The following is a 57,671-nucleotide window of genomic DNA, read 5'->3' as shown; positions in this document are numbered from 1 at the left end:
TCTCCACCGGGAACGTCTACCCGCTCGTGCCCGTCGAGTCGGGCGGGTGCTCCGAGGAGCACCCCGTCGGGCCGGTCGGCGAGTACGCGATGAGCTGCCTCGGCCGCGAGCGCGTGCTCCAGCACGCCGCGCTCTCGCGCGGCACGAAGGTCGTGACGATCCGCCTCAACTACGCCGTCGACCTGCGCTACGGCGTCCTGTTCGACGTCGCGTCGCCGATCCTCGCGGGCGAGCCCGTCGACCTCACCACCGGGCACGTCAACGTCGTGTGGCAGGGATACGCGAACGAGGTCGCGCTGCGCTCGCTCGCGCTCGCGTCGTCGCCCGCGACGGCGATCAACCTCACCGGACCGGAGACGGCGTCGGTGCGGCGCCTCGCGGAGCTCCTCGGCCGCGGCCTCGACCGCGAGGTGTCGTTCACGGGCGAGCCCGCCCCGACGGCGCTGCTCAACGACGCGACGCGCTGCCACGAGCTGTTCGGCTACCCGCAGGTGCCGCTGCGCACGCTCGTGGACTGGCAGGCGCAGTGGCTCGCGGCCGGGCTGCCGACGAGCGGCAAGCCGACGAAGTTCGCCGTGCGCGACGGGGCGTTCTGATGACGGCCCCCACCACCCCCGCCGCGGCGTCGGCCACCCCGCGCCTCGCCGACGACGTCGCCGCGCTCCTGCGCGCGGGGACCGTCATCCCGGCCCAGCCCCTCGCGCTCGACGCGGACCGCCGCCTCGACGAGCGCCGCCAGCGCGCGCTCACGCGGTACTACCACGCGGCGGGCGCGGGCGGCGTCGCCGTCGGGGTCCACACGACGCAGTTCGAGATCCGCGAGCACGGGCTCCTGCGGCCCGTGCTCGAGCTCGCGGCCGAGGTGTCGCGCGCGACGGCCGCGGGCGACGCGCCCGCGGGCTCGCTGCACACCGGGCCCCGCCCGCTCGTCCAGGTCGCGGGCGCGGCCGGCGACGTGCGGCAGGCCGTCGCGGAGGCGGAGCTCGCGGCATCGCTCGGCTACGACGCGGTGCTGCTCGCGCCGCGCGTGCCCGGTCTCGCCGGCTCGCGCGAGGAGGTCGAGCGCGTGCTGCTCGACCGCGCCCGCGCCGTCGGCGAGGTGCTGCCCGTCATCGGGTTCTACCTCCAGGAGGCGATCGGCGGCCCGCGCCTGTCCGTCGGCTTCTGGCGCGAGTACGCGTCGATCGAGGCGGTCGTCGCGATCAAGGCCGCGCCGTTCCACCGCTACCGGACGATCGACGTGCTGCGCGGCGTCGCCGCCTCGGGTCGCGGCGACGAGATCGCGCTGTACACGGGCAACGACGACGCGATCGTCGCCGACCTCACGCAGCGCCTCGACGTCCCGGTGACCGACGCCGAGGGCCGCGCCTCGACCTTCACGGCGCGGTTCGTGGGCGGCCTGCTCGGGCAGTGGGCGGTCTGGACCCGGGGCGCCGTCGAGACGCTGGCCCTCGCGCACGCCGCGCACGGCATCGGTCCCGACGGCGGGGCCACCGTGCCCGACGCCGCCGCCCTCGCGACCCTCACCGCGCGCGCGGCCGGGCTCACCGACGCGAACGCGGCCGTCTTCGACGCGGCGCACGACTTCGCGGGCGTCATCGCGGGCGTGCACGAGGTGCTGCGCCGCCAGGGCCTGGTCGACGGCATCTGGTGCCTCGACCCGGACGAGACCCTCTCCCCCGGGCAGGCCGACGAGCTGACGCGCGTGACGGCGTCGTACCCGTGGCTCGTGGCCGCGGACGACGCGCTCGTCGCGGAGCACCTCGAGGACTGGCTGCGGTGACCGGCGCGCCCGGCCCGGAGACCGTCGCGGGGCCCGGCCCGGGTGCCGGGGCCGCGCGCGCGGTCGTCGCGGTCGCGCCGTGGCTGCGCACCGAGCTGTTCGCCCCGGACGTGTGGGAGCGCCTGGCCGGCGCGGGACCGTTCGACGTCGTCGACGACCCGCGCGCGCTCGGCGCCGCGCTCGACCGGCTGAGCCCCGCGGCGCGCGAGCGGGTCGACGCGCTCGTCATCTCGTGGGGCACGCCGCCCCTGGACGCGGACCTCCTGGACCGGCTCCCCGGGCTACGGCTCGTCGCGCACACGGGCGCCTCCGTCAAGCCGTTCGTCACGCCCGCGCTGTGGGAGCGCGGGGTCCGCGTGACGCAGGCGGGCCAGGCGATGGCACGCCCGGTGGCCGAGGTCTCGGTGACGTTCGCGCTCGCGCTGCTCCACCAGGTCCCCGCGTTCCACAACGCCCTGCACGACGGCGTCCCGTGGGCCGACGCGGAGGCCGCACCCCCGCGGTACGAGATCGCGGGCACGCGCGTCGGCGTCGTCGGGGCGTCGCGCACCGGGCGCGCGGCGATCGCGATGCTGCGCGCGCTCGGCGCGGAGGTCGTGGTCGCCGACCCGACCCTCTCCCCCGCCGACGGCGCCGCGCTCGGCGCGACCCTCGTCGGGCTCGACGAGCTGCTCGCGACGAGCCGCGTGACGATGCTGCACGCACCCGTGCTGCCCGAGACCCACCACCTGCTCGGCGCGCGCGAGCTCGCGCTCCTGCCCGACCACGCCGGGCTCGTCAACACCGCACGGTCGTGGCTCACGGACGAGGACGCGCTCGTCCTCGAGCTCGCGAGCGGGCGGATCAGCGCCGCGCTCGACGTCTACGACGCCGAGCCGCTGCCCGAGGACCACCCGCTGCGCCGCCTGCGGAACGTGCTCCTCACGCCGCACCACGCCGCCGCGACGGTGCAGGGCCGGCTCGCGCAGGGCGCGATCGTCGTCGACGAGCTGGAGCGCTTCCGCGCGGGCGAGCCGCTCGTCCACGAGGTGCGTGAGGCCGACCTCGACCGCATGGGCTGAGCCCGCGGCGGGGCCGGGTCGGAGCGTGTCGCACCGGGCGGGCAGGGTACGTCGGACCGGGTCGGACCGGCCGGAGCGGGTCAGGCTCGCGCGGCCGGCACCGCGGGCACCGGGGCGACCCGCCGCCCTGGGAGGGTCGCGACCGCGACCCCGGCGAGGCACAGCGCGCCGCCCGCGAAGGTGACCGGCGCCGGGACCTCCGCGAGCACGAGCCAGGAGAGCACCACCACGAGCGGCGGGACGAGATACGTCGTCGCCGCGGCCCGGCCCGCGCTGAGCCGCGAGAGCGCGTAGCCCCACGTCGTGAACGCGACGGCCGTCGGGCCGAGCCCGAGCAGCACGACCGCCCACGTCGACGACGGCGGCGCCGCGGCGGCGTCGGCCGCGAGCGCCGGGGCGAACGGCAGGAGCGCGACCGTGCCCGCGAGGCACCCGACCCACGTCATCGTCAGGGCGTCGACGTGCGCGAGGAGGCGCTTCTGCGACGTCGCACCCGCGGCGTAGAGGACGGCGGCGGTGAGCCCGAGCGCCACGCCGACGACGTCGCGCTCGCCCGAGGACGTCGCGGCCGCGATGACCGCGACCCCGGCGAACGCCGAGGCCATGCCGACGAGCAGGCGCCGCGGGAAGCCCTCGCCGAGCAGGAGGCCCGCGAGCACCGCGACGAGGACGGGCGCGACGTTGACGAGGAGCGCCGTCGTGCCGGCGTCGAGGTGCTGCTCGGCCGCGTTGAGCGCGAGGTTGTAGAGGCTGAACCAGCCGACGCCCCACGCGAGGACGCCCGCGAGCACGCGGCCGCGGGGCAGCACGGGCCGGTGCCCGCTGCGGAGCCACCGCACGGCGACGACGGCGGTGAGCCCGAGGCTGCCCGCGAGCTGGCGGCCCAGGGCGAGCGACCCGGGCGCGTAGTCGTGCCCGGCGGCGCGCACGCCGATGAACGCCGACGCCCACAGCACGACGGTCACGGCCACCGCGAGGACGACGGGCAACCCGGCGCGACGCGCCGGTCCGCGGGCGGAGGGCAGGCCGGGCCGGGCGGAGCCGACGGGTGTCGTCGTCGAGGTCTCGGGTGCGGTCACGGGTCGATCGTCGCCCCGCCGCACCGTTCAGCACCAGCACGTGTTCCTACCGTTCGATGCAGTACGGCTGTAGCGTGAGGGGATGCTGGACGTGCATCGTCTCCGGATCTTCCGCTCCGTCGTCGCGAGCGGCTCGGTCCAGGCCGCCGCCGCCAACCTCGGGTACACGCCGTCGGCGGTGAGCCAGCACGTGGCCGCGCTCCAGCGCGAGACCGGGCTCGCGCTCCTCGAGCGCGCCGGGCGAGGCGTGCGGCCGACGGCCGCCGGGCTCGAGCTCGCCGCGCAGGCCGACCGCGTGCTCGCCCGGCTCGGCGAGGTCGAGGCCGTCGTCGCGGACCTGCGCGCCGCGCGGACCGGGACCCTGTCGCTCATGTACTTCGCCTCCGCGGGCTCCGCGTGGCTGCCGCGCGTCGTCCGACGGCTCACGACCGAGTTCCCCGGGGTCCGGCTCGACCTCGCCCTCGGCGAGGCGATCCCCGACGACCCCGACGCCCGCGCCGACGTGCAGGTCGCCGTCGCGTCGCCCGCCTTCGTCCCCGGCACCGGGTTCCGGGCGCACCACCTGCTCGACGACCCGTACGTCGCCGTCCTCCCCGCCGACCACCCGCTCGCCGGGCAGCCCGAGGTGGAGATCGCCGCGCTCGCGACGGAGCGCTGGGTCGACAACGACTTCGCGCGCGGGTGGTGCCGCCGCAACCTCGTCGAGGCGTGCACCGCGGCGGGGTTCTGCCCGCCGTTCCACGTCGAGGCCCACGACTACCCGACGGCGGTCGCGTTCGTCGGCGCGGGCATCGGCATCACGGTGCTGCCGCGGCTCGGCGCGGTGCACCTGCCGCCCGGCCTCGTCGCGGTCCCGGTCGTGCGGCCCGCGCCCGTCCGGTCGGTCTACGCCGTCGTGCGCGACGCCGCCGCCTCGACGCCGCCCGCCCGGGCGGTGCTCGACGAGCTGCGCGCGGTGGCGCGCGCGGGCGCCCCTGAACCGGTCGCGCGCTGAGGCCCGACACCTCCCGGCCGCCGAGGTAGAGCCCTGGTCCGCCGAGGTAGAGGCGTGGTCGCCCGCGGCGGGCCACCACACCTCTACCTCGCGCCACCGGGGCTCTACCTCGCAGGACCAGCCCACTCCCCGGGGAACTAGGGCTCTACCTCGCGGGGGCGCACCTCCCTCGCGGCGCTGCGAGAATCGGGGGCGTGAGCGAGACCCCCGACCCCCGCACCGACTGGCGGCCGCACGTCGCCGACCCGGCTGCACGACCGCCGTCGACCCTGCCCCACGTGGTGTTCTTCGAGCCGCGCATCCCGGGGAACACGGGCAATGCGATCCGCCTCGCCGCGGTGACCGGGGCGCGTCTGCACCTGGTCGAGCCGCTGGGCTTCGACCTGGACGAGCCCAAGCTGCGCCGCGCGGGGCTCGACTACCACGACCTCGCGAGCGTCGAGGTGCACCCGGACCTCGACGCCGCGCTGGCGACCCTCCCGGGCCGGGTGTTCGCGTTCACGACCCGCGCGACGGCGTCGTTCACCGACGTGACGTACCGGCCCGACGACGTCCTGCTGTTCGGCCCGGAGCCCACCGGCCTGCCCGACGACGTGCTGGCTCACGAGCGGATCACGGACCAGCTGAAGATCCCCATGCTGCCCGGTCGCCGGTCGCTCAATCTCACCAACGCGGCGTCGATCGCCGTCTACGAGGCGTGGCGCCAGACGGGCTTCGCGGGCGGTTCCTGACCGTGGCACCCGACCGGCCCACCGCCCCGGCACCGTGAGTGCATGAAACAGTCGCGCCCGAAGGCCTCGGGCGCGACTGTTTCATGCACTCAGCGGGGGTGGGGTTAGACGAGGTCGCGGACCGCCGCGTACTGCTCGCGGATCGCCGGGACCGGGTCTGCCTCGACCACCGTGGCCGACGACGCGGCCCACGTGGGCGGGGCGACGTCCGCACCGGAGCCGCCCGCCTCGTGCGCGGCGAGGACCCATGCCGCCTGGCGCGCGGCGCCGTCGGCCACGTACTCGCCGGGCTCGGGGACCGTGACGGGCAGGCCGAGGACCTGCGGCGCGATGCGCCGGACCGCCTCGGACTGCGCGCCGCCGCCGATGAGCTGCACGCGCTCGACCCGGACGCCGAGCGCCCGCAGCGCGTCGAGCCCGTCCGCGAGGCCGCACAGCATGCCCTCGACGTACGCGCGCGCGAGGTGCTCCGGCGTCGACGTGCCGAGCCGGATCCCGTGCAGCGTGCCGGACGCGTCAGGGCGGTTGGGCATGCGCTCGCCCTCCAGGTACGGCACGAGCACGAGCCCGTCCGCGCCGGGAGGCGCCTGGAGCGCGAGCCGCGACAGCCCCGCGTGGTCGACGCCGAGCACCGCGCGCGCGGCGTCGAGCACCCGGCTCGCGTTGAGCGTCACCGCGAGCAGCAGGTACCGGCCCGTCGCGTCGGAGAACCCGTTGACGAGGCCGGAGCCGTCCGCCGTGCGGTCGTCGGTCACGGCCGACACGACGCCCGACGTCCCGATCGACACCGCGACGTCGCCCGCGACCATGCCGAGGCCGAGCGCCGCACCGGCGTTGTCGCCCGCGCCGGGGCCGAGCAGCGTGCCGCCCTCGACCGCGCTCCCAGCGACCGAGGGGTGCGCGACGCCCGCCGTCGCCGACGGCCCGACGACGCGCGGCAGCACGACGTCGGTCCGTCCGAGGGCGAGCTCCAGCAGGTCGAGGCGGTACGCGCCCCGGCCGTCGGGGCCGTCGTCCCTCGTCGCGTCGTAGTAGCCCGTGCCCGACGCGTCGGACGCGTCGGTGACGAGCGCGTCGAGGTCCGGGCCGAGCGGCGCGGACCCGTCGCCCGCGGGGCCGTACCCCGCGATGCGCCACGTGAGCCAGTCGTGCGGCAGCGCGACGGCGGCGACGCGCGCCGCGTTCTCCGGCTCGGCGTCGCGCAGCCAGCGCAGCTTGGTCACGGTGAGCGACGCGACCGGCACGGACCCGATCGCGTCGGCCCACGCCTGGGCGCCCGCCTCGGTCGCGGACTCGACCCGGTCGTGGGCGTCGGGGACGCCCTCGGCGAGGCGGGCCTCGCCGAGCTCCCGGATCAGGTCGCGCGCGGCCGGGGCCGAGCGCGTGTCGTTCCACAGGAGCGCGTCGCGCACGACGTTGCCGTCCGCGTCGAGCGCGACGAGACCGTGCTGCTGGCCGCCGACGGCGAGCGCCGCGACGTCGTCGAGCCCGCCCGCCGCGGACGCGGCCTCGCGGAACGCGTCCCACCACGCGTCGGGGTGGACCTCGGTGCCGTCGGGGTGCTTGGCCGAGCCCGTGCGCACGAGCGCGCCCGTCCCGGCGTCGCGCACGACGACCTTGCAGGACTGCGTGGACGTGTCGACGCCGGCGACGAGCACGCGCTCGCCGCCGGCGTCGGACGTCCTGGCGTCGGTGGCCACCTCAGCCGATGAGGTGCTCGAGCGCGAGCTGGTTGAGGCGCACGAAGCCGAAGTCGCGGTTCGCCGCGGCGTCGACGTCGAACTCCTCGTACGCGCTGCGGTCCGCGAGCAGGTCGGCCACGGACTCGCCCTCGCCCAGCGTGGGCTGGCCGAGCTCGAACACGCCCGAGTGCGCGAACGCCTCCTGGACGCGGCTGTCGGCGCGGTACGCCGCGGCCTTGCGCGCGAGCAGGCGGTAGGTCTCCATGTTGGCGCGCGCGGAGTCCCACACGCCGACCTCGTTCTCGGTGCGCGACGGCTTGTAGTCGAAGTGGCGCGGGCCCGTGTACGTGGGGCCGCCGTTCGGGAAGCCGTTCTCGAGCAGGTCGACCGTGAAGAACGCGGAGAGCAGGTCACCGTGACCGAACACGAGGTCCTGGTCGAACTTGATCGAGCGCTGGCCGTTGAGGTCGATGTGGAAGAGCTTGCCCGCCCACAGCGCCTGCGCGAGGCCGTGCGTGTAGTTGAGGCCCGCCATCTGCTCGTGGCCCGTCTCCGGGTTGAGGCCCACGATGTCGCCGTTGTCGAGCTTCGCGATGAGGCCGAGCGCGTGGCCGATGGTCGGCAGGAAGATGTCGCCGCGGGGCTCGTTCGGCTTGGGCTCGAGCGCGATCTTGAGGTCGTAGCCCTTCTCCTTGATGTACGCCGCGGTGAGGTCGAGGCCCTCGGCGTAGCGCTCGTGCGCGGAGTGCAGGTCCTTGGCGCCGTCGTACTCGGTGCCCTCGCGACCGCCCCACATGACGAACGTCTTGGCGCCGAGCTCGGCGGTGAGGTCGACGTTGCGCAGCACCTTGCGCAGCGCGTAGCGGCGCACGCCGCGGTCGTTCGACGTGAGGCCGCCGTCCTTGAAGACGGGGTGGCTGAACAGGTTGGTCGTCACCATCTCGATGACGAGGCCCGTGTCCTCCGCGGCCTGGCGCACCGCGTCGAGGCGCTTGGTGCGCTCGGCGTCGTCCGCGCCGAAGGGGACGACGTCGTCGTCGTGGAACGTGAAGCCCCACGCGCCGAGGTCGGCCAGACGACGCACCGACTCGGCCGGGTCGAGCGCCGGGCGGCTCGCGCTGCCGAACTGGTCCTGCGCGGTCCAGCCCACGGTCCACAGACCGAAGGAGAAGTTGATGTCCTGGATGGGCTCGTCGGCCACGGTGGTCTCCTCGTCGAGAGGGCCGGAGCAACGTCGGTCGACCCCGGCCTATTTATGTCTTACGGCTGAACTTATCCGCACGGGTCGGTAAGGTCAAGACCGTGAACCGCAGCGTCGCGACCCGGACGGGTCCCCCAGCAGCCCGCCAGGCCACGCTGCGCGAGCACAACCTGGCCCTGGTCGCGCGAGCCGTGTTCGAGGCGTCGCACCCGTGCTCACGGGCCGACATCGCCGGCGCGAGCGGGCTCACGCGCGCCACCGTCTCGACGCTCGTCGACCGGCTCGTCGCCGCCGGCATCGTGGCCGAGCTGCCGCCGGCCACCCCGCAGCGCGCCGGGCGGCCCGCCGTCCCGCTCGCCCCCGCGCCGCGCACCCTCGTCGGGCTGGGGCTCGAGGTGAACGTCGACTACCTCGGCGGCCGGGTGCTCGACCTCACCGGCGCCGTCGTCGCGGAGCACGTCGACCCGGACGACCTCCACGACAGCGACCCCACCGCGGTGCTGGCCCGCCTCGGCCGCATCGCGCACGACCTGCTCGCGCAGGTCCGCGCCGACGGCATGACGGTCGCGGGCGCACGCCTCGCCCTGCCCGGCCTGGTCGACCCGCGCGCCGGCCGGCTCGAGGTCGCACCGAACCTCGGCTGGTCCCACCTCGACCCCGTCCGCCTCCTCGGGCTCGGCCCCGACGTCGCCGTCGAGATCGGCAACGAGGCCAAGCTCGCCGCGCTCGCCCAGGCGAGCCACGGCGTCGTGCCCGACGACGCGACCGGGCCCGCGCCCTCGACGTACCTCTACGTGTCGGGCGACGTGGGCATCGGGTCCGCGATCGTCGTCGACCGCCGCCTGTTCCACGGCCGCCACGGCTGGACGGGCGAGGTCGGGCACGTCGTCGTCGACCCGCACGGCCCCCGGTGCCGCTGCGGAGCGACGGGCTGCCTGGAGCAGTACGCGGGCAAGGACGCGCTCCTGCGCGGCGCGGGCCTCCCCGTCGACGCGCCCACCGGGGCGCTCGTCGCCGCCCTCGACGCCGGCGAGCCGGACGCGCTCGCCGCGGTCGAGCGCGCCGGGACCGCGCTCGGCAGCGCCCTCGCCGACTACGTCAACCTCGTCGACATCGACACCGTCCTGCTGGGCGGCATCTACCCCGCGCTCCTGCCCTACCTGCGCGCCGCCGCCGAGGCCGAGCTCCGGGCGCGCGTCCTCGCCGCCCCCTGGACCGACGTCGTGCTGCTGCCCGCGCCGGTCGGCGACCACGCCGCGCTCACGGGCGGCGCGCGCGAGGTGCTGCGCCGCGTCGTCGAGGACCCGAGCGCCTGGGTCGCCGAGGACTGATCCCGGGCGCGCGCCGGTGGTGCGCGCCCAGGGGCCCCGCGTCAGGCCAGGTCGAGCCCGACCGCCGCCCACGAGAGCGCCGGGAGCGTCAGCCGCACCTCGCCGTCCTCGACGCGCGCGCCGAGCGGCACGGGGCGGACGGGCTGCGCGTCCCGCGTGTTGGTCACGAACCGGTCGTGCCCCTCGGGGACCGTCAGCACGACGGCGTCGCGCACCGCCCGCACCCCGCCCGCGGCGAGCGTGACCTCGACAGGGTGCTCCGGGTCACGGTTCACGCAGAACACCTCGACACGACCGTCGGCGGTCGTCGTCGCGGAGACGTCGACGACGGGCACGTCGCCGTACGCGGCGGTCGGGACGGTCGGGCAGTCCGCGGCGACGCGCAGCGCGGCGCCCCGCGCACGGGCGGCCGTGATCGCGAAGGGCCAGAAGATGGTCTGCCGCCACGCGTCGGCGTCGGGCTCGGTGCGGATCGGCGCGATGACGTTGACGAGCTGCGCCTGGTTCGCCATCGAGACCCGGTCCGCGTGCCGGACGAGCGAGTTGAGCAGGCTCCCGACGACGACGGCGTCCGCCACCGCGTACTCGTCCTCGATGATCCGCGGCGCGACGTTCCACGCGCCCGTCAGCAGCGGCTCCTTGTCCCGCTCGTTGAAGCGGTCGAGGTACCACACGTTCCACTCGTCGACGCTGATGCCGAGCCGCCGACCCTGCATCCGGTCGCCGAGCGCCGCCTCCTCCTCGTCGAGGATCCCCGCGACGGTCGCGATGTAGCGGTCGAGCCCGACGCCGGACGCGAGGAAGGAGGGCAGGTCGCCCGGGGTCTCCTCGTAGTAGGCGTGCAGCGACACGTGGTCGACGAGCCCGGCGGTCTGGCGGACCACCTCGCGCTCCCAGTCCCCGAACGTCGGCTGGTCGGCCGACGACGACCCCGCCGCGACGAGCTCGACCGTCGGGTCGACGAAGCGCATCAGCCGCGCGGTCTCGGCCGCGAGCCGGCCGTACTCGTGGGCCGTCTTGTGGCCGATCTGCCAGTCGCCGTCCATCTCGTTGCCGAGGCACCACAGGCGGAAGCCGAACGGGTCCGGCGCGCCGTTCGCCCGACGCTCGTCGGACAGCGCGGTACCGCCCGGGTGGTTGCAGTACTCGAGGAGCTGCGCCGCCTCGGCCGCGCCGCGCGTGCCGAGGTTGACCGCCATCATGACCTCGAGCCCCGCGCGCTCGGCCCACCCGGCGAACTCGTGCAGCCCGACCTGGTTGGTCTCGATGCTGTGCCAGGCGGCGTCCAGCCGGACCGGGCGCTGCTCGCGCGGGCCGACGGAGTCCTCCCACCGGAAACCGGAGACGAAGTTCCCGCCGGGGTAGCGCACGACCGTCGCACCCAGCTCGCGCACGAGCTCGAGCACGTCGCCGCGGAAGCCGTCGGCGTCGGCCGAGGGGTGCCCGGGGTCGTGGATCCCCCCGTACACGCAGCGCCCCATGTGCTCGACGAACGTGCCGAACAGCCGCGGAGAGACGGCGCCCACGGCGTCGTCCGGATCGATCTGGATGCGTGCGTGGGTCATGGTCCTCGTCTCGTGGGTCGGTGCCGACGGGTCGACGGCGGGGATCTGCGGTGCGCGGGCGACGCTCAGCGACGTGTGGCCGCGGCGGGCGGGGGTGCGGTGCTCGCGCGCTCGACGAGACGGGTGGGCACGAGCCGCGTCCCGGTCTCGGCGACGCCGTCGTGCACCTGGCGCAGGACCTGCTCGACGCACCGACGCCCCACCTCGGCGAAGTCCTGGTGGACGGTCGTCAGGGGCGGCAGGAACTCGCTCGACTCGGGCAGGTCGTCGAACCCGACGACGCTCACGTCCTGCGGCACGCGCCGGCCCGCGTCGTGCAGGGCGCGCACGAGCCCGAGCGCCATCTGGTCGTTCGCGACGAACACCGCGGTCACGTCGTCGTCCTCGGCGAGCCGCCGCCCGGCCTCGTAGCCCGACGCGGGCGACCAGTCGCCCCGCTCCGGCTCGGGCACCGGACGGCCGGCGCGCTCCAGCGTCTCGCGCCACGCGACGGCCCGGCGCTCGGCCGCGAAGGAGCTCTCCGGGCCGGCGAGGTGGTGGACGGTGCGGTGGCCGAGGTCGAGCAGGTGCTGCACCGCCTGGCGGGTGCCGTCCGCCTGGTCCGTGTCGACGACGGCGTACGCGTCGCCGGCGTCGGAGTCGGCGACCACGACCTTCACCCCGGGCGGGAGGTTGACTCGCGCCACGTCGAGCAGGTGCACCTCCATGAGGAGGATGATCGCGTCGACGGCCAGCTCGCCGAGGCGCGTGAACGCGCCGTGCACGCCACCCTGGGTCGGCGCGGCGACGGGGATGACGGTGATCGCGTAGCCCTGGGCGGCCGCGGACGTCGCGATGGCCTCGAGCGTGCGGACGTTGCCCGTGGTCGCGAGCGAGAAGAGGATCACGCCGATGGTCCGGAACGTGCCGCTCTTGAGCGCGCGGGCCGCGCTGTTCGGCCGGTAGTCGAGCTCGGCCATCGCGGCGAGCACGCGGGTCCTCGTCTCCTCCACGACCCCGGGGTGCCCGTTGGCGACGCGCGACACGGTCTGCGCGGACACCCCGGCCATCCGGGCGACGTCGGCCATCGACACGCGGCGGACGTCGTGCGGCCGGCGGGCCCGGGCCGGCTCGACGGCGGGGACCGTCTCGGCGACCGGAGCGGTCCGCCGCTGCGGCGCCGTCGTCGTGACGGGGGCGTCGTCGTCGAGCCGGTTGGTCATCCGTCGTCCTCGCGGTCAGTGGCGGCACAGCTCCAGCGCTGGTTCGGCGCCGTCGCGCCGACGTCGACCACCCTAAGCGATGTTTGCGCAAACATCGAATGTCGTGCATGCTGATGTTTGCGTAAACAAGGGCGACGACCGGCGTCCCCTTCCCCCGACGACGAGGACACAGCATGACGACGACGTCCCCACCCGTGGCAGGAGCGTCCCTGCCATCGGTCGACGCACCTTCGTCCCCCCGCACCCGACGCCACCGGCGCTCGTGGGTCGGCTGGGGCTTCGTGGGTCCGTTCATGGCCGTGTTCGCCCTGGTGTTCCTCGCACCCATCGCGTACTCCCTGTACCTGAGCCTGTTCCGCACGCAGATGGTCGGCGGCACGCACTTCGTGGGCCTCGACAACTACGCCCGGGCGTTCTCGGACCCGCAGTTCTGGGAGGCGCTCGGGCGCGTCAGCCTCTTCCTCGTGGTCCAGGTGCCGATCATGCTCGGCCTCGCGCTGCTCGTCGCCCTCGCGATCGACAGCGGCCGGCTCTACGGCAAGTCGTTCTTCCGCATCTCGATCTTCCTGCCGTACGCCGTCCCGGCCGTCGTCGCGACGCTCATGTGGGGCTTCATGTACGGCACGCGGTTCGGGCTCGTCGGCAACATCAACGACGCGCTCGGCGTCTCGCTGCCCAACCCGCTCTCCCCCGACCTCGTGCTCGCCTCGATCGGCAACATCGTGACCTGGGAGTTCGTGGGCTACAACATGCTCATCTTCTACTCGGCGCTGCGGGTGATCCCCACGTCGCTGTACGAGGCCGCGGAGCTCGACGGGGCCAGCCAGTGGCGCATCATCTCGGCGATCAAGCTGCCCGCGATCCGCGGCGCGCTGGTCATCGCGACGATCTTCTCGATCATCGGCTCCTTCCAGCTCTTCAACGAGCCGAGCATCCTGCAGGCGCTCGCCCCGAACGCGATCACGACGTACTTCACCCCGAACCTGTACGCGTACTCGCTGTCCTTCTCCGGGCAGCAGTACAACTACTCGGCCACGGTCGCGATCATCATGGGCGTCGTCACGATGATCGTCGCCTACGTGGTCCAGCTCCGCGGCATGCGCAAGGAGGCCTGAGACCATGACCACCGCGACCCCCACGGCCTCCGCCGCGTCCCGCCCCGGACCGAAGCCCGTCCGCCTCCGCACGCCCCGGCGTGCCGCGTACTCCGCCGACAAGCCCCGCCGCAGCGTGCTGCTCACCGTCCTGACCGGCGTCGTGCTCGTGTACTCGCTCGTCCCGCTCGTCTGGCTCGTCGTCAACGCGACGAAGACCCAGCCCGACCTCTTCGACAGCTTCGGGCTGTGGTTCGGCAGCGAGTTCGCGCTGGTCGACAACGTCGTCCAGACGCTCACCTACGACGACGGCATCTTCGTCCGCTGGCTCGTCAACACCCTGCTCTACGTGGTCGTGGGCGCCGGCGGGGCCACGTTCCTCGCCGTGATGGGCGGGTACGCGCTCGCCAAGTTCGACTTCCCCGGCAAGCGAGGCGTGTTCGCGACCGTCATCGGCGCCGTCGCGGTGCCGGGCACGGCGCTCGCCGTGCCGACGTTCCTCATGTTCAGCCAGATGGGCCTGACGAACACTCCCTGGGCCGTGATCATCCCGTCGCTGATCTCCCCGTTCGGCCTCTACCTCATGTGGACCTACGCCGCCGAGTCGGTGCCCCAGGAGCTGCTGGAGGCCGCCCGCGTCGACGGCGCCAACGAGGCCCGCACGTTCTTCCAGGTGTCCCTGCCGCTGCTCGCGCCCGGCATCGTCACCGTCCTGCTCTTCACCATGGTCGCGACCTGGAACAACTACTTCCTGCCGCTGATCATGCTCAAGGACCCCGACTGGTACCCGCTGACCCTCGGGCTCAACGCGTGGAACGCCCAGGCGGCCACCGCGGGCGGGCAGGCGATCTTCAACCTCGTCATCACCGGCGCGGTCCTGACGATCCTGCCCCTCGTGATCGCGTTCCTGTTCCTGCAGCGCTACTGGCAGTCCGGCCTCGCGGCCGGCTCCGTCAAGGAGTGACGGTCCGACGCCGGACCGTCCACCCACCCGCCGGCACCCCGGCGCACACCCCCACCCGCACCACCCCACGCACCACCCGTCCGTCTGACGACGAAGTGAGAGGAACCCGCATGTCCCCCATCACCCGCAGGTCGCGCCGAGCGACCGCCGCCATCGCCGCCACCGGCGTCCTCGCCCTCGTGCTCACCGCCTGCAGCGGCGGGTCGGGCGGCGGGAGCTCCGACGACGCGGAGAGCGCCCTCGAGGAGGGCGGCACGATCACCGTGTGGGCCTGGGACCCCACGCTGGAGAGCGTCGCCGCCGACTTCGAGGAGGAGAACCCCGGGGTGACGGTCGACATCGTCAACGCCGGCACCGGCAACGACCAGTACACGGCCCTCCAGAACGCGATCGCCGCCGGCTCCGGCGTGCCCGACGTCGCGCAGATCGAGTTCTACGCCCTCCCGCAGTTCGCGCTCTCCGAGGCGCTCACCGACCTCTCGTCCTACGGGGCCGACGACCTCGACGGCACGTTCACGCCCGGCCCGTGGGACGCCGTGACGCAGGGCGACGGCGTCTACGCGCTGCCGACCGACTCCGGCCCGATGGCGCTCTTCTACAACAAGCGCGTGTTCGACGAGCACGGCATCGCGGTACCGACGACGTGGGACGAGTACGTCGAGGCCGCCCGGGCGCTGCACGCCGCCGACCCCGGCGCGTACCTCACCAACGACACGGGCGACGCCGGCTTCACGACCTCCATGATCTGGCAGGCCGGCGGGCGCCCCTACCAGGTCGACGGGACCGACGTCACCGTCGACTTCTCCGACGAGGGCACGCAGAAGTTCGCGACGACGTGGCAGCAGATGATCGACGAGGACCTCGTCGCGCCCGTCACGTCGTGGAGCGACGAGTGGTACCAGGGCCTCGCCGACGGGTCGATCGCGAGCCTCGTGATCGGCGCCTGGATGCGCGGCAACCTCGAGACCTCGGTCGAGTCCGCCTCGGGCGACTGGGCCGTCGCGCCCATGCCGCAGTGGGAGGCCGGCGCCGACGTCACCTCCGAGAACGGTGGCAGCTCGCTCGCCATCCCGGCGGCGAGCAAGAACCAGGACCTCGCGTGGGCGTTCCTCGAGTACGCGACGGTCGGTGACGGGATCGCGACCCGCGTCGCCGAGGGCGCGTTCCCCGCGACCGTCGCCGAGCTCGAGGCCGACGACTTCACGCAGCAGGAGTTCGAGTACTTCGGCGGCCAGAAGGTCAACGAGGTCCTCGCGGACTCCGCCGCGCACGTCGCCGAGGGCTGGGCGTACCTGCCGTTCCAGGTGTACGCGAACTCCGTCTTCAACGACACCGTCGGCAAGGCCTACGTCTCGGGCACCCCGCTCGCCGACGGGCTGACCGCGTGGCAGGACGCCACGGTCACCTACGGCAAGGACCAGGGCTTCACCGTCAACGAGTGACGCGCTGACACCGTCACCCCCGGTCGTCGGGCCGGCGCTCGCTCGCCGGCCCGACGACCTCCCCGAGGACGCCGTCGCGCGTCCTCCCGACCGGCCGGGCACCGCCCGTCGCCGCGCGCCGTCCCGCTAGGAGCACGCATGTCTTCCCCCACCCCGTTCCGCTGGCTGCGCCGTCCCGGGCCGCACACGCCGCCGGGCGAGCCCGGTGCGTACACGCCGTCGGGCCTGTCCTACGGCGCGGACTACAACCCGGACCAGTGGCCGCGCGAGGTCTGGGACGAGGACGTCCGCCTCATGCGCGAGGCCGGCGTGACGGTGGTCTCGCTCGCGATCTTCTCGTGGGCCCGCATCCAGCCGACCGAGGACACGTGGGACTTCGCGTGGCTCGACGACGCGATGGACCTGCTCCACGCGCACGGCATCACGGTCGACCTCGCGACGGCGACGGCCTCGCCGCCGCCGTGGCTGACGACGAAGCACCCGGAGATCCTGCCGCAGACCCGCACGGGCGAGACCCTGTGGCCGGGCGCGCGGCAGCAGTGGCGCCCGACGTCGCCGATCTTCCGGGAGCACGCGCTGCGCCTCGTGGAGCGCATGGCCGAGCGGTACGGCGACCACCCCGCGCTGGTCGCCTGGCACGTGTCGAACGAGCTCGGCTGCCACAACGTCTACGACTTCTCCGACGACGCGGCCGCTGCCTTCCGCGCGTGGCTGCGCGACCGCTACCCGACGCTCGACGCGCTCAACGCCGCGTGGGGCACCGCGTTCTGGTCGCAGCGCTACAGCGCGTGGGACCAGGTCCTCCCGCCGCGGCTCGCGGCCTCGCACCCGAACCCCACCCAGCAGCTCGACTTCAAGCGCTTCTCGTCCGACGCGCTCCGGCAGTACCTGCGCGCGGAGGCGGAGATCCTGCGCCGCGTCACGCCGGACGTGCCCGTGACGACGAACTTCATGGTCATGGGCGAGACGAAGGGCATGGACTACGCCGCGTGGGCGGACGAGCTCGACTTCGTCTCCAACGACCACTACGTGCTGCCCGGCCCGCAGGCGCTCGACGAGCTGTCGTTCTCCGCGAACCTCACGGGCGGCATCGCCCGGCACCGGCCGTGGTTCCTCATGGAGCACTCGACGAGCGCGGTGAACTGGCAGCCCGTGAACGTCGCGAAGAAGCCGGGCGAGCTCGCGCGCGACTCGCTCACCCACGTGGCCCACGGCGCCGACGCGGTCTGCTACTTCCAGTGGCGCCAGTCCGCGGCCGGCGCGGAGAAGTACCACTCGGGCATGGTCCCGCACGCGGGCGAGCGCTCGCGCCTGTTCCGTGACGTCGTCGCGCTCGGCGCGACCCTGCGCGACCTCGCGCCCGTCGCGGGCAGCACGCAGAAGCCCGCGCGCGCCGCGATCGTCTTCGACTGGGACTCGTGGTGGACGAGCGAGCTCGACTCCCACCCGACGGACCGGCTGCGCTACCGCCAGGAGGCGCTCGACTGGTACTCGGCGTTCCTCGCTCTCGGCGTGCGCGCGGACGTCGTGCCGTCCGCGACGGACCTCGCGACGTACGACGTCGTCGTGGCGCCGGTGCTGCACGTCGTCCCGGCCGGCCTGCGCGACCGCCTCACGGCGTTCGTCGAGGCGGGCGGCCACCTCGTCACGACCTACTTCTCGGGCGTCGTCGACCAGGACGACCACGCGTGGCTCGGCGGCTACCCGGGCGCGCTGCGCGACCTGCTCGGCATCCGGGTCGAGGAGTTCGCCCCGCTGCTGGACGGCGAGAGCGCGACGGTCGAGCTCGCGGGCGAGCAGCTCGAGGGCACGGTGTGGACCGAGCCGGTGGACGTCGTCGACCCGGACGTCGAGGTGCTGGGCTGGTACAAGACCGGCGAGCAGGCCGGCCGCGCCGCCGTGACGCGGCGGACGGTCCGCACCGGGGACGGTGCTGGCGCCCGCGAGGGCTCCGCCGCCTACGTCTCCACGCGCTTCGGCCGCCAGGGCCTCGTCCCCGTGCTCGCGCGCCTGCTCGACGACGCGGGCGTGCGCAGCGAGCTGCCCGCCGCCGTGCGCGGCGACGTCGAGCTCGCGGTGCGCACCGACGGCACGGACGACTTCTGGTTCCTCGTCAACCGCACGGCGCGCCCGGTCGAGGTGCCCGACGTCGCGGGCGACGTCCTCGCCGGGCGCCGCCTCACGGCGTCGGGCATGAGGGCCGTCACGACGGATGGCACGGCGGAAGGCACGGCGGGAGGCGCGCTGCTGCTCGAGCCGCGCGGCGTCGCCGTCGTCCGCCGCCCGGCCGAGCCGACCCCGCCGAGGTAGAGCCCCGGTACCACGAGGTAGAGGCCTGGTAGGCCGAGGTAGAGGCGTGGTCACGACCAGGGCTCTACCTCGGCGGACCAGGGCTCTACCTCGGCGGACCAGGGCTCTACCTCGGCACGACAGACCCCCGCGGGAACGACCCGCACCCGGTGCACCCCGCCGGTTCGCAGCGACGCGAAGGAGGTGGCTCAGGGATGAGCCCGACCGAGACCGACACGACCACGCGGGGTGGACCACCCGGTCCTCGCCGCACGGGCCCTGGCGGCCCGGCCGTCCGCCGGACGGGGGCCCGCGTCGTCGCGGGCCTCGGTGCCGGGGCGCTCGTCGCGGGCTGCGCGCTCGCGGCCCTGCCTGCGCAGGCCGCGCCCGCGGGCGCGGTCGCCGCGACCGGCACGACGGCGGCCCCCGCCGACGTCGCGGGCGTCACCGTGACGCCCGACCCGTCGTACGCGGGCGCGCCGTTCGAGGGCTGGGGCACGAGCCTCGTGTGGTTCGCCAACGCCACGGGCGGCTACCCGGACGAGATCCGCGACCGGCTCGCGGACATGGTGTTCGGCGACGAGGGCCTCAACCTCAACATCGCGCGCTACAACGTCGGCGGCGGGAACGCTCCGGACGTGCCCGACTACCTGCGCGCCGGCGGCGCCGTCGACGGGTGGTGGAAGGCGCCCGAGGGCACGACGCGCACCGACGTGGACTGGTGGGACCCCGAGAACCCGGACCACTGGGACGAGGACGCGGACGCGACGCAGCGCTGGTGGGTCGACCGCATCAAGGACGACGTCACGCACTGGGAGACGTTCAGCAACTCGCCGCCGTGGTTCATGACCGTGAGCGGGTACGTCTCGGGCGGGTTCAGCTCGACCGCGGACCAGCTCAAGACGGAGAGCATCGACGACTTCGCGGCGTACCTGGTCGGCGTGACCGAGCGCCTCGAGGACGCGCACGGCATCGAGGTCGACACGATCGACCCGTTCAACGAGCCCAACACCAACTACTGGGGCACGCAGCTCGGGGCCGACGGCAACCCCACCGGGGGCCGTCAGGAGGGCGCCCACATGAGCCCCGCGCTCCAGGCGAAGGTCGTCCCGGCGCTCGCCGCGGCGCTCGAGGGCTCCTCGACCGACGCCGTGATCTCGGCGATGGACGAGACCAACCCCGGCACGTTCGCGACCAACTGGAACGCGTACCCGCAGGCGGTCCGCGACCAGGTGTCGCAGCTCAACGTCCACACCTACGGCACGGGCCAGCGCACGACGGTCCGCGACATCGCCAAGGGCGAGGACAAGCCGCTGTGGATGAGCGAGGTCGGCGGGAACTGGAGCTCGACGGGCCAGGACTTCGAGACCATGGAGTCCGGCCTCGGCAGCGCGCAGCACATCGTCGACGACCTGCGCGAGCTCGAGCCGAGCGCGTGGGTGTTCTGGCAGCCGGTCGAGGACTACGCCAACATGGCGCCCGGCGGCGAGAGCGCGAACGGCATGAACTGGGGCGAGATCCAGATCCCGTTCGACTGCACCGCCGAGGACACGCTCGAGACGTGCCCGATCTACACGAACACGAAGTACTGGGCGACCCAGAACTTCACGCACTACATCGAGCCGGGCGACTCGCTGATCCGCTCGGACGACGCGAGCAGCACGGCCGCGGTGTCGGCCGACGGCACCTCCGCGACCGTCGTGCACGTCAACGCCACGAAGGCCGAGCGCGCCGTGACGCTCGACCTGTCGAAGTTCGGTGCGGTCGGGTCCGATGCGACCGTCACCCCCGTGGTCACGAGCACGGCCGGCTACCTCGTCGAGGGCGAGCCCGTGGCCGTCACGCCCGGCACCGAGGACGGCGCCGGCCCGAGCGCGACGCTCGTCGTGCCGGCCGAGTCCGTGACGACGTTCGTCGTCGACGGCGTCTCCGGCGTCGCGGACGACGCCGCGCTCGTCCAGGACGGTCACGCCTACCGTCTCGACGGCGTGCAGGCGGACCGCTCGCTCGCGCCGTCGGCGTCGGGCACGGGCGTCGTGATCCGCACCGACGCACCGGTCGCGGAGCAGGCGTGGGAGCTCACGGCGCTCGGTGCCCCCGACGGCTCCGGCACGCACCGCACGCGCTACGCCGTGACGAACGCGGCCACGGGCCGCCAGCTCGCCGTCGCGGCCGACACGTCCGCCGTCCTCCAGGACGCGCCCGCCGACGTCGCGGACACCCCGCTCGCCGCGCAGTGGATCCTCTCGACGACCGGCGACGGCACCTTCACGCTCGTCAACGCGTCCTCGAAGACCCTCCTCGAGGTCGGCGGCCAGGCGACGGCGGACGGCTCGCCCGTGGGCACGTACCTCGCGAACTCCGGCGTGAACCAGCGCTGGCGCGTGGTCGACGAGACGGTCCTCGGCACCGAGCCCGTCCAGGCGTTCACGACGCCGGGCACCGCGCCCGAGCTCCCCGCGACCGTCACCCCGGTCTACCGTGACGGGGCGCGCGGCGCGCTCCCCGTGACGTGGGACGTGCCGGACGACGACGCGTGGGCCGAGCCCGGCACCGTCGAGGTGACGGGCACCGTGGCCACGCCGACCGGCGGCGAGGTCGCCGCGACGGCGACCGTCGTCGTCGACGAGCTCACGTCCACGCTCCCCGCGCGCGCCAAGGCGTACGCGGGCGGCACCCCGACCCTGCCCGCGACCGTCACGGCGGTCGCCGCGGGCGGCGCGGAGGTGCAGCGCCCGGTGGTCTGGGACGACGCCCCCGCGGGCGCGTACGACGCCGTCGGCGTCGTCGAGCTCACGGGCACGGCCGACGCCGGGGCGGGCGCCACGCTCCCGGCCACCGTCCGCGTCCAGGTGACCGAGGCGGCGTCCGCCAACGGCGCGCTCGCCGCGGGCACGACCGCGAGCGCGACCTTCACCGAGCCGGGTTACGCCGTCGGCGGCGTCGTGAACGGCAACCTCACCGACAAGGCCTGGTCGAACTGGGTGTCGGGCACCAAGCGGACGTCCGACACGCTCACCGTCACGCTCCCCGCCGACCGGGACGTCACGGGCGTCGTGACGCGGTTCTGGAAGGACGGGTCCAGCGCGAGCTGGGCGCAGTCCGTCCGGCTCCAGGCCCTCGTGGGCGGCACGTGGACCGACGTCGGCGCGCCCGTCACGGTGGACGCCTCGCCCGACGGCCCCGCGCCCGCGGTCGAGATCCCCGCGGACGTGCGGACGTCGTCCGTGCGCGTCGTCCTCACGGCACGGGCGAACACCCACCTGGTGGTCTCCGAGATCGAGGTGCTCGCCAAGGTGCCCGGCACGGGGACCGACGCCGCGGCGTCGGGCATCACGGTGGCCGGCGAGCCCCTCGCCGGGTTCGACCCGGCCGTCACGGCGTACGACGTGCCCGTCGCGGGCGGGGTGCCCGCCGTCGAGGCGGTCGCGCACGACCCCTGGGCGACGGTCGCGGTCGAGGCCGCCGACGCCGTCCCCGGCACGACGACGGTGCGCGTGACGGCAGAGGACGGCACGGAGCGGGAGTACGCCCTGCGCTGGACGGCCGACGCCGGCGCGGCGCCGGTGACGGTCACCGCCGAGACGCGGTGCCTGGCCGGCAAGGTGTACGTCGCGGTCCGCGCCACGAACGACGGCGACGCGCCGCTCGACGTGACCCTCGCGACTCCGTACGGCACGCGCACGGTCGCCGCCGTGGCGCCGGGCGCGAGCGCCTACCAGTCGTTCGCGTCGCGCGCGGCGTCCGTCCCGGGCGGGACGGCCGTCGTGACGGTCGACGGGTTCGCACCGCTCGAGGTCGCGTTCGACGCGCGCTCCTGCTGAGCCGTCCGGCCGCCCGGCGGGCCGGGTCGGCGTCCTCCGCGACGCCGTCCCGGCCCGCCGTGCGGCCCTCGTCGTGGCTCCCTCGCGCCGCCCTCCGCGGCGCGGGAGAGGCACGTCACCCGATGATCGCGGCCACGCCGCGACACTGCCTCGCGTGCGTCGGCGGAGCCGCGTACCGTATCCCGGGTGCCCGGTACAGTGCCGGGACCGAGGAGGAGCCCACCACCGTGACCCCCACCACGAGCGGAGACGTCCTGACGACGGCCGGCGGCACGCGCTGGACCATGCGCGGCGAGATCGACGCCGCGGTCCAGGCCCGGCGCGAGGACGAGCTGCTGCGGCTCGCGCAGTCGGCCGACGGGCGCATCCACATCGACCTCGGCGCGGTCACCTTCATGGACTCGGGCGGCCTGCGCCTGCTCTACCACGCCGCCACGGCCGGCTCGGGGGCACCCGTGCTGGAGCGCGTCCCGCGCCGCGTCCGCGACCTGCTCGAGCTCAGCGGTGTCGCCGAGCTGTTCGAGCTCACCGACGACGCCGGACCTGCCGAGGACGAGGCGTGACCTTCGCCCACGCGGCGGTACCGCCCGGCTTCGTCGAGATCGGTGCCTGGCCGCTGCGCACGCTGGCGGACCTCGCCACCCTGCGGGAGGGCCTGCACCGCATGCTCACCGGCGCCCCGCTGCCCGCGGACCGCGCGCTCGAGGCCACGCCCGAGCGCGTCGTCCTCGTCGCGAGCGAGCTCGCGACGAACGCGCTGCGCCACGGCCTCCCCCCGACGCAGGTGCGCCTGCTCAGCGACGGGCGCGAGCTCGTCATCGACGTCGTGGACCACTCGCCGGACGTCCCCGTGATCGCGGGCCGGCGCTCGCCGGGCGCGGGCGGGTTCGGCCTCGTGCTCGCGCAGCGCGCCTCGACGGCCGTCGGCTGGTTCCGCGCCGGCACCGGCGAGAAGCACGTCTGGGCGCGCTTCGACGTCCCCGTCTTCCGCGGCGGTGCGGGCGTGCGCAGCGCGCTCCTCCCCGCCGGCTGACGCTCCGCCGCACCGCCCCGCCGCGACGCTCTACCCCCGCACGCACGCACCCCGGCGCGCGCGCCTCAGGCGTCGCGCCGCACCAGGAGCAGGGTCGCGTCGTCCGCAGAGCGCGGGTCGCGCGCGGCGGCCACGACGCCGTCGACGTCGACCGTCCCCGGCTCCGCCGCGAAGAACGCCGCGAGCCGCCGCAGGCCGTCGAGGATCGACTCCTCGCGCCGCTCCACGAGCCCGTCGCTGTACAGCACGAGCGCCCCGCCGGGCGGCACCTGGACGTGCTGCGCGGGCGGCACGCGGTCCACGAGGCCGAGCGGCGGCACGATCGCGCTCTCCGTCCAGCTCGTGGTCCCGTCCGGCGCGACGACGAGCAGCGGCGGGTGCCCCAGGGACACGTGCTCGACGACGCCGGTCACCGGGTCCAGCACCGCGACGGCGATGGTCGCGACCTCGCCGGGGAGCGTCCAGCGCGCGACGTCGCCCAGCAGCGTCACCGCCTCGACCGCGGAGCCCGTGCTCACGAGCGCGGCACGCAGCGTCGTCCCGAGCTGGCCCATCGTCGCCGCGGCCTGGAGCCCGTGGCCCGTCACGTCGCCCACGACGAGCGCGAGGCGCCCGGACGGCAGCACGAGCGCGTCGTACCAGTCGCCGCCCACGAGACCCGTGCCCGCCGACTCGTAGCGCGACTGCAGCGTCCACCCCGGGACGTCCGGCAGGAGCGCGGGCAGGAGGCTCCGCTGGAGCTCCTCCGTCGCCCGCACCGCCTTGCGGCCGCGCAGGTAGAGGGCCTCGACCAGGTGGCCGCGCAGCGACGTCGCGACGTCCGTCTGGTCCGACGTCCAGGGCACGCTGTGCCCGCGCACGACCTCGCGCCACCGCTCGAACGACTTGCGCGGGCTGAGCCGCACCGAGTCGTCCTCGCCGCGGGCGATCTCCTTGTTGTACGGGTCGCCGCCCCAGTCCACGTGCCGCAGGACCTCGTCGCGCACCCACAGCACGACCTGACCCTCAGGCAGCACGATCCCGAGGACGCCCGCGACGTCGGGCACGAGCGCCGCGACGTCCGGCGCGTCCCGGTGCAGGGCGTCCGACATGACCAGGTCCTCGCCGTGCCCGAGGACCCACGCGACGAGCGCACGGCACCCGTCCTCGTCGGGCACGTTGCCGACCGCGATGAGGCCGCCCTCCGCGACGACGACCGCGCCGTCGGCCCGCACGAGGCGACGCAGCCACCCCGAGCGCGTCAGGGCGATGCCGATGGGGACGCTCTCGTCGCGGCTGTCCGCGGCCAGGTGGGCGAGGACGCCCTCGGCGCGCCGCACCTCGGTCTCGCGCTCGTCCTCCGCCTGGGAGACGAGCCGGACGGAGAGCGCGGACCCGAGGAACTCCGCGGCGGTGCGGACCTCGAAGGGCGGCTCGTGCGGCCCCGAGTAGTGGTGGCACGCGACGAGACCCCACAGCCTGCCGTCGCGCAGGAGCGAGATCGACATCGACGCCCGCACGCCCATGTTGCGCAGGTACTCGAGGTGGATCGGCGAGACGCTGCGCAGCGTCGAGTACGTGAGGTCGAGCGGCGCACCCGTCGTGGGGAGCAGCGTCGGGACGATCGGCTGGGGCGCGTAGTCCACGTCCGCGATGAGCCGGATCCAGTTCTTCTCGTACAGCGCGCGCGCCTGCGGCGGGATGTCCGACGCCGGGTAGTGCAGCCCGAGGAACGCGTTGAGGTCGTCCCGGCGCGCCTCGGCGACGACCTCGCCGTTGTAGGCCGCGTCGAAGCGGTAGATCATCACGCGGTCGAAGCCCGTGAGCTCGCGCACGTGGCGGGCCGCGTCGTCGTACAGCTCGTCGAGCGTCGCGGCGCGCTCGAGGTCGCGCAGCGCCTGCCGGACGGCGAGGTAGGTGTTGGGGAACGTCAGCGGGCGCGCGCCCGACGCGGTCTCGATCTCGACGACGAGCACCGGCTCGGACCCCGGGCCCTCCTCCGGCAGCGGGGGCCGGTGGAGCACGGCGTCGACGTCGAGCGGCCGGTCGTCCCAGCGGTCGAGGTGCAGGGTCACGGGGTTGCGCGTCGCGAGGTCCGCGCCGTCCGCCGCGTGCGCGAGCAGGTCACGCGCAGGTTCCTCGCCGAGCACGTCGGCGAGCGGCCGGCCCGCGAGCTCCTCCGCGGGGACGCCGAGGTGCCGTTCCACGTTCGCCGACGCCTGGAGCAGCACGCCGTCCGCCTCGCGGACCACCAGCAGGACCCCGCGCGGCTGGATCATGCCGGGGACGTGGATGGGCTCGCGGGCACAGTTGTCGAGGTCCACCGCCTCGCCGGGCGCGAGGAGCTCCGGCTCGTCGACCGTCCTGGTCACGATCCTCCGTCCGGGCATCACGTCCCGCGGACGGTTGCCGTACTACGGTCGGCGGACCACCTTGGCTCGAGGATCCGGAGACGCGTGCCTCAGGCTACCGCGCCCCGACGCCCGTTCGTGCGCCGGACCCCCCGGGAGCTCGGCGGGCGAGCCCCGTGAGCGACGCCACGGAACTCCGCGGTAGCGTCGTTCGTCGGACGAGCGGGAGCCCGGACCGCCCGCCCGGACCCCGACGACCAGAAGGTGACCCATGAGCACGACGACGACCCCTCTCCTGCGCGCCAGCGGCCTCGCGGCCGGCTACGGAGGTTCCGACGTCGTGCACGGCATCGACCTCGACGTGACGCCCGGCACCGCGCCGGTCGGGATCGTCGGGGAGTCGGGCACCGGGAAGTCGACGATCGTGCGCGCGCTCGTCGGCCTCGTGCGCCCCACGGCGGGCCACGTCACCTACGCCGAGCGGACGGTCGGCAAGCTCTCCCGCCGCGACAAGAAGCAGTTCACGGCCGACGTGCGCCGCGTCTCCCAGGACGGCCTCGCCGGCATCGGCATCGACCCCCGCTGGACGGTGGACCGCACGCTGTCCGCGGCGCTCAAGGACGCGCGGCGCGCCGGCCGCCCGAGCGGACGCTCCATCGAGGACCTGCTCGGCGACGTCGCGCTCGAGCCCCGCTACGCGCCGCGCACCGTGCAGTCGCTCTCGGGCGGCGAGAAGCAGCGGGTCGCGCTCGCCGTCGCGCTCGCGACGCGCCCCCGGGCGCTCCTCCTCGACGAGCCGCTCACCGCCGTCGATCCCGCGATGCGCGGCGACGTCGTGCGCCGCCTCGCCGACGCGACGACCGCCCTCGGCACCGCCGTGCTGCTGGTCTCGCACGACCTCGAGCTCGTCGAGCGGATGTGCCCCACCGTGCACGTGCTCGCCGACGGGACGTTCGTCGCCTCCGGCGCGCTGCGCGACGTCTTCGCGGGCACCGCCCCCGGCGCCGACCACCCGGCCGTGCGGGGTCTCGCGGAGGCCGCACCGCTCGCCGTCCAGCGCTTCCGCTGACACCCCGGGAAAACTCGTCGGCGGTGCGTGTCGAAAACCGGGGGACGCCGTCCGACGTCAGGGTGAAGGCGCCTTCACGACACTAGGGTCAAGGAGGCACTCACCGAGGAGGAACGTCATGCGAGTCATGGTCATGATCAAGGGCAGCGGGGCCGACGAGGACAAGATCGCCCCGACGCAGGAGATGCTCGCCCAGATGGGCGCGTACAACGAGGAGCTCGTCAAGGCGGGCATCATGCTCGACGGCCAGGGCCTGCAGCCCACGGCCAAGGCCGCGCGCGTCGTGTTCAGCGGGGGCGAGACGTCGGTCGTCGACGGGCCCTTCACCGAGTCCAAGGAGATCGTCGCCGGGTACTGGATCTGGCAGGTCTCCTCGCTCGAGGAGGCCGTCGAGTGGGCCCGCAAGTGCCCGAGCGACCCGAGCATGGGGCTCGAGGAGGTCCTCGAGATCCGGCCGATCTTCGAGGTCGAGGACTTCGGCGCCGAGTACACGCCCGAGCAGCGCGAGAAGGACGAGCGCCTCGCCGAGCAGATCCGCGCCCAGCAGGGCTCCTGAGCCCCGCCGGGACCCGGGTACGACGATGACCGACGTCTCCCGCACCGTCGAGGCCGTGTGGCGCATCGAGTCGCCTCGGCTCGTCGCGGGCCTCGCGCGGACCCTGCGGGACGTCGGCCTCGCCGAGGAGGTGGCCCAGGAGGCGTTCGTCGCCGCGCTCGAGCAGTGGCCCGAGCAGGGTGTCCCGGACAACCCCGGCGCCTGGCTGACGACCGTCGCGCGCCGCCGCGCCGTCGACCTGGTCCGCCGCGAGCGCACGCGCGACGAGAAGTACGCGCGGCTCGCGGCGGACCTCGCAGCACCGGGCCCGGGGACCGGTGCGGGCACGACGGCGGCCGCGCACCCAGGCGACGGCGGTGCGGTCCTCGTGGGGTCGGTCCCCGCACCCGACGCGATCGTCGAGGACCCCGTGGGCGACGACCTGCTCGCGCTCGTCCTCGTCGCGTGCCACCCCGTGCTGCCGCGTGAGTCCCGCGTCGCGCTCACGCTGCGACTCGTGGGGGGTCTGACGACCGACGAGGTCGCCCGCGCCTTCCTCGTCCCGTCCGCGACCGTCGGGCAGCGGATCTCGCGCGCGAAGCGGACGCTCGCCGAGGCGAACGTCCCGTTCGACGTCCCGCAGGCGGACGAGCTCGCGGCCCGCGTGCCCGCCGTGCTCGAGGTCGTGTACCTCGTGTTCTCCGAGGGGTACGCCGCGACGTCGGGCGACACGTGGGTGCGGCGCGAGCTCGCCGAGGACGCCATGCGGCTCGGCCGCGTGCTCGCCGGGCTGCTGCCGGGCGAGCCGGAGGTGCACGGGCTCGTCGCGCTCATGGAGCTCCAGGCGTCGCGGTTCGCGGCCCGCACCGGCCCCGACGGCGAGCCCGTGCTCCTCGAGGACCAGGACCGGTCGCGATGGGACCGGCTCCTCGTCCGGCACGGCCTCGCCGCGCTCGACCGCGCGCTCGCGCTCGGCACGCGCGCCGGGAAGGCGCTCGGCCCCTACTCGCTCCAGGCCGCGATCGCCGCGTGCCACGCGCGCGCCGCGACGTGGGCCGAGACCGACTGGGAGGCGATCGTCGCGCTCTACGACGCGCTCGCGTCCGTCGCGCCCTCCCCGGTGGTCGAGCTCAACCGCGCCGTCGCCGTGGGCTACGCGGACGGTCCCGGGGCGGCCCTCGTCGTGCTCGACGCCGTCGCCGACGACCCGCGCCTCGCCCGCCACCACCTGTATGGCGCAGTCCGCGGCGACCTGCTCACCCGGCTGGGCCGGCACGCCGAGGCGGCGGACGTCCTCGAACGCGCCGCGAGCCTCGCCCCGACCCGCCACGAGCGCCAGCTCCTGCTCGAGCGCGCCGCCGCCGCGTCGTCGTCCGCGGACGCGCACCCCGCCTGACCCGACCACCTGCGAGGTAGAGCCCTGGTAGCGACCAGGGCTCTACCTCGCGCGACCAGGGCTCTACCTCGCGAGGACGGACTCGATGGTGGCCGACTCCTCCGGGGTGAGCGGGGGCGCCGAGAGGGCCGCGACGTTGTTCTCGAGCTGGCGGACGCTGCTCGCCCCGACGAGGGCGGAGGTGACGCGGTCGTCGCGCAGCACCCAGGAGAGGGCGAGCTGCGCGAGAGTCTGGCCGCGGGCACCCGCGATCTCGTTCAGCGCCCGGGCACGCCCCAGGTACGTCTCGTCGAGGTTCTTCTCCGACAGGAACGGCGAGTCCGGGCGGGCCGCGCGCGACCCCTCGGGCGCCGACCCGGAGAGGTACCGGTCCGTGAGCAGGCCCTGCTGCAGCGGCGAGAACACGATGGTGCCGACGCCGAGGTCGCCGACGACGTCGAGCAGCGACTCGGTCTGCACGCCGTCGTACGCGTCCTCGTGCGCCGGGTCCTCGACGTGGCGGTTGAGCATCGAGTAGCTCGGCTGGTGGATGAGCAGCGGGGTGCCGAGGTCGGCGAGGATCGCCGCGGCCTCGCGCGTGCGCGCCGGCGAGTAGTTGGACACGCCCACGTACAGCGCCTTGCCCTGCTGGACCGCGTCGTGCAGCGCGCGCATGGACTCCTCGAGCGGCGTGCTCGGGTCCGGACGGTGGTGGTAGAAGACGTCGACGTAGTCGAGGCCCATCCGGCGGAGCGACTGGTCGAGCGAGGAGAGCAGGTACTTGCGCGAGCCGCCGTCGCCGTAGGGGCCCGGCCACATGTCGTAGCCGGCCTTCGACGAGATGACGAGCTCGTCACGGTACGCGCCGAGGTCCTGCGCGAGGTGCCGGCCGAAGTTCTCCTCCGCCGAGCCGTACGGCGGGCCGTAGTTGTTCGCCAGGTCGAAGTGCGTGATCCCGAGGTCGAACGCGCGGCGCAGCACCGCGCGCTGCGTCTCGAACGGGTTCACGTCACCGAAGTTGTGCCACAGACCGAGCGAGATCGCGGGCAGGTCGAGGCCGCTGCGCCCCGTCCGCCGGTAGGTCATGGTGTCGTAGCGGTCGTCGGCGGCGAGGTAGCGCGGGGCGAGAGGCATGGGCCCATTCTGGCGCGCGCCGGCCGCGACGCCCACCCCGGTCCACGACCGCGCCGCCCGGGCCCGGTCCCCGTGCCGGCGACGGAGCGCCTTCCTAGAGTGGCCGGGTGAGCGTCGTGTACACGGTGGGGCACTCCACGCGTCCGGTCGAGGAGCTCCTCGCGCTCCTCCGGGCGAACGGCATCCGCCGCCTGGTCGACGTCCGGACCGTCCCGCGGTCGCGGCACAACCCCCAGTTCGGCCAGGACGCGCTCGCGCCCGTCCTGCGGTCCCACGGGATCACGTACCGCTGGGTGCGCGCGCTCGGCGGCCTGCGGCACGCCCGTCCCGACAGCCCGAACGGCGCGTGGCGCAACCTTTCGTTCCGCGGGTACGCGGACCACATGCAGACGCCGGAGTTCGGCGCCGCGGTCGACGACCTCGTGCGGCGCAGCGCCCACGACGACCTCGTGCTGATGTGCGCGGAGGCCGTCCCGTGGCGCTGCCACCGGTCGCTCGTCGGGGACGCGCTCGTCGTCCGTGGCGTCGAGGTGCGCGACATCGTCTCCGACGCCGCGCCACGGCCCCACACCCTGACGTCCTTCGCCCGCGTCGAGGGCACGCGCGTCTGGTACCCGCCGGAGCCGGACCACACGGCGGGCTGACGCAGCGGGCTCGTCGTCCCGCGTCAGCGGGTCGGGGTCTCCACGACCTGGCCCGCCCACGCGAACCCGCCGCCGAAGCCGAAGAGCAGGGCCGGGACGCCCGCGGGGATCTTGCCCGCGTGCCACCACTTGGAGAGCCCGAGCGGGATGGACGCCGCGGACGTGTTGCCGGACTCGACGATGTCCGTGACGACGACCTTCGACTCCATCCCGAGCGCCTTCGCGAGCGGCTCGATGATGCGCAGGTTGGCCTGGTGCGCGACGAGCACCTCGATCTCGTCGAGCGAGACGCCGGAGCGCTCCACGACCGTGCGCGCGCGCTCGGCGGCGCGCGTGATGGCCCACTTGAAGACGGCGCGGCCGTCCTGGGCGAACTTCTCCTGCGGCGCCTCGATGAGCACGGCCGGGGTGAGGTCGGGCTCGGAGCCCCAGGTCACCGGGCCGACGCCGGGCTCGTCCGTCGCGCGCAGCACGGCCGCGCCCGCGCCGTCCGCGGTGAGGATGCACGTGCTGCGGTCGGTCCAGTCGGTGAACGCGGTGAGCTTCTCCGCGCCGACCACGACGGCCGTGCGCGCCGAGCCGCCGCGGATCGCCTGGTCGGCGAGGCCGACGGAGTGGGCGAAGCCGGAGCACGCGACGTTCACGTCGAGCACCGCCGGCCCGACGACGCCTCGCAGGTCGAGCTCGGACGCCTCCTCGGGCGTCGACTGCCCGGGCATGACGCCGGTGCGCAGGTGGTACGCGACGCGGCCCGCCGTGTTGGGCGAGCGGTCCGTCGCGGTCGCCGTGGCGACGACGACGAGGTCGACCTCGGCCGGGTCGACGCCCGCGTCGTCGAGCGCGTGGCGTGCCGCCGCGGTCGCCATGTCGGCGACGGTCGTGTCGTCGTCCGCGACGTGCCGCGTGACGATGCCCGTCCGCGAGCGGATCCACTCGTCGTTGGTCTCGACGAGCTGCGCGATGTCGTCGTTCGTCAGCGTCTTCTCGGGCTGGAAGTGACCGAGGCCGACGATGCGCGACCCGGCCGCGCCGGTGGCGGGAGTGAGCATGAGGACGATCATGTCACGCGGCCGCTCGTCGTCAGAACGCTCCGGGCGGGGCTCCGGGAGGTCGTGCGCCACACCCGTGACGTACCGTCGGGAGGTCCGCCGTCGTGCCACCGAAGGAGCCGTCGTGTCCCGTCCGCCGCTGCCCTCCCGTCTCGTCGAGATGCTCCGCCGCCCGAACGCCGCCGTCATGGCGACGGTGCGCTCCGACGGCGCGCCCGTCACCGCCGCGACCTGGTACGTCTGGGAGGACGACGGCCGCGTGCTCGTCAACCTCGACGAGTCCCGCGTGCGGCTCAAGCACCTGCGCAACGACCCCCGGGTCTCGCTCACCGTGCTCGACGAGAACTGGTACACCCACGTGACGCTCATCGGTCGCGTCGTCGAGCTGCGCGCCGACGAGGGCCTGGCCGACATCGACCGCATCTCGCGCCACTACACCGGCCACGAGTACGCGAACCGGACCGACCCGCGCGTCAGCGCCTGGGTCGAGGTCGAGCGCTGGTACGGCTGGGGCGAGGCGAGGTCCGGCGACGACGCGTAGCGCCGTCGGCCGCCCGTCTCCGGCGGCACACCGCGTCGCACCGCGCCGCGACAGACGGTCGCGAGAAAGGTGTCGATCCCGTCGACCGGGCTTCGTCGTCCTCCCGTACGGCCGCCCGGGCCGTGCGAGAGGAGGAGGCACGATGACGACGTTCCTGGAGACGATCCTCGCGGCGGACCGCGAGCACCCGCCGGACCGTGCGCGGTACCGTGACGGGCGACGCAGCGCCGGGGACGGGACGTCCGCCGCCGACGTCGCGTCCTCCGGGCCGACGGTGCTCCGCCGGCCCGCGGCGACGAGGGCGGAGGACCTCTGATGCGCTACCTCATGCTCGTGCTCGGCACCCCGGACGACCCGGGGCTGCCGCCCGAGGAGGCCGAGGCCGCGGCCCCGATCGGGGAGTGGGTCGCGCGGCACTACGGCAGCGGCGCCGCGGTGGTCGGCGACCGGCTGCGCCCGCCCGAGGACGCCGTGGGCGTGCGGGTCCGGGGCGGCAAGGTGCTCGTCACGGACGGTCCGTTCTCCGAGACGAAGGAGTCGATCGCGGGCTTCGACGTCCTCGAGGCACCCGACCTGGACACCGCGATCGCCATCGCGTCCGAGCACCCCATGGCGTACGGCGGCGCGATCGAGCTGCACCCCGCGTGGCCGCTGGACCTCGACGGGTCCTGACCTGCCGGCCGCGACGGACCCCGTCGAGGACGCGTTCCGCACCGAGTGGGGACGCGTCCTCGGCGCCGTCGCGCGCAGCACGGGCGACCTCGACCTGGCCGAGGAGTCCACGCAGGAGGCGTTCGCCGCGGCGCTCCGGACGTGGCGCCGCGACGGCGTGCCCGAGCGTCCCGGCGCGTGGCTGACGACGACCGCGCGCCGCCACGCGATCGACGTGCTGCGCCGTCGTCGGGTCGAGGCGGAGCGGGTCGCGGCCGCGGGCCGCCTGGGCGAGCGCGTCGACCCGGGTCCCCGGGGTGGGGGCCGAGCCGCGGACCCGGTGCTCGACCAGGTCGCGCGCGGCCTCGACGACGACCCCTGGGACGCCGACGACCCGGACGGCGACCTCGTCCGCCTGCTCTTCACGTGCTGCCACCCGGCGCTCCCCGCCGAGGCGCGGGTCGCGCTCACCCTCCGGTCGCTGACCGGCATGACGACCGCCCAGGTCGCGCGCGCCTTCCTCGTCCCCGAGGCGACGATGGCGCAACGCCTGGTCCGGGCCAAGCGTCGCATCCGCGCGACCGGCATGACCTTCCGCGTGCCGCCGTCCGCGCTGCGGGCCGAGCGCGTCGAGGGCGTCCTCGCGGTGCTGTACGTCCTGTTCACCGAGGGGTACGACGCCTGGGCGGAGCCCGCCGACGCCGTCGAGGGCTCGGCCGAGCGGCGCGCGCTCGCCGACGTCGCCGTCCTGCTCGCGCGGCTCACCGCTCGCCTGCTCGACGACGAGCCCGAGGCCCGCGGGCTGCTCGCCCTGCTGCTGCTCCAGCACGCGCGCCGCGACGAGCGCGTGGGCCCCGACGGCGTCACGCGGACCCTGGCCGAGCAGGACCGCGCGCGCTGGCGGCACGACGAGATCGCCGAGGGGCTGGCCGAGCTGGACGCGGCGCTCGCCGTCGGGCGGCCCGGGCCGTACCAGGTGCAGGCCGCCGTCGCGGCGCTCCACGACGAGGCGACCGACGCGGCCGCGACCGACTGGCCGCAGATCCTCGGTCTCTACGACGTGCTGCTCGACCTCACCGGCTCGCCCGTCGTCGCGCTCAACCGCGCGGTCGCGGTCGCGGAGGTGCACGGCGCGGACGCGGGGCTGGCCGCTGTCGACGCCGTCGCGGACGAGCAGGCGCTCGCGGGCTACCACCTGCTGCCCGCCGTCCGCGCCGAGCTGCTCGTCCGGGCCGGACGGCCCGCGGACTCCGCCGTCGACCTGCGCCGCGCGCTCACGCTCGTGGACCGCGAGGGCGACCGCCGGCTCCTGGAGCGCCGCCTGGTCGACCTGCCCCGCACGAGATCGACCTAGCCGCCGGCCGCGAGACCCGTCGCGGGACGCGCGCACGACGGTCCGCTCAGAGGCCCGTCTCGGCGTAGAAGCCCTCGATGTGGGCGCGCACCGCGCGGGCCGCGCGCTCGCCGTCGCCCTCCGCGACGGCGGAGAGCACGGCGCGGTGCTCGGCGCGCAGGCGCGCGGCGGTCCGCTCCCACGACGGGAGCGCGGCGCTGCCCGCGGCGACGTACGACTCGATCGCGCCGCGCAGCCCGGTCATGACGGCCTCGACGAGCGCGTTGCCCGCGAGCCGCACGAGCAGCACGTGGAACGTCGCGTCGAGCGCGCGAAAGTCGGCCGCGGGCAGCGTCGGGTCGTCCATGCGGTCGAGCAGGGCGCCGGCCTCCGCGAGCGTCGCCGCGGCCTCGTCGTCTCCCGCGCCGCCCCGCTCCCCCGCGGCCCGGACCGCCCAGGTCTCGAGCAGCACGCGCGTCTCGACGACGTCGCGCACCGCGAGCGTCCCGGACGCGACGTGCAGGCGCACGGTCGCCCCCAGCCCGGCGGCGGGCCGGTCGACGACGGTGGCGCCGGCGTCGGGCCCGGAGCCCACGGCGGTGCGCACGATGCCCATGGCCTCGAGCACGCGGAGCGCCTCGCGCACCGAGGGGCGCGAGACGCCGAGCTCCTCGGCGAGCGCGCGCTCGGCCGGGAGGCGCTCGCCGAGCGCCCAGCGGCCCGCGGCGAGGTCCGCCTCGATGCGGGCGAGGACGCGTTCGTGGGTGCGCACCCGCTCAGGGTAGGCGACCCCGGCACGCTGCGGTCAGACCACGCCGCCCTCGTGGTCTACAGTGGACGACCTGTGGTCAGACCACAGCCGCGGCGCCTCACCGCGGCGGTCTCGGCAGGCGGCACCGACGCGGCCCGGCGAGACTGGACCCGACTCGCCTCCCCCGGAGCCCTGATGCGCATAGCCCTCACCGCGACCTGCATCGGCGACGTGATGTTCCCCCAGGCACCGCGCGCCACCGCCCTCCTCCTCGAGCGCCTCGGCCACGAGGTGTTCTTCCCCGAGCGCCAGGCCTGCTGCGGCCAGATGCACGTCAACACGGGGTATCTCGACGAGGCGGTCCCCGTGGTGCGCAACCACGTCGAGGCGTTCTCCCCCGTGCTCGACGGCGAGTGGGACGCGATCGTCGTCCCGTCCGGGTCGTGCACCGGGTCCGTGCGGCACCAGCAGGGCATGGTCTGCCGGCGCGCCGGTCTCGACGACCTCGCGCGCACCGCCGACGCGGTCGCCGAGAAGACGTACGAGCTGTCCGAGCTGCTCGTCGACGTGCTCGGCGTGACCGACGTCGGCGCCTACTTCCCGCACCGGGTCACCTACCACCCGACGTGCCACTCGCTGCGCATGCTCCACGTCGGCGACAAGCCGCTGCGCCTCCTGCGCGCGGTCGAGGGCATCGACCTCGTCGAGCTGCCCGCCGCGGAGGAGTGCTGCGGGTTCGGCGGCACCTTCGCGCTGAAGAACGCCGAGACCTCGACGGCGATGCTCGCCGACAAGATGACGCACGTGAAGGCGACGGGCGCCGAGGTCCTCACCGCGGGCGACGCGTCGTGCCTCATGCACATCGGCGGCGGCCTGTCGCGCATCCGCGCGGGCGTCCGCACGCTGCACCTCGCGGAGATCCTCGCGTCCACGAAGGACACGCCCGCCCCCGCCGGGGTCGGCCCGTCGACGCGCGGGGGTGCCCGGTGAGCCGCACGTTCCTCGGCCTGCCCGTCCGGCGCGGCGCGCGCACCCTGCCCGACGACGTCGCCCACCCGGGCGGGCACGGCACCTCGGCGGGTGCCGGGCCGGCGTCGGACGCGTTCGGCGACGTGCCGCACCCGGACGCGCCGCTGCGCTGGGGCGGGTCGTTCCCCGACGCGGCGCGCGAGGCGCTCCAGAACACGCAGCTGCGGCGCAACCTCGCGCACGCGACGTCGACCATCCGCGCCAAGCGCGCCGCCGTCGTCGGCGAGGTGCCGGACTGGGAGGCGCTGCGCGACGCGGGCTCCGCGATCAAGACCGACGTCATGGCGCGCCTGCCCGAGCTCCTCGAGGAGCTGGAGCGCAACGTCGTGGCGCGGGGCGGCGTCGTGCACTGGGCGCGTGACGCGGACGAGGCGAACAGGATCGTCGCGGACCTCGTGAAGGCGAAGGGGGTCGACGAGGTCGTCAAGGTGAAGTCCATGGCGACGCAGGAGACCGGGCTCAACGAGGCGCTCGCCGCCGAGGGGATCGCGGCGTACGAGACGGACCTCGCGGAGCTCATCGTGCAGCTCGCCGACGACATGCCGTCGCACATCCTCGTGCCCGCGATCCACCGCAACCGCGCGGAGATCCGCGAGATCTTCCTCGCCCGCATGGGCGACGCCCCGCCCGACCTGTCGGACGTCCCGCGCGAGCTCGCGATGGCCGCGCGCGCCCACCTGCGCCGCAAGTTCCTCTCGGCGAAGGTCGCGATCAGCGGCGCGAACTTCGGCGTCGCGGACACGGGGACGCTGACCGTCGTCGAGTCCGAGGGCAACGGGCGCATGTGCCTCACGCTCCCCGAGACGCTCATCACCGTCATGGGGATCGAGAAGGTCGTACCCACGTACACCGACCTGGAGGTGTTCCTCCAGCTCCTGCCGCGCTCGTCCACGGGCGAGCGCATGAACCCGTACACGTCCCTGTGGACGGGCGTCACGCCCGGCGACGGCCCGCAGGAGTTCCACCTCGTGCTGCTCGACAACGGGCGGACCGACGTCCTCGCCGACGAGGTCGGGCGGGCCGCGCTGCACTGCATCCGCTGCTCGGCGTGCCTCAACGTGTGCCCGGTGTACGAGCGGGTGGGCGGCCACGCGTACGGGTCCGTGTACCCCGGCCCGATCGGCGCGATCCTCACGCCGCAGCTCACGAAGTCCTCCGGCGGGCTCTCCGGCCACCACGACCCCAACGCGTCGCTCCCCTACGCCTCGACGCTGTGCGGCGCGTGCTACGAGGTGTGCCCCGTGAAGATCGACATCCCGTCGATCCTCGTCGAGCTCCGGGCGCGCGAGGTCGACGCCGACCGCGGCCGCCCCACCGGGTGGGGCGCCGCGATGAAGGCGGCCTCGTTCGTCATGTCCGACGCGCGCCGGTTCGAGATCGCGGAGAAGGCGGCGGGGGTCGGGCGCCTGGTCGCCGGTCCGAAGGGCCGGATCTCGACCCTCCCCCCGCCCGCGTCCGCGTGGACCCGCTCGCGCGACCTCCCGGCGCCCGCGAAGCAGACCTTCCGCGACTGGTGGCGCGACCGCCCGGCCGACGAGCCCCGCACCGAGGGAGGTGAGGACCGGTGAGCGCGCGCGACGACGTCCTCGCCCGCGTGCGCACCGCGCTCGGCGGGTCGACGGTGGCGGGCGGCCCCGCGGCGTCGGGCAGCGTGCCGCGCGCCTACCGCGAGCACGGCGAGCTCGCCCCGGGCTCGCCCGAGGTCGTGGACGTGCTCGTCGACCGGCTCGTCGACTACCGGGCGCACGTGCACCGCGCCGAGACGGCGGCGGACGTGGCGGCGGTCGTCGGCGACCTGCTCGCCGACGCGACGTCCGTCGTCGTGCCGGCCGGTCTCGACGAGGCGTGGCTCACGGGTCTGGGTGCCGGGACCACCGTCGTGCGGGACGCGCGCGACGACCCGCGCACGCCCGACGAGCTCGACCGCACGGACGCCGTCGTCACCGCGGCGCGCGTCGCGGTCGGCGACACCGGGACGATCGTGCTGGACGGCGAGCCCGACCAGGGCCGCCGCGCGATCACGCTCGTTCCCGACCTGCACGTGTGCGTCGTGCGCACGGACCAGGTGGTGCAGACCGTGCCCGAGGCCGTGCGCCTGCTCGCCGCGCACCCCGGGCGCCCGCAGACGTGGATCAGCGGCCCCAGCGCTACGAGCGACATCGAGCTCTCCCGCGTCGAGGGCGTGCACGGCCCCCGCACCCTCCACGTCGTCCTCGCCCCGCCGAGGGAGAGCCCCGGTCCGCCGAGGTAGAGCCCTGGTCAGCCGAGGTAGAGCCCTGGTCGTGACCAGGGCTCTACCTCGCGCGACCGGGGCTCTACCTCGTGGGGAGTCCTGCCCGACGGCGGTGGCGCACCTCCGCGAGGACCGTCGCCAGGCGGACGGGGAAGTCGTCGGGCGTGCCGGGCGGCAGCGCGTCCACCGGGAACCACGCGACGTCCTCGCTCTCGTCGCTGACGACCGTGCGCGCGTCCGGGTCGGCGAACGCGACGAACCCGACGTCCCAGTGCGTCCGGCAGGTGCCGAACGCCGCGGCGAGGTCGTGCCGGTGCACGTCCACGGGGGCGGCCGGCGCGGCGCCGGCGCGGGACCCGGCCACGGACTCCACGCCCTGCTCGGGGTCCGCGTCCAACGGGACGCCCGGCTCGGGGTCCGGGTCGAACGGGACGAGGTCCTCGACGCCGCTCTCCTCGCGCGCCTCGCGGTAGGCGGCACCGGCGAGCGTCGTGTCCTCCGGCTCGGTGTGGCCGCCCACCTGGACCCAGAACCGGCCCTTGCGGTGGAAGCACAGCAGCACGCGGTCGAGACCGGGGCTGAGCACGAAGCAGCTCGCCGTGAGGTGCTGCGGACCGCCGTCGCGCCGCACCGCCTCGGCGCGCGGCCCGGCGTCGCCGCGGACGAACGCGCGGTACTCCGCCGCGAGCGCCTCCTGACGGGGATCCACGGGCTCCCACCGGTCGAGGCGGTCGAGGGCGTCGCGGGCGAGCAGGGCGGCGGGGTCCGGAGCGGTCACCGGGGAAGGCTACGCGCCGCACCCGACGCCCCGCCTCGGGGCTCACGCCGGACGCTGCGACAATGGTGTCCCGTGAGCGACCCTCAGCACGACGCCGACGGCGGCCCCACCGACGCCACCCGGACCGACCCGGTGCCGACCGGACCCGCCGGGGACCCGGCGCTGTTCGACCTCCCGCCCGGGTCGCGCGAGGTCCCGACGCGGATCGTGCTGCTCACCGGGGCGTCGGGCTCGGGCAAGACGTCGCTCACCCGCCGGCTCGGGCTCCCGGTCGTCGCGCTCGACGACTTCTACCTCGACCACGACCATCCCGACCTGCCGCAGCGCTTCGGCATCGTGGACTGGGACGACCCCCGCTCGTGGGACGCCGAGGGCGCGGTCGCGGCGCTCGTCGACCTCGCGCGCACGGGCCACGCCGACGTGCCGGTCTACGACATCCCGACGTCGCGCCGCACCGGCACGACCCACGTCGACGTCACGGGCTCGCGCGTCGTCCTGGCGGAGGGCATCTTCGCGGCGGAGATCGTCGCGGCCTGCCGCGCGCAGGACGTGCTGGCCGACGCGATCTGCCTCTACCGACCGCGCCTCGTGACGTTCTGGTTCCGCCTGCTGCGCGACCTCGCCGAGATGCGCAAGCCGCCGCTCACCCTGTTCCGGCGCGGGTGGGCGCTGCTGCGCGCCGAGCCCGCGCTCGTGCGGCACTGGGAGTCGCTCGGCTGCCGCGCGCTCACGCCCGCGCAGGCCGAGAAGGAGATCCGCGCGCTGCTGCGGCCCGCCTCGGCGTAGGCGTCAGCCCGGCGGGGCGGCGATCTCGATCGTCGCGACCGACGGTCCGCCGCACTCCGACGCGGTACCGTCCGCGCTCTCCCACGTCGGGTCGATCTCGCGCTCCACGACGACGTCGCCCGAGGCGACCTCGACGACGCGGACGAGGACCGGACCGACCGGACCGTTCAGCGCGGACCCGGTCCACTCGCCGACGGAGGGCGCGTCCTGCGCCTCTCCGGTCGGCTCGGGCGAGGTCTCGACGGCCTGGGGCGGGACCGGGTCGACCGGGTCGACCGGGATCGTCGTGGGGGCCCGCTCGGGGCCGGGCCGGAGCGTACCGTCGCGCACGAGCGCGCAGGGGTCGGCGCCGACGCAGGCCACCGTGACGCCGTACGCGTCGCGGTCCGGCCAGGAGTCGTCGAGCCGGACCTCCAGGCGAGCCGAGTACCCGACCGCCGGGCACGCGGTGACCAGACCTCCCGGACCGCTGCACGCCGGGAGCACGGCGACGAGCAGCGCACCGACCAGGCCGTGCGCGCGTCGTCGCGCTCGTGCGGTGCTCACCGACGTCCCCTCTCGCGGCCCGCCCGCCCGTCGGGCCCTCGTCCACTCTGTGTCACGGACGGCCCGCGCCTTGCACCACGGCGCACGTTCCCCCTCGCCGAGCCTGCCGAGACGTGAGAAGTGGCCCCTGACCCGCGCGTCGCGGGGACCACTTCTCACGTCTCGGCGGGGAGCGTCCCGACGACGATCGTCGCGCCGATGTCGTCGTCCCGGACGACGCGCGCGACCAGCCCGGCGCGGCCGAGCACCGCGACGGCGCCCGTTGCCTGGCGCTCGCCGGACTCGGTGAGCAGGTGGCCGCCGGGGGCGAGCCAGGCGGGCGCCTCGGCCGCGACGCGGCGCAGCACGTCCAGCCCGTCGCCGCCGCCGTCGAGGGCGACGTGCGCCTCGTGGTCGCGCGCCTCGCGCGGCAGCAGCGGGATCTCGGTCGTCGGGACGTACGGCACGTTGGCGAGGAGGAGGTCGACCCGCCCGCGCAGACCGGCGGGCAGAGGGTCGAAGAGGTCGCCCTCGTGCGCGGTCCCGCCGACGGCCGCGACGTTGCGCGCCGCGCACGCGACCGCGGCCGGGTCCACGTCGCTCGCGTGCAGCGCGACGGTCTCGTCGCCGCCGAGGCCCACCGCGGTCGCGAGCCCCAGCGCCCCGGCGCCGCAGCACAGGTCGACGACGACCGTCCGGCCGTCCGGGCCACTCTCCGGACGACCGCCGGGGCCGCTGCCCGGGCCGCCGTCGAACAGCCACGCCGGGCGCCCGGCCCGCCGCCCGAGCACGACCGCCTCGTCGACGAGCAGCGTGGTGCGCTGGCGCGGCACGAACACCCCGGGGTCGACGGCGACCCGCAGCCCGTGGAAGTCGACGTACCCGAGGACGTGCTCGAGCGGCTCGCCCGCGACCCGGCGCGCGACGAGCTCCTCGAGGTGCGCGGCGTCGTCGGCCCGCTCGGCGAGGAGCGTGGCCTCGTCCTCCGCGAAGACGCACCCGGCGGCGCGCAGGCGGGCGGTGAGGTCGTCGAGCCGGCTCTGGTCCACGCTCTGGACGGTACTCCGGGTCGCGGACGCCCGGGACCGTCGACCGGCCGGCGATCGACCCGCGCGCCCGAGGTCAGCGCGCGCCCGGGACCGACCCGCGCGCCCCGGACCGACCCGCAGAGGGTCGACCTCACGACGCGCGGGTCGATCCGCGCGACGGTGACCGTCAGTCGCGCAGCAGCGGGAGGAGCCGGGTGCCCTGGCGCTCGATCTCGCGCAGGTACGGGGTGTCGGACAGGACGAAGTGCGTCACGCCGAGGTCCTCGTAGCGCCGCAGCGACTTCGCGACGTCCTCCGCGGAGCCGACGAGCCACGTCGTGCCCGCTCCCCCGCCGCCGAACCGGCCCGGGGCGGTCCACAGGTTGTCGTCGAGCACCTCGCCCCGCTCGGCCAGGTCGAGCAGGCGCTGCTGCCCGACGGCGGTGCTCCGCCCCCGGTCCCGGGCCGACCACGCCTCGCGCTCCGGCGACCGGGCCGCGAGCTGCGCGACCTTCGCCTCGGCGTCGGCCCACGCCTCCTCCGTCGTGTCCCGCACGAACGTCGTGACGCGCAGCCCGAACTCGAGCGGTGCGTGCTCACGGCCGAGCTCGGCGCTCAGCTGCCTCAGCCGGTCGATGCGCTCCGCGATCCCGTCGAGCGGCTCGCCCCAGAAGAGCTGCACGTCGGCCTCGGTCGCCGCGACGCGCTCCGCCGCCTCCGAGGCGCCGCCGAAGTAGATCCGCGGGTGGGCGCGGTCGCCGCGGACCACGGGCCGCGGCCCCAGCGACGAGCGCGTCACCGAGAAGTGCTCGCCCGCGTACGTGACCTCCTCCTGCGTCCACAGGCGCCGCACGATCTGCAGGAACTCGCGCGTGCGGGCGTAGCGGTGCGCCGGGTCGGCCTCGCCGTCGCCGTACGCCTCCTGCCCGTCGGTGCCGGACACGATGTTGACGCGCAGCCGGCCGCCGCTGAGGTGGTCGAGGGTCGCGGCGGCGGACGCGAAGTGCGCGGGCCGCCAGAACCCGGGCCGGATCGCGACGAGCGGCTCGAACGTCGTGGTGCGGGCCGCGAGCGCCGTCGCGACCGTGAACGTGTCGGGACGCCCCCAGCTCGTCCCGAGCAGCGCGCCCGCGAACCCGTGGCGTTCCAGGGCGTGCGCGTGGCTCGTCAGGGTGTCGAGGCTGTTGTGGTCCTCGGTGGTGTCGTCGCCGCGGTGCCCCGGCCGCACCTGGTTCGGGATGTACCAGAGGTGCTCCGCGCTCATGCGAAGGCCCCCTCGACGACTCGTGCCCCGCCGTCGGACGACGTCCCGGCGGGGGCCGCGTCCGTGTAGCGGTTCGCCGGTCGTTCGAGCCCGTAGTGCTCGCGCAACGTCCGGCCCTCGTACTCGGTGCGGAACAGGCCGCGCTCGCGCAGCACGGGCAGCACGTGCTCGACGAACTGCTCGAGCCCCGACGGCAGCACCGCGGGCATGATGTTGAACCCGTCGGCGGCCTCGGCGTCGTACCAGTCCTGGAGCGCGTCGGCGACCTGCTCGGGCGTGCCGGCGAACGTGCGGTGGCCCCGCCCGCCGCCGAGGCGCCCGATGAGCTGGCGCACCGTCAGCCGCTCGCGCCGCGCGAGCTCGACGATCAGCGTGTACCGGCTCTTGGCCCCCTCGATCTCGTCCTCGGTGGGCAGGCCGTCGGGCAGCTCGCGGTCGAGCGGCAGGTCCTCGGGCGCGAGGCGCAGCGTCTTCGCGAGCTGGGCGCGCGCGTACTCGGGGACGATGAGCTCGTCGAGCTCGCGCTCCCGCGCGAGCGCCTCCGCCTCCGTGGACCCGATGACGGGGACGATGCCGGGCAGGATCTTCACCGTGCCCGGGTCCCGCCCGACCGTGACCGCCCGGGCCTTGAGGTCGGAGTAGAACGCCTGGGCGTCGGCGAGCGTCTGGTGCGCGGTGAACACGGCCTCGGCGTAGCGCGCGGCGAGGTCCTTGCCGTCCTCGGACGACCCGGCCTGCACGATGAGCGGGCGCGCCTGCGGCGAGCGCGGCGTCGTGAGCGCGCCGTGCACGGAGAAGTGGGTGCCGACGTGCGCGGGCCCGTGGATCTTGGCCGGGTCCGCCCAGACGCCCGCGGCCTTGTCGGCGAGCACGGCGTCGTCCTCCCACGAGTCCCAGAGCCGGAACGCGACGTCGAGGAACTCGGCCGCGCGCTCGTACCGCACGGCGTGCGCCGGCTGGTCGTCGAGGCCGAAGTTGCGCGCGATCTCCGGCCCCGCCGTCGTGACGACGTTCCACCCGGCCCGGCCGCCTGACACGTGGTCGATCGACGCGAAGCGCCGCGCCAGGTTGTACGGCGAGTTGTACGTCGTCGACGCCGTCGCGATGAGGCCGATGCGCTCGGTCACGGTCGCGATCGCCGTCAGCACGATGAGCGGGTCGAGCGAGCCCGCCGGGCGGCGCCCGACGTCGGACCGCAGCCCGGGGCCGTCCGCGAAGAAGATCGAGTCGAGCTTCCCCGCCTCCGCGACCTGCGCGAGGCGCTGCAGGTGCGCGATGTTCGTCGAGGTCCACGACGGGTCGCTCTCGGGCAGGCGCCACGACGCCTCGTGGTGGCCCGTGCTCATGAGGAACGCGTTGAGGTGCAGGCGGCCGGGGCGGTGGCCCGAGGAGGCGTGGCGGGTCATGCGGCGGTGTCCTTCCGGTCGGGGGTGGTCGGGGCGTCGCGGACGACGCCGAGCGCGTCGAGCACCTCCGTGCGGAGCCGGGCGAAGCGGGGGTCCGCGGGGTCGCGGGCCTCGGTGGGGCCGTAGCTCCGGTCGATGCGGCGCTCGGCCGCGATCCGTCCCTCGTCGAGCACGACGACGCGGTCCGCGAGCACGATCGCCTCGTCGACGTCGTGCGTGACGAGCAGGACCGCGGGGCGGTGCCGCGCGCACAGGTCGCGCAGCAGGGCGTGCATCCGGATGCGCGTCAGGGCGTCGAGCGCGCCGAACGGCTCGTCGGCGAGCAGGAGCCGCGGCGAGCGCACGAGCGAGCGGGCGAGCGACACGCGCTGCTGCTCGCCGCCCGAGAGCTCGTTCGGCCACGCGCGCTCGCGCCCGGCCAGGCCGACCTCCGCGAGACTGGCGCGGCCGGCGTCCCGCGCGGCGCCCCGCCCGCGCGCCCCGGCGTCGAGGCCGAGCACCACGTTGTCCAGCACGCGCGCCCACGGGAGGAGCCGCGAGTCCTGGAAGACGACGGACACCTGGTCCGGCACGACGACCTCGCCCGAGCCCGCGACCCCGTGGTCGAGCGCGGCGAGCGCGCGCAGGAGCGTGCTCTTGCCCGAGCCGGACCGGCCCAGGATCGCGACGAACTCGCCGTCGTCCACGGTGAGGTCGAGGTGGTCGAGGATGCGCTGCTCCCCGTACGACCGGACGAGCGAGCGGACCCGCACGGCCGCGCCCGGCGTCGTCGGGCGGGTCTCCTGCGCGGTCAGTCCTCCAGCGTGCGCCGCCACGAGAGCACCCTCCTCTGCAGGAGGCGGACGGCGAGGTCCGCGGTGTAGCCCAGCACGCCGTAGACCACGAGGCCGACGAGGATGATCTCCGTCTGCCCGTACGTCCGGGCGAGCTCCATCATGTAGCCGATCCCGGCCGTCGCGTTGACCTGCTCGACGACGACGAGCGCGAGCATCGACCCCGTGACCGCGAACCGCAGCCCGAGGAAGAACCCGGGCAGCGCGCCGGGCAGGATGACGCGGCGCACGAACTGCCACCGCGAGAGCTGCACCGTCTCGGCGAGCTCGACGTAGCGGCTGTCGATCGCGCGCAGGCCGTTGTGCGTGTGCAGGTAGATGGGGATGAAGACGCCGAGCGCGATGGTGATGACCTTCATCTCCTCGCCGATGCCGAACCACAGGATGAGCAGCGGCAGGAGCGCGAGGTTGGGGATGGCGCGCTTGACCTGGATCGGGCCGTCGAGCACGGCGTCGCCCACCCGGCTCAGCCCGGCGGCCAGCGCGAGCACGACGCCCGCGACGATGCCGGCCGCGAGCCCGAGCGCGGCGCGCGTCAGGGAGACGCCGAGGTGCGCCCCGAGCTTGCCGTTCGCCACGAGCTCCGCGCCCGTCGAGACGACCGTCCACGGCGCGGAGAGCACGCGCGGGTCGACGAGCCCCGTCGCGGACCCCACCGACCAGACGACCGCGAGGAGCGTGACCCCGACGAGCGCCGCGAGCGGGACCGGCCGGCCCAGCCCGAGGCGCGTGCCGCGCGGCCGCACGTCCGCCGGGGTCGACGGCCCGGCGTCGGCCCGCGGGACCGCGACGTCGACCCGGTCGACGACCGCGGCGCTCACTGCGCGCCCCCGTCCCGCGCGGCGGCGGCCGCCTCGCCCGCGACCGGGCCGAAGCGCACGTCGAACAGGTCGGCCGCGTCGAGCGGCTGCTCGTCGAGCTCCGCCGCGAGCAGGTCGACCGTCGCCTGCGTGCGCTCGATGCCCTCGGTGAGGTCGGACGGGACGTCCGGGACCGGCGCGTGGTCGACGAGGTACTGCGCGTCCTCCTCGCTCAGCCCCTGGTCCTCGATGTAGTACCCCTGCTTCCACTCCTCCGGGTGCTCCGCGACCCAGACCTTCGCCGCCGCCCACGCGGCGACGTACTCGCGCAGCGCCGCCGCCCTGGCCGGGTCGCGCACGACCTCGGTCGGGCCGTAGAGGTGCGACGCGTCGTCGCGCAGGTGGTGCTCGACCGACGTCGCGCCGTCGGCCTCGTACGTCGCGAGGTACCGGAAGAGCTGCGTGCCGCCGAGCGGCGCGACGTCGACCTCGCCCGCGGCGAGGGCCGTCGAGTACACGTCGCCCGTGCTCGGGAGCTCGACGAGCTCGACGTCGTCCTGCGTGAGCCCGACCTCCTCCAGCGCCTTGAGGACGATCGCGCCCTGCGCCTGGCCCGGGCTGAACGCGATGCGGTGACCGCGGAAGTCCTCGAGCGAGTCGAGCTCGACCCCCGGCGCCCCTGCGAACTCGTAGACCGGCGCGTCCTCCCAGTTCTCCCGGTAGACGGACGCGTAGACCTGCACGTCCAGGCCCGTCCACGTCGCGTGGATCGGCGGGATCTCCGCGACGGCGCCGACGTCGAGCGACCCGGCCCGGAACGCCTCCGTCGTCGCCGGGCCGCCCGAGATGTTAGCCCACTCGATCTCGAACGAGAAGTCGCTGTCCAGGTCGTCGCCCGCGAGCTCGAACGCCTTCTGCGTGGTCGGGTCGCCGACCCGCAGGACGGTGCCCTCCGACACCTCGGTGGGCAGCTCGGCGTCCGGGGCGAGCGTGCCGCCGTCGGCCGAGTCACCGCCCCCGGACGCCTCGGCGGTGCTGCACGCACCGGCGGCGAGGAGCGCGACGAGACCGAGCGCGACGGCCGTCGCCCTCCGGCGGCCGGGCGGTGCGGACGGACGGCGGAGCAGGGAAGCAGGCATGACGGGTCCTCTCAGGGAGAGCGCACGGGGAGGCACGAGGGCGCGCGGGTGCCGTGCGCGGCAGGGTGGTGGGACGGCCCGACGGCGGCCCGGGGCGGCCGTCGGTCAGTGCGTCGGGGTGCTCAGCGGCACGCGGTCGGACGACACGCGGCCCGACGGCGCAGGCGCGCACGCAGGGCGCGACGACACGCGAGCCCTGGCACGTGCCCGGCGTCGGTGGCGGGGAGGGCGACGAGGCCCCCCGGTGTCGTCGGCATGCGGGCGACTGTGCCAGCGTGCGCACGCCCCGCAAAGGGCGGTCGCCCCCTGTCCCACGACGAGGACGGACGTAACGCCGTGCAACGGCCCCTCGCCCGCCGACCAGGTGGTTCCCGTCGGCCGAGCAGGCGATGGTGGTGCGTCGGTCGCCCGGGACGCGCCACGACCACCTGCTCGGCGGGAGAGGGGCGCCGGGACGACGACGGGCCCCGACCCTCCCGGAGGAGGATCGGGGCCCGTGTGTCAGGCGTTCAGGAGTGCGTCACTCCGCGCCGGCCTGCAGCTCGCCCGTCGGAGGCAGGTCGCGGACCGAGACGCCGGTGGGGGCGTCGAGCGCGGCGGCCGCGCCCACGCTCACCGGGCCGCGGTCGTGCTCGCCCTTCGAGACACCCCGGAAGGTGAACTCTCCGAGCAGGCCCTCGCCCTCAGCGTCGACCAGGACGATCTCGCCGGCCTTGAGCTCGCCGAACAGGATCTTCTCCGAGAGCACGTCCTCGATGTCGCGCTGGATCGCGCGGCGCAGCGGACGAGCACCCAGGACCGGGTCGTAGCCCTTCTCGGCGAGGAGCTGCTTCGCGGGCTGCGTGAGCTCGATGCCCATGTCCTTGTCCCGCAGGCGGGCGTCGAGACGGGCGATCATCAGGTCGACGATCTGGATGATCTCGGCCTGCGAGAGCTGCGGGAAGACCACCACGTCGTCGACGCGGTTGAGGAACTCCGGCCGGAAGTGCTGCTTGAGCTCGTCGTTGACCTTCGCCTTCATGCGCTCGTAGGACGTGACCAGGTCGCCGCCGGCGTTGAAGCCGGTCTGGACGCCCTTGGCGATGTCCCGCGTGCCGAGGTTGGTCGTCATGATGATGACGGTGTTCTTGAAGTCCACGACACGGCCCTGCGAGTCGGTCAGGCGACCGTCCTCGAGGATCTGCAGGAGCGAGTTGAAGATGTCCGCGTGGGCCTTCTCCACCTCGTCGAACAGGACGACCGAGAACGGCTTGCGCCGCACCTTCTCGGTGAGCTGGCCACCCTCGTCGTACCCGACGTAGCCAGGGGGCGAGCCGAACAGCCGCGAGACGGTGTGCTTCTCGGAGAACTCCGACATGTCGAGCTGGATGAGCGCGTCCTCGTCCCCGAAGAGGAACTCGGCGAGCGCCTTGGCCAGCTCCGTCTTCCCGACGCCCGTGGGGCCGGCGAAGATGAACGACCCACCGGGGCGCTTCGGGTCCTTGAGGCCCGCACGCGTGCGGCGGATGGCCTGCGACAGCGCCTTGATCGCGGCCTCCTGGCCGACGACGCGCTTGTGCAGCTCATCCTCCATGTTGAGCAGGCGGCTGGACTCCTCCTCGGTGAGCTTGAAGACCGGGATGCCCGTGGCCATGGCCAGGACCTCGGCGATCAGCTCCTCGTCCACCTCCGCGACGGTGTCCAGGTCACCGGACTTCCACGCCTTCTCCTTGTCGGCGCGCTTCGCGGTGAGCTGCTTCTCCTTGTCGCGCAGACCGGCGGCCTTCTCGAAGTCCTGCGCGTCGATCGCGGACTCCTTCTCGCGGCGCGCCTCGGCGATCTCCTCGTCGAGCTCCTTGAGCTCCGGCGGGGCCGTCATGCGGCGGATGCGCAGGCGCGCGCCCGCCTCGTCGATGAGGTCGATCGCCTTGTCCGGGAGGAACCGGTCGTTGATGTACCGGTCCGCGAGCGTGGCCGCGGAGACGAGCGCGGAGTCCGTGATGGACACGCGGTGGTGCGCCTCGTAGCGGTCGCGCAGGCCCTTGAGGATCTCGATGGCGTGCGGGAGCGACGGCTCGGCGACCTGGATGGGCTGGAAGCGACGCTCCAGGGCCGGGTCCTTCTCGACGTGCTTGCGGTACTCGTCGAGCGTCGTCGCGCCGATGGTCTGCAGCTCGCCGCGCGCGAGCATCGGCTTGAGGATGCTGGCGGCGTCGATCGCGCCCTCGGCGGCACCCGCCCCGACGAGGGTGTGGATCTCGTCGATGAACAGGATGATGTCGCCGCGCGTGCGGATCTCCTTGAGCACCTTCTTGAGGCGCTCCTCGAAGTCGCCGCGGTAGCGGGACCCGGCCACGAGCGCGCCGAGGTCCAGCGTGTAGAGCTGCTTGTCCTTGAGCGTCTCGGGGACGTCGCCGCGCACGATGTCCTGGGCGAGGCCCTCGACGACGGCCGTCTTGCCGACGCCGGGCTCGCCGATGAGGACGGGGTTGTTCTTGGTGCGGCGGCTCAGCACCTGCATGACGCGCTCGATCTCGAGGCTGCGCCCGATGACCGGGTCGAGCTTGCCCTCGCGCGCGGCCTGGGTGAGGTTGCGCCCGAACTGGTCGAGCACGGCCGAGCCCGACGGCTGGCCCTCGGTGGGACCGCCGGCGGCGACCGGCTCCTTGCCCTGGTAGCCGGACAGGAGCTGGATGACCTGCTGGCGCACCTTGTTGAGGTCGGCGCCCATCTTCGTCAGGACCTGGGCGGCGACGCCCTCGCCCTCGCGGATGAGGCCGAGCAGGATGTGCTCGGTGCCGATGTAGTTGTGGCCGAGCTGGAGCGCCTCGCGCAGCGACAGCTCGAGCACCTTCTTGGCGCGCGGCGTGAACGGGATGTGCCCGCTCGGGGCCTGCTGGCCCTCGCCGATGATCTCGGTCACCTGGGTGCGGACGCCGTCGAGGGAGATCCCGAGGGACTCCAGCGCCTTGGCCGCGACACCCTCGCCCTCGTGGATGAGGCCGAGGAGGATGTGCTCGGTGCCGATGTAGTTGTGGTTGAGCATCCGCGCCTCTTCCTGGGCGAGGACGACGACCCGACGGGCTCGGTCTGTGAATCTCTCGAACATGTGCTGCTCCTCGTGAGCGGCGTACACCTGCCCGCCGGACGACGGGTACAAGCCTGACCGCATTGACTCTATGCGGTTCGAACGAGCCGCACCCCCTCCGTATGCCGTTGTTCGCCAGGGGCGTGAAAGAGGGGTCGCGCCGTGACCTCCCGGGCGGTCCCGGGTGCCCGACGGCGGAGATCACCCGGCCCGACACGCGCCGGGGGCGTTGACCGCGGCCCGCGCCACGGGCAGGCTCGGGAGTGCGCCCCGCACGACGTCCAGAAGGGTGGCGAAGAGCGATGCACCAACCGGACCAGCCGCCGGAGGACACCCCCGCACCTGACGCGGACGAGCGAGAGGCACGCCCCACGGGCTCGGCCGCGTCGTGGGAGCAGGTGGTCGCGCGGTTCCACGGCGCCGTCGCGGAGGTCGACGACCCGCTCACCTGGGGTCTCGACCTCGACGAGGAGACGCTCACGGGCGCCGGTCACGGCGCGCACGACCCGGCCGAGGAGCGCTTCCTGCGCTCCTACGTGTCGTTCACGGGCGAGACGCTCGACGTCGAGACGCTGCGGGTGCGGGCCGCGCACGACGAGCAGGCCGAGGACATCGCCCGCACCGCGCTCAGCGGGGCGCTCGCCGCGCCCCTGCACTCGGACTCCCCCGGCGACGACGACTTCCTCGACTCCTACCAGGAGTACCGCGCCGCGATGCGCGCGATCGTCGAGGAGGTGGACGTCGCGCCCGTCGTGCGCACCACGTTCCGGGTCGACGGCGAGACCCGCCCCTGCCTGTACGTCACCGTGCGGGAGCACGCCGCGGCGTACGTGCCGGTCGAGGACCGGGCGCTGGTCGTCTCGGGCCCGGCGGACCTGCTCGCGCGGGTCGACGTCGTCACCCGCCCCCTGCGCAACATCCTCCAGGACGAGCCCGACCCGCGGTTCTGACCGGCTCCGCGCGCCGCGCCGCGGGACTCTCGTCCACCACCTCGGGACGCCCGTCCCGGGCGCGGCGCGGCCCCGCGGCCTAGGGTCGAGTCAGCACCGGCGCCGCCGACGGCGTCGGGGACAGCACGCCGACGGCGCACGCGGTCGGCCGACCGGGCGGAGGTGGCGAGATGCGCGGCGTGATCGTCGGTGTCGACGGGTCGGAGGAGTCGGGCGGCGCGCTCGACTGGGCGCTGCGCGAGGCGGCGGACCGGGCGGTGCCCCTGACGGCGGTGCTCGCGTTCGAGTCGCGGCAGGGGCCGGGCGACGGCCCCGACGCGGCGGCCGAGGAGAAGCGGGCGCTCGTCCAGGAGTGGCTCGACGCCGCGCGCGCCCGCACGGGGATCGGCCCGGACGCGGTGACCGCGACGGCCGTCGCCGAGCGCGGCAGCCCCGCGGCCGTCCTGCTCGCCCTCGCCCAGCCGCGCGTCGCGCAGGCAGCCCAGGACGACGTGCGGCCCGACGCCGCCGACGGCGACGACGCCGACCTGCTCGTCCTCGGCCGCTGCGGCCGGGGTCGCCTCGGTCGGATGGTCCTCGGGTCGGTGCCGACCGCCGTCGTGCAGCACGCGACCGTCCCCGTGACCGTGGTGCGCGGGACGCCCGACGTGCGCCACGACCACGCGCGGCCCGTCGTCGTCGGGGTCGACGGGTCGTCGACGTCGGTCCAGGCGCTGCGGCACGGCGCCGACGTCGCGCGGCGCACGGGCGCGACGCTCGAGGCCCTGTTCTGCTGGCAGATCGTCTCGCTCGCGCCCCTGCCCGACTCGTGGGGATGGACGCCGCCCATCGACGACTACGAGAAGTTCGCCGCCCAGAAGCTCGACGCCGCGCTCGAGGCGGCGGGGGTCGACCTGCCCGACGACCGCCTCGTGCGCAGCGTGCAGCACGTGCACGCCGCGAAGGGGGTCATCGAGGCGTCGTCGCGCGCGGAGCGGCTCGTGCTCGGCAACCGCGGCGTCGGCGGGTTCGACCGGCTGCTCCTGGGCTCGGTGAGCCGGCACGCGGTCGAGTACGCGCACTGCCCGGTCACGGTCGTGCGACCCGCGGACGCGACGCACCCCTCGGGCACCCACGACAACTGAGGCCTTGCCCGACGCGCGGGCGGCAGCGACGCCCGCCGCGCGGCATGATGGAGCTCCCCGACAGGCCGGAGCCCCGATGACGAACGTCGACCTCCTCACGGAAGCCCACCTCACGACCGCCCGCACCGCGCCGAACGGTCGCAGCGCCGAGGTCGTGCTGCACGACGGCCCGCTGCGCCAGACGATCCTCGCGCTGCGCGCGGGCGTCGAGCTCGGGGAGCACAACTCCCCGCCCGCGGCGTCGATCCAGGTGCTGCGCGGCCGGGTCCGGGTCACGGCGCTCGGCGAGGGCGACGTCGAGCTGGGCGAGGGCGAGCTGCGCGTGCTCACGCACGAGCGGCACGCGGTGAGCGCGATCGAGGACGCGGCGTTCCTCCTGACGACCGTGACGAGCGTCCCGGGCAGCTGAGCGCCTGCTCCTGCGAACCGCCCGCACGGCTGCCAGGGTGGTGCGGATGAGAGCCTCGACAACGACGACCGTCCTCGCCGCGAGCGCCCTGGTCCTCGCGGCCTGCACCACGGCCCCCGGCGACGAACCGAGCACCCCGGAGCCGTCGGCCCCGGCCCCCTCGACCTCTGCCGCGACCTCGGCACCCGGCGATCCCGCCGCGGCGCTCCCGACGGACGCGCCCGCCGACGTCCTCCTCCCCGCGGGCGCGTGGGGCGGCGAGGGAGGACGCGAGGAGGCGGAGGGGGTCGCGGACTGGCACCTCCCGGAGGCGTGCGCCGACGGCGGCCCCGCGGACGCCACGGCGATGCGCACCGCGACCGAGGGCGACGGCGCGGCCGAGGGCGTCGTGGGGGTCCACCAGGTCGCGGTGTTCGCCGACGCCGACGCCGCCACCGCGGAGGCCGCGCGGCTCGCGGACCTGCTCGCCGCGTGCGCGGCGCAGGGCGGGGCGGAGGGCACGACGTACACGGCCGAGCCGCTCGACGTCGGCGCCCAGGGCGGCGGCCTGGCCACCGACTACTACGGGTCGGGCGATAGCGGGGACCTGGACACGGCGCTCGGCACCTACCTGGCGACGACGCGCCGCGGTGCCGCGGTCACGCTCGTCGCGCTCGACGGCGGGGAGAGCACCGTCGGCGCGGCTCGCGAGACGGTCGCGGAGCAGGCCCGCGCCGCGTGGGAGCGGCTGTGCCGCTACGAGCAGGCGGGCTGCTGACGGACGGCGTCCTCCCGCCCGGGAGACTCACTCCCGGGACGTCGTGCCCCGGGTCGCCGTGGCGGGCGCTCAGACCCGGACGGCCCAGGCGGCGAGGGCCAGCGCCGTGACGTCCTCCGCGACGGCGCCCGGCCAGTCGGGCCGCTCGCCGACGGCGAGGCGTCGCCACGCCGCACCGCCCCACGTCCCGACGGCCCCGCCCGCGGCTCCCGCGACGGCGGCGAGGACCAGCCCGACCGGACCGGTCCGGTGCCGGGCGACGAGCACGCCGCCGACGGCGCCGCTCGCGACGCGGACGACGGGGCCGGGCGGCGCGAGCCGGCTCGGCGTCTGCGGCAGCTTGTCGCCGACCAGCTCGCCGACGACGCCCAGGAGCGCCGCGCCGCGCGCGAGCGGCCCGGGTCCGTGGCCCGACCGGCGCGACCCGCGGGGCCGCACGAGGCCGGCCAGCACCGGCGCCGCGACCCCGAGGCTGCTGCGCGAGCCCGCGGCGACGCCGAGCGCGAGCGCCCGGGCGAGCACCGCCGTCGTGCCGCGCGGCGCGGCTGCGTCCTGGGACGTCATGGGGTCCTCCTGCGGTGTGGTGGTGGCCCGGTCGACCGGGTTCTCCCGAACGTAGCCGCTCCCGGGGCGGCCCACCCGGCGGCGCGGCGCGCCGCCCGCCGGGTCCCGCGCCCGGGCCCACCCCCAGCGACGCCGAGGTCGGCGAGCAGGCGCTGCGCCTCGCGGTCGCCCGGGCGACGACGCACCCCGGCGCGTGGCGGTCCGGTGCCCGGTCGTGCTGCGGGAGCCCACCCCGCGCCCCTGCCGCCGCCCCTCACGGACGGGTCGCGCTCGAACGGTTGACGGATCGGCACCACGGGGGCATGATCGGGAGGAGACGATACCCCCTAGGGGTATCAGCAGCCGAGAGGAGACACGGTGGACCACCGCACGGAGCACGGCCCCGGGCGTCGGACCGGCGCGGACGGCGAGCACGAGCACCACGAGGCGCACGGGCACCCCGAGGCGCACGGGCACCCCGGCGCGGCGGCGACCGCCGCCGTCGACCACGCGACGCACGACCCGGCCGCGCACCGCGGCCACGACACGGGGCACGAGGACCACCACGCGGGTCACGGCACCGCGGGTCACGGCACCGCCGGGCACGAGGGCCACGGCACGTCCGGGCACGAGAGTCACGACACGGCCGGTCACGGCACGGCGGGCCACGCCGGACACGACATGGCCGGGCACGGCGGGCACGGCGGGCACGGCGGGCACGGCGACCACGTCGGGCAGTTCCGCCGCCTGTTCTGGATCATGCTCGTCCTCGCGGTCCCCACGGTCGCGCTGAACGCCATGTTCGCGATGCTCCTGGGCTACGACCTGCCCGACGCCGCGTGGGTGCCCTGGGTCTCCCCCGTCCTCGGCACGGTGATCTACGCCTGGGGCGGGCGCCCGTTCCTCACCGGTGCGGTGAGCGAGCTGCGGAGCCGCAAGCCCGGGATGATGACGCTCATCTCGCTCGCCATCACGGTCGCGTTCGTGTCGTCGCTGGGAGCGAGCCTGGGCCTGCTCGCGCACGAGCTCGACGTCTGGTGGGAGCTCGCGCTCCTCGTCGTCATCATGCTGCTCGGCCACTGGCTCGAGATGCGCTCGCTCGCGCAGACGGCGTCCGCGCTCGACTCGCTCGCCGCACTGCTCCCGGACGAGGCGGAGCGGGTCGCCGAGGACGGGACCGTGACGACCGTCGCGCCGACGGACCTGCGCGTCGGCGACCTGGTCGTCGTCCGGCCGGGAGGGCGCGTGCCCGCGGACGGCGAGGTCGCATCCGGGTCCGCAGACGTCGACGAGTCGATGATCACCGGCGAGTCGCGCCCCGTGCGCCGCACCGTCGGGGACGCCGTCGTCGCGGGGACCGTCGCGACGGACGACGCGCTGCGCGTGCGGATCACGGCTGTCGGCGAGGACACCGCGCTCGCGGGCATCCAGCGGCTCGTCGCAGACGCGCAGGCGTCGTCGACGAAGACCCAGCGCCTCGCGGACCGCGCCGCCGGGTGGCTGTTCTGGTACGCGCTCGGGGCCGCTGCCCTGACGATCGGCCTGTGGCTCGTCTTCGGCACGCCCGAGCAGGCGCTGATCCGGGCGATCACCGTCCTCGTCATCGCGTGCCCCCACGCGCTGGGTCTCGCGATCCCGCTCGTCGTCTCGCTGTCGACGGAGCGCGCCGCGAAGGCGGGCGTCCTCGTCAAGGACCGTCTGGCGCTCGAGCGCATGCGCACCGTGGACACGGTCCTGTTCGACAAGACCGGGACGCTCACCGCGGGCGAGCCGGTCGTCGTGCACCTCGCGACCGCGGGCGGCACGTCCGAGGCCGAGCTGCTCGCGCTCGCCGCAGCGGCCGAGGCGGACAGCCAGCACCCGCTCGCCCGCGCGATCGTGCGCGCGGCCGAGGAGCGGGGCGACGACGTCCCCCGCGCCACCGACTTCCGGTCGCTGACGGCCGTCGGCGTCGAGGCGACCGTCCCGACCCCCGACGGCGCGCGCCGCGTCGCGGTCGGCGGGCCGGCACTCCTGCGCGAGCGCGGCCTCGACCCCCTGCCCGACGCCGCGGCGTGGGCCGAGGACGGGTCGACCGTCCTGCACGTGGTCGTCTCGGACGGCGCCGGCACCCGCACCGGCACCGCATCGGACGCGCGGTCCGGCGAGGTCGTGGGCGCGTTCGCCCTGGCGGACGCGATCCGCCCCGAGTCGCGCGAGGCCGTCGACGCGCTGCACCGGCGCGGCATCCGGGTCGTCATGATCACCGGCGACGCCGAGCCCGTCGCCCGCGCGGTCGGGCGCGAGCTCGGCATCGACCAGGTCTTCGCGGGCGTCCGCCCCGAGGACAAGGACGCGAAGGTCGCCGAGCTGCAGCACGGCGGGCGCGTCGTGGCGATGGTCGGCGACGGCGTCAACGACGCCCCGGCGCTCGCGCAGGCGGACGTCGGCATCGCGATCGGTGCGGGCACCGACGTCGCGATCGCGTCCGCCGGGGTGATCCTCGCGAGCTCGGACCCCCGGGCGGTGCTGTCGATCATCGAGCTGTCGCACGCGTCGTACCGCAAGATGCAGCAGAACCTGTGGTGGGCCGCGGGCTACAACATCGCGGCCGTGCCCCTCGCCGCGGGCGTGCTCGCGCCCGTCGGGTTCGTCATGCCGATGGCGGTGGGCGCGATCCTCATGTCCGCGTCGACGGTCATCGTCGCGCTCAACGCGCAGCTGCTGCGCCGCACCGACCTCGACCCGGCCCGGCTCGCGTCGCGGTGACCGGGGCCGCGAGGCCCCCTCGACCACGAGGTTGCTGTCGTCCTGCCCCGTGGGGCGACAGCAACCTCGTGGTCGGCCGCGCGGAAGGTCGTGCTCGACCGTGAGGAACCCCGTGCGCGCTGCGAGACTGGGCCGGTGACCACGCCGCACCCCGACGACCGGCCCGTCGCCGGCGTCCTCCTCACGCCCGGCGCCGGCGCGAGCCGCGACGACCGCGCGCTCGTCGCGATCGACGAGGCGCTGGCCGCCCTCGACCCGCCCGTGCCGGTGCGCCGCGTCGACTTCCCCTACCGGATCGCCGGCAAGCGGATGCCCGACCGGCCGCCCGTCGCGATCGCGCACGTCCGCGCCGAGGCGGAGGCGTTCGCCGCCGAGCTCGGCACCACGACGGACCACCTCGTGCTCGGCGGCCGCTCGTACGGCGGCCGCATGTGCTCGATGGCCGTCGCCGAGGGGCTCCCCGCCGCCGGGCTGGCCCTCGTCAGCTTCCCGCTGCACCCGCCGGGCAAGCCCGAGCGGCTGCGGACCGAGCACTTCCCGGACCTCCACGTGCCGGTCCTTCTCGTCTCCGGGCGCACCGACCCGTTCGCGACGCCGGACGAGCTCGCCGAGCACACCGCCGCGATCCCCGGGCCCGTCACGCGCGTCGAGCTGCCCGGTGCCCACGACCTCAAGGGGCAGGACGCGGCCGTGTGCGAGGCCGTCGTCCGGTGGCTCGCGACGCTCGGGGCCTGACGCACCCAGGGCACCGCCCCGGCGTTCCGACCGGCCCGCACGACTGCGTACGATGTGCCGCGGACCGCTCCCGAACGACCCGGAGGTGCTGATGCGTGCCGCTGGCCGCCTGCTCGCCCTCGCACCCCTGGCGGTGCTCGTGGTGGCCGTCGCCGCCGCACCCGCGACCGCCGTCGGCCGGGACGGCGAGAGCGGGCTCGAGGTGAGCGTCGACGGCGTCTCGTTCGACCCGGAGCGCCTCTGGTCCGAGTGGGGCGCCGTCTCCTACGCCGTGAGCGCGCCGGACGGGAGCCGCGAGCGGTACTACTCCGACTCGTACGGCCCGCGCGACTCCGCGGACGGGTTCCTGGCCTTCTCGGTGCCGGCGCGCACGTTCCCCGACGGCTACTGCGTCACGTGGGCCCAGGTGTCCGGCCTGCGCGCGCAGCACGCGCGGTGGAACGGGGACGACCCCGTCTGCACGACGGCGCAGGCCGCGCCCGCCCCCACGACGCCGCCCCCGGCGCCGACCCCCGACGCCTCCGCGACCTCGGCCCCGACGGCCGAGGCGCCGCCGGCCGCGGCGGTCGTGGAGGCGCCCGTCGAGACGCCGGAAGCGCCGGAGCCGGACGTCACGGAGGAGCCGACCGCCGAGCCGACGGAGGAACCGACGACGGACGCCCCCGACGAGCCGACGCCGACCGCCGCGCCCACGACCACCGGCACCGAGCCGGCGCGCGTCCCGCTCGCGTCCGTCGACCGCACGGCGCCGCCCCCGCCCGCCGGCGAGACCTTCCCGACCTTCGCCGCGCTAGGCGTCGGCGGGCTCGTCGCCGCGGCGGCCGGCGGCG

General features: G+C 75.2%; 51 protein-coding genes (2 of these 51 running past the window's edge). 32 read left to right on the top strand and 19 right to left on the bottom strand.

The window, feature by feature from the left end; translation table 11 throughout:
• The 3 genes in view from ACI769_RS06630 to ACI769_RS06620 are tightly spaced (each overlapping or abutting the next) and all read left to right on the top strand, a layout consistent with a single transcriptional unit that may run on beyond the window.
• Positions 1–596, top strand: the 3' portion of a protein-coding gene (locus tag ACI769_RS06630) for an NAD(P)-dependent oxidoreductase (protein WP_034652423.1). Its footprint begins 463 nt before the window's first position; only the last 596 of its 1,059 coding nucleotides appear in the window; its start codon lies beyond the left edge, outside the window; the stop codon is at positions 594–596.
• Positions 596–1,783 carry a dihydrodipicolinate synthase family protein gene (locus ACI769_RS06625; protein WP_409141387.1) on the top strand — a complete coding sequence of 396 codons (1,188 nt, stop codon included), beginning with the start codon at positions 596–598 and terminating at the stop codon, positions 1,781–1,783. The genes ACI769_RS06630 and ACI769_RS06625 overlap by 1 nt, the downstream gene beginning before the upstream one ends.
• Positions 1,780–2,844 carry a hydroxyacid dehydrogenase gene (locus tag ACI769_RS06620; protein WP_409141386.1) on the top strand — a complete coding sequence of 355 codons (1,065 nt, stop codon included), beginning with the start codon at positions 1,780–1,782 and terminating at the stop codon, positions 2,842–2,844. The genes ACI769_RS06625 and ACI769_RS06620 overlap by 4 nt, the downstream gene beginning before the upstream one ends.
• 80 nt (positions 2,845–2,924) lie before the next feature.
• Here ACI769_RS06620 and ACI769_RS06615 read toward each other — a convergent pair whose 3' ends face one another.
• Positions 2,925–3,923, bottom strand: coding sequence for a DMT family transporter (locus ACI769_RS06615; protein WP_409141385.1), 999 nt, complete (start codon positions 3,921–3,923; stop codon positions 2,925–2,927).
• A gap of 82 nt (positions 3,924–4,005) precedes the next feature.
• Here ACI769_RS06615 and ACI769_RS06610 point away from each other — a divergent pair, with 82 nt between their 5' ends.
• Positions 4,006–4,917 (top strand): LysR family transcriptional regulator, encoded by a 912-nt coding sequence (locus tag ACI769_RS06610; RefSeq protein WP_409141384.1) that lies wholly within the window; start codon positions 4,006–4,008, stop codon positions 4,915–4,917.
• Between the two features lie 269 nt (positions 4,918–5,186).
• Positions 5,187–5,648, top strand: a complete 462-nt coding sequence (locus tag ACI769_RS06605) for a tRNA (cytidine(34)-2'-O)-methyltransferase (protein ID WP_085388869.1) — start codon at positions 5,187–5,189, stop codon at positions 5,646–5,648.
• Positions 5,649–5,752: 104 nt separating this feature from the next.
• Here the strand turns inward: ACI769_RS06605 and ACI769_RS06600 are convergent, their stop codons facing one another.
• Positions 5,753–7,348, bottom strand: coding sequence for a xylulokinase (locus ACI769_RS06600; RefSeq protein WP_409141383.1), 1,596 nt, complete (start codon positions 7,346–7,348; stop codon positions 5,753–5,755).
• A 1-nt stretch (position 7,349) separates the two neighbouring features.
• Complete coding sequence (xylA, locus tag ACI769_RS06595) at positions 7,350–8,531, bottom strand: xylose isomerase (protein ID WP_409141382.1); 1,182 nt, start codon at positions 8,529–8,531, stop codon at positions 7,350–7,352.
• A gap of 101 nt (positions 8,532–8,632) precedes the next feature.
• Here xylA and ACI769_RS06590 point away from each other — a divergent pair, with 101 nt between their 5' ends.
• The gene (locus tag ACI769_RS06590) at positions 8,633–9,862 is read left to right on the top strand and encodes an ROK family protein (protein ID WP_409141381.1); all 1,230 of its coding nucleotides are present in this window, start codon (positions 8,633–8,635) and stop codon (positions 9,860–9,862) included.
• A gap of 41 nt (positions 9,863–9,903) precedes the next feature.
• Here ACI769_RS06590 and ACI769_RS06585 read toward each other — a convergent pair whose 3' ends face one another.
• Together ACI769_RS06585 and ACI769_RS06580 are read right to left on the bottom strand one after the other, a co-directional pair.
• Positions 9,904–11,427 (bottom strand): alpha-N-arabinofuranosidase, encoded by a 1,524-nt coding sequence (locus ACI769_RS06585; protein ID WP_171467486.1) that lies wholly within the window; start codon positions 11,425–11,427, stop codon positions 9,904–9,906.
• A 65-nt stretch (positions 11,428–11,492) separates the two neighbouring features.
• On the bottom strand, positions 11,493–12,494 hold the full coding sequence (locus tag ACI769_RS06580) for a LacI family DNA-binding transcriptional regulator (RefSeq protein WP_043654319.1): 1,002 nt from the start codon (positions 12,492–12,494) through the stop codon (positions 11,493–11,495).
• Positions 12,495–12,802: 308 nt separating this feature from the next.
• Between ACI769_RS06580 and ACI769_RS06575 the strand changes: the two genes are divergently transcribed.
• From ACI769_RS06575 to ACI769_RS06545, 7 genes are all read left to right on the top strand, one after another.
• Entirely contained in the window at positions 12,803–13,744 is a 942-nt protein-coding gene (locus ACI769_RS06575) for a carbohydrate ABC transporter permease (protein ID WP_114553153.1), read from the top strand.
• Positions 13,745–13,748: 4 nt separating this feature from the next.
• A complete protein-coding gene (locus tag ACI769_RS06570; protein ID WP_114553152.1) occupies positions 13,749–14,687 on the top strand; it encodes a carbohydrate ABC transporter permease in 939 nt (312 codons plus the stop codon).
• A 110-nt stretch (positions 14,688–14,797) separates the two neighbouring features.
• Complete coding sequence (locus ACI769_RS06565; protein WP_043654300.1) at positions 14,798–16,129, top strand: ABC transporter substrate-binding protein; 1,332 nt, start codon at positions 14,798–14,800, stop codon at positions 16,127–16,129.
• Positions 16,130–16,267: 138 nt separating this feature from the next.
• Positions 16,268–18,439 carry a beta-galactosidase gene (locus ACI769_RS06560; RefSeq protein WP_409141380.1) on the top strand — a complete coding sequence of 724 codons (2,172 nt, stop codon included), beginning with the start codon at positions 16,268–16,270 and terminating at the stop codon, positions 18,437–18,439.
• A 194-nt stretch (positions 18,440–18,633) separates the two neighbouring features.
• The gene (locus ACI769_RS06555; RefSeq protein ID WP_409141379.1) at positions 18,634–22,242 is read left to right on the top strand and encodes an Ig-like domain-containing protein; all 3,609 of its coding nucleotides are present in this window, start codon (positions 18,634–18,636) and stop codon (positions 22,240–22,242) included.
• Positions 22,243–22,469: 227 nt separating this feature from the next.
• Entirely contained in the window at positions 22,470–22,805 is a 336-nt protein-coding gene (locus ACI769_RS06550; protein WP_228485224.1) for an STAS domain-containing protein, read from the top strand.
• Complete coding sequence (locus tag ACI769_RS06545) at positions 22,802–23,275, top strand: ATP-binding protein (RefSeq protein ID WP_051027734.1); 474 nt, start codon at positions 22,802–22,804, stop codon at positions 23,273–23,275. The genes ACI769_RS06550 and ACI769_RS06545 overlap by 4 nt, the downstream gene beginning before the upstream one ends.
• A gap of 65 nt (positions 23,276–23,340) precedes the next feature.
• Here the strand turns inward: ACI769_RS06545 and ACI769_RS06540 are convergent, their stop codons facing one another.
• On the bottom strand, positions 23,341–25,626 hold the full coding sequence (locus tag ACI769_RS06540; protein WP_409141378.1) for a SpoIIE family protein phosphatase: 2,286 nt from the start codon (positions 25,624–25,626) through the stop codon (positions 23,341–23,343).
• Between the two features lie 250 nt (positions 25,627–25,876).
• Between ACI769_RS06540 and ACI769_RS06535 the strand changes: the two genes are divergently transcribed.
• From ACI769_RS06535 to ACI769_RS06525, 3 genes are all read left to right on the top strand, one after another.
• Positions 25,877–26,674 (top strand): ABC transporter ATP-binding protein, encoded by a 798-nt coding sequence (locus ACI769_RS06535; protein WP_396049357.1) that lies wholly within the window; start codon positions 25,877–25,879, stop codon positions 26,672–26,674.
• 118 nt (positions 26,675–26,792) lie between these two features.
• Positions 26,793–27,230: a YciI family protein gene (locus tag ACI769_RS06530; protein WP_171467481.1), complete on the top strand. Its 438-nt coding sequence runs from the start codon at positions 26,793–26,795 to the stop codon at positions 27,228–27,230.
• 25 nt (positions 27,231–27,255) lie between these two features.
• A complete protein-coding gene (locus ACI769_RS06525) occupies positions 27,256–28,605 on the top strand; it encodes an RNA polymerase sigma factor (protein WP_171467480.1) in 1,350 nt (449 codons plus the stop codon).
• Between the two features lie 63 nt (positions 28,606–28,668).
• Here ACI769_RS06525 and mgrA read toward each other — a convergent pair whose 3' ends face one another.
• A complete protein-coding gene (gene mgrA / locus ACI769_RS06520) occupies positions 28,669–29,718 on the bottom strand; it encodes an L-glyceraldehyde 3-phosphate reductase (protein WP_409141377.1) in 1,050 nt (349 codons plus the stop codon).
• A 107-nt stretch (positions 29,719–29,825) separates the two neighbouring features.
• Here mgrA and ACI769_RS06515 point away from each other — a divergent pair, with 107 nt between their 5' ends.
• The gene (locus ACI769_RS06515) at positions 29,826–30,362 is read left to right on the top strand and encodes a DUF488 family protein (protein WP_034656293.1); all 537 of its coding nucleotides are present in this window, start codon (positions 29,826–29,828) and stop codon (positions 30,360–30,362) included.
• A gap of 23 nt (positions 30,363–30,385) precedes the next feature.
• On the opposite strand, the gene ACI769_RS06510 is transcribed toward ACI769_RS06515, so the two are convergent.
• Positions 30,386–31,411, bottom strand: coding sequence for a 3-oxoacyl-[acyl-carrier-protein] synthase III C-terminal domain-containing protein (locus ACI769_RS06510; RefSeq protein WP_144721595.1), 1,026 nt, complete (start codon positions 31,409–31,411; stop codon positions 30,386–30,388).
• 124 nt (positions 31,412–31,535) lie between these two features.
• On the opposite strand from ACI769_RS06510, the gene ACI769_RS06505 reads away from it, so the two are divergent.
• The 4 genes from ACI769_RS06505 (at position 31,536) to ACI769_RS06490 (ending at position 33,957) form a co-directional block, all read left to right on the top strand.
• Entirely contained in the window at positions 31,536–31,952 is a 417-nt protein-coding gene (locus tag ACI769_RS06505; RefSeq protein ID WP_114552886.1) for a TIGR03618 family F420-dependent PPOX class oxidoreductase, read from the top strand.
• Positions 31,953–32,094: 142 nt separating this feature from the next.
• Complete coding sequence (locus ACI769_RS06500; RefSeq protein ID WP_157838011.1) at positions 32,095–32,268, top strand: hypothetical protein; 174 nt, start codon at positions 32,095–32,097, stop codon at positions 32,266–32,268.
• Positions 32,268–32,624 (top strand): YciI family protein, encoded by a 357-nt coding sequence (locus tag ACI769_RS06495; RefSeq protein WP_409141376.1) that lies wholly within the window; start codon positions 32,268–32,270, stop codon positions 32,622–32,624. Before ACI769_RS06500 ends, ACI769_RS06495 begins: the two co-directional genes overlap by 1 nt.
• 1 nt (position 32,625) lies before the next feature.
• Positions 32,626–33,957, top strand: coding sequence for an RNA polymerase sigma factor (locus ACI769_RS06490; RefSeq protein ID WP_409141428.1), 1,332 nt, complete (start codon positions 32,626–32,628; stop codon positions 33,955–33,957).
• Between the two features lie 46 nt (positions 33,958–34,003).
• Here the strand turns inward: ACI769_RS06490 and ACI769_RS06485 are convergent, their stop codons facing one another.
• Positions 34,004–34,708, bottom strand: a complete 705-nt coding sequence (locus ACI769_RS06485) for a FadR/GntR family transcriptional regulator (protein ID WP_409141375.1) — start codon at positions 34,706–34,708, stop codon at positions 34,004–34,006.
• Between the two features lie 174 nt (positions 34,709–34,882).
• Between ACI769_RS06485 and ACI769_RS06480 the strand changes: the two genes are divergently transcribed.
• Genes ACI769_RS06480 through ACI769_RS06470 form a run of 3 tightly spaced genes read left to right on the top strand, consistent with a single transcriptional unit; the run spans position 34,883 to position 37,967 of the window.
• Positions 34,883–35,677 (top strand): (Fe-S)-binding protein, encoded by a 795-nt coding sequence (locus tag ACI769_RS06480; RefSeq protein WP_043652683.1) that lies wholly within the window; start codon positions 34,883–34,885, stop codon positions 35,675–35,677.
• Positions 35,674–37,284 carry a LutB/LldF family L-lactate oxidation iron-sulfur protein gene (locus ACI769_RS06475; RefSeq protein ID WP_409141374.1) on the top strand — a complete coding sequence of 537 codons (1,611 nt, stop codon included), beginning with the start codon at positions 35,674–35,676 and terminating at the stop codon, positions 37,282–37,284. Before ACI769_RS06480 ends, ACI769_RS06475 begins: the two co-directional genes overlap by 4 nt.
• On the top strand, positions 37,281–37,967 hold the full coding sequence (locus ACI769_RS06470) for a lactate utilization protein C (RefSeq protein WP_409141373.1): 687 nt from the start codon (positions 37,281–37,283) through the stop codon (positions 37,965–37,967). The genes ACI769_RS06475 and ACI769_RS06470 overlap by 4 nt, the downstream gene beginning before the upstream one ends.
• Positions 37,968–38,031: 64 nt before the next feature.
• Here ACI769_RS06470 and ACI769_RS06465 read toward each other — a convergent pair whose 3' ends face one another.
• Positions 38,032–38,727, bottom strand: coding sequence for an NUDIX hydrolase (locus ACI769_RS06465; RefSeq protein WP_409141372.1), 696 nt, complete (start codon positions 38,725–38,727; stop codon positions 38,032–38,034).
• A gap of 72 nt (positions 38,728–38,799) precedes the next feature.
• Between ACI769_RS06465 and ACI769_RS06460 the strand changes: the two genes are divergently transcribed.
• Entirely contained in the window at positions 38,800–39,513 is a 714-nt protein-coding gene (locus tag ACI769_RS06460) for a uridine kinase (RefSeq protein WP_409141371.1), read from the top strand.
• A 3-nt stretch (positions 39,514–39,516) separates the two neighbouring features.
• Here ACI769_RS06460 and ACI769_RS06455 read toward each other — a convergent pair whose 3' ends face one another.
• The 8 genes from ACI769_RS06455 to ACI769_RS06420 all read right to left on the bottom strand — a co-directional run bounded on the left by ACI769_RS06455 (position 39,517) and on the right by ACI769_RS06420 (position 49,596).
• The gene (locus ACI769_RS06455) at positions 39,517–40,059 is read right to left on the bottom strand and encodes a hypothetical protein (protein WP_409141370.1); all 543 of its coding nucleotides are present in this window, start codon (positions 40,057–40,059) and stop codon (positions 39,517–39,519) included.
• A 155-nt stretch (positions 40,060–40,214) separates the two neighbouring features.
• Complete coding sequence (locus tag ACI769_RS06450) at positions 40,215–41,087, bottom strand: methyltransferase (RefSeq protein WP_409141369.1); 873 nt, start codon at positions 41,085–41,087, stop codon at positions 40,215–40,217.
• A 166-nt stretch (positions 41,088–41,253) separates the two neighbouring features.
• Positions 41,254–42,330: an LLM class flavin-dependent oxidoreductase gene (locus tag ACI769_RS06445; RefSeq protein WP_114553918.1), complete on the bottom strand. Its 1,077-nt coding sequence runs from the start codon at positions 42,328–42,330 to the stop codon at positions 41,254–41,256.
• Positions 42,327–43,736, bottom strand: coding sequence for an LLM class flavin-dependent oxidoreductase (locus ACI769_RS06440; RefSeq protein ID WP_409141368.1), 1,410 nt, complete (start codon positions 43,734–43,736; stop codon positions 42,327–42,329). The genes ACI769_RS06445 and ACI769_RS06440 overlap by 4 nt, the downstream gene beginning before the upstream one ends.
• Positions 43,733–44,551 (bottom strand): ABC transporter ATP-binding protein, encoded by an 819-nt coding sequence (locus ACI769_RS06435; protein ID WP_409141367.1) that lies wholly within the window; start codon positions 44,549–44,551, stop codon positions 43,733–43,735. The genes ACI769_RS06440 and ACI769_RS06435 overlap by 4 nt, the downstream gene beginning before the upstream one ends.
• Complete coding sequence (locus tag ACI769_RS06430) at positions 44,527–45,390, bottom strand: ABC transporter permease (RefSeq protein WP_409141366.1); 864 nt, start codon at positions 45,388–45,390, stop codon at positions 44,527–44,529. Before ACI769_RS06430 ends, ACI769_RS06435 begins: the two co-directional genes overlap by 25 nt.
• Positions 45,387–46,508: an ABC transporter substrate-binding protein gene (locus tag ACI769_RS06425; protein WP_409141365.1), complete on the bottom strand. Its 1,122-nt coding sequence runs from the start codon at positions 46,506–46,508 to the stop codon at positions 45,387–45,389. Before ACI769_RS06425 ends, ACI769_RS06430 begins: the two co-directional genes overlap by 4 nt.
• Before the next feature lie 520 nt (positions 46,509–47,028).
• Complete coding sequence (locus tag ACI769_RS06420) at positions 47,029–49,596, bottom strand: ATP-dependent Clp protease ATP-binding subunit (protein WP_031315080.1); 2,568 nt, start codon at positions 49,594–49,596, stop codon at positions 47,029–47,031.
• 281 nt (positions 49,597–49,877) lie between these two features.
• Between ACI769_RS06420 and ACI769_RS06415 the strand changes: the two genes are divergently transcribed.
• The 4 genes from ACI769_RS06415 to ACI769_RS06400 all read left to right on the top strand — a co-directional run bounded on the left by ACI769_RS06415 (position 49,878) and on the right by ACI769_RS06400 (position 52,815).
• Complete coding sequence (locus ACI769_RS06415; RefSeq protein ID WP_409141364.1) at positions 49,878–50,525, top strand: hypothetical protein; 648 nt, start codon at positions 49,878–49,880, stop codon at positions 50,523–50,525.
• A 170-nt stretch (positions 50,526–50,695) separates the two neighbouring features.
• Entirely contained in the window at positions 50,696–51,649 is a 954-nt protein-coding gene (locus tag ACI769_RS06410) for a universal stress protein (protein ID WP_409141363.1), read from the top strand.
• 76 nt (positions 51,650–51,725) lie between these two features.
• A complete protein-coding gene (locus tag ACI769_RS06405; protein WP_085386519.1) occupies positions 51,726–52,058 on the top strand; it encodes a cupin in 333 nt (110 codons plus the stop codon).
• Positions 52,059–52,104: 46 nt separating this feature from the next.
• Positions 52,105–52,815: a hypothetical protein gene (locus tag ACI769_RS06400; protein ID WP_043652707.1), complete on the top strand. Its 711-nt coding sequence runs from the start codon at positions 52,105–52,107 to the stop codon at positions 52,813–52,815.
• A gap of 69 nt (positions 52,816–52,884) precedes the next feature.
• Here the strand turns inward: ACI769_RS06400 and ACI769_RS06395 are convergent, their stop codons facing one another.
• Entirely contained in the window at positions 52,885–53,379 is a 495-nt protein-coding gene (locus ACI769_RS06395) for a hypothetical protein (RefSeq protein WP_409141362.1), read from the bottom strand.
• Between the two features lie 357 nt (positions 53,380–53,736).
• Here ACI769_RS06395 and ACI769_RS06390 point away from each other — a divergent pair, with 357 nt between their 5' ends.
• The 3 genes from ACI769_RS06390 to ACI769_RS06380 all read left to right on the top strand — a co-directional run.
• Complete coding sequence (locus ACI769_RS06390; protein ID WP_409141361.1) at positions 53,737–56,106, top strand: heavy metal translocating P-type ATPase; 2,370 nt, start codon at positions 53,737–53,739, stop codon at positions 56,104–56,106.
• A gap of 135 nt (positions 56,107–56,241) precedes the next feature.
• Positions 56,242–56,841 (top strand): alpha/beta family hydrolase, encoded by a 600-nt coding sequence (locus ACI769_RS06385; protein ID WP_409141360.1) that lies wholly within the window; start codon positions 56,242–56,244, stop codon positions 56,839–56,841.
• Positions 56,842–56,932: 91 nt separating this feature from the next.
• Positions 56,933–57,671, top strand: partial view of a hypothetical protein gene (locus ACI769_RS06380; RefSeq protein WP_409141359.1) — the 5' portion only. It continues 29 nt past the right edge of the window; only the first 739 of its 768 coding nucleotides appear in the window; it begins with the start codon at positions 56,933–56,935; its stop codon lies beyond the right edge, outside the window.

The organism is Cellulosimicrobium sp. RS (genome assembly GCF_046159675.1).
Taxonomy (GTDB): domain Bacteria; phylum Actinomycetota; class Actinomycetes; order Actinomycetales; family Cellulomonadaceae; genus Cellulosimicrobium; species Cellulosimicrobium funkei.
This window is presented reverse-complemented; position numbering and strand designations above follow the sequence as displayed.

Excerpts from the sequence above, each read along its gene's own strand:
- ACI769_RS06625 (WP_409141387.1), top strand. The coding sequence starts at position 596 with ATGACGGCCCCCACCACCCCCGCCGCGGCGTCGGCCACCCCGCGCCTC.
- ACI769_RS06610 (WP_409141384.1), top strand. The coding sequence starts at position 4,006 with ATGCTGGACGTGCATCGTCTCCGGATCTTCCGCTCCGTCGTCGCGAGC.
- ACI769_RS06585 (WP_171467486.1), bottom strand. The coding sequence starts at position 11,427 with ATGACCCACGCACGCATCCAGATCGATCCGGACGACGCCGTGGGCGCC.
- ACI769_RS06580 (WP_043654319.1), bottom strand. The coding sequence starts at position 12,494 with ATGGCCGACGTCGCCCGGATGGCCGGGGTGTCCGCGCAGACCGTGTCG.
- ACI769_RS06575 (WP_114553153.1), top strand. The coding sequence starts at position 12,803 with ATGACGACGACGTCCCCACCCGTGGCAGGAGCGTCCCTGCCATCGGTC.
- ACI769_RS06570 (WP_114553152.1), top strand. The coding sequence starts at position 13,749 with ATGACCACCGCGACCCCCACGGCCTCCGCCGCGTCCCGCCCCGGACCG.
- ACI769_RS06565 (WP_043654300.1), top strand. The coding sequence starts at position 14,798 with ATGTCCCCCATCACCCGCAGGTCGCGCCGAGCGACCGCCGCCATCGCC.
- ACI769_RS06560 (WP_409141380.1), top strand. The coding sequence starts at position 16,268 with ATGTCTTCCCCCACCCCGTTCCGCTGGCTGCGCCGTCCCGGGCCGCAC.
- ACI769_RS06555 (WP_409141379.1), top strand. The coding sequence starts at position 18,634 with ATGAGCCCGACCGAGACCGACACGACCACGCGGGGTGGACCACCCGGT.
- ACI769_RS06535 (WP_396049357.1), top strand. The coding sequence starts at position 25,877 with ATGAGCACGACGACGACCCCTCTCCTGCGCGCCAGCGGCCTCGCGGCC.
- ACI769_RS06530 (WP_171467481.1), top strand. The coding sequence starts at position 26,793 with ATGCGAGTCATGGTCATGATCAAGGGCAGCGGGGCCGACGAGGACAAG.
- ACI769_RS06525 (WP_171467480.1), top strand. The coding sequence starts at position 27,256 with ATGACCGACGTCTCCCGCACCGTCGAGGCCGTGTGGCGCATCGAGTCG.
- mgrA (WP_409141377.1), bottom strand. The coding sequence starts at position 29,718 with ATGCCTCTCGCCCCGCGCTACCTCGCCGCCGACGACCGCTACGACACC.
- ACI769_RS06510 (WP_144721595.1), bottom strand. The coding sequence starts at position 31,411 with ATGCTCACTCCCGCCACCGGCGCGGCCGGGTCGCGCATCGTCGGCCTC.
- ACI769_RS06500 (WP_157838011.1), top strand. The coding sequence starts at position 32,095 with ATGACGACGTTCCTGGAGACGATCCTCGCGGCGGACCGCGAGCACCCG.
- ACI769_RS06495 (WP_409141376.1), top strand. The coding sequence starts at position 32,268 with ATGCGCTACCTCATGCTCGTGCTCGGCACCCCGGACGACCCGGGGCTG.
- ACI769_RS06480 (WP_043652683.1), top strand. The coding sequence starts at position 34,883 with ATGCGCATAGCCCTCACCGCGACCTGCATCGGCGACGTGATGTTCCCC.
- ACI769_RS06445 (WP_114553918.1), bottom strand. The coding sequence starts at position 42,330 with ATGAGCGCGGAGCACCTCTGGTACATCCCGAACCAGGTGCGGCCGGGG.
- ACI769_RS06440 (WP_409141368.1), bottom strand. The coding sequence starts at position 43,736 with ATGACCCGCCACGCCTCCTCGGGCCACCGCCCCGGCCGCCTGCACCTC.
- ACI769_RS06425 (WP_409141365.1), bottom strand. The coding sequence starts at position 46,508 with ATGCCTGCTTCCCTGCTCCGCCGTCCGTCCGCACCGCCCGGCCGCCGG.
- ACI769_RS06420 (WP_031315080.1), bottom strand. The coding sequence starts at position 49,596 with ATGTTCGAGAGATTCACAGACCGAGCCCGTCGGGTCGTCGTCCTCGCC.
- ACI769_RS06415 (WP_409141364.1), top strand. The coding sequence starts at position 49,878 with ATGCACCAACCGGACCAGCCGCCGGAGGACACCCCCGCACCTGACGCG.
- ACI769_RS06410 (WP_409141363.1), top strand. The coding sequence starts at position 50,696 with ATGCGCGGCGTGATCGTCGGTGTCGACGGGTCGGAGGAGTCGGGCGGC.
- ACI769_RS06405 (WP_085386519.1), top strand. The coding sequence starts at position 51,726 with ATGACGAACGTCGACCTCCTCACGGAAGCCCACCTCACGACCGCCCGC.
- ACI769_RS06400 (WP_043652707.1), top strand. The coding sequence starts at position 52,105 with ATGAGAGCCTCGACAACGACGACCGTCCTCGCCGCGAGCGCCCTGGTC.
- ACI769_RS06395 (WP_409141362.1), bottom strand. The coding sequence starts at position 53,379 with ATGACGTCCCAGGACGCAGCCGCGCCGCGCGGCACGACGGCGGTGCTC.